Genomic DNA, 57671 nt, shown 5'->3' with positions numbered 1-57671 from the left:
CATGCCTCGCGGGCCTGTTCGAGGAGGTCGGTGAAGGTGTCGGCCGGTGCCACCGCCAGCCGGAGGCAGACGGTGTTGCCGAAGTAGCCGATGACGCCGTCGGTCGCGGCGGCGTCCCGGTTGACGACGGGCGAGCCGACGGTGACGTCGGTCGCGCCGGTGACCCGGTGGATCAGGGCGGCGTAGCCGGCGACCAGCACCATGAACGGCGTCACGCCGTACAGGGCGGCGAACGTCCGGATCCGGCCGGCGAGCTCCGCTGGTGCGTGGTGGACAACCTGCCGGCCCGCGTCGCGCCGGCCGGCGGCGGCCGCGCTGGGCAGGCCGCTGGCCGCGAGGGCGTCGGCCGCTCGGTCGTCCGGGGTCGGCTCGGGCAGGCGCACCGGCTCGGCCAGCGGGAGCAGCCGGTCCCGCCAGTAGGACAGGCCCTCCGGCCGGACGGGCGGATCGCCATCCAGCACGGCCGCGTCGAGGAACTGGACGGCGCCGTCCGCCCCGGCGTCCTGGGACGTGTCCGGGTCGCGGTCCCCCCGGCTGTAGGCGGCCAGCAGGTCGCCGAAGAAGACGTCCCAGGACGCGTCGTCCCAGGCGATGTGGTGGGCGGCGAGCGCGAGCGTGTGCCGCAGCGGCCCATGCCGCAGGACGGTGACCCGCAGCGGCGACTCGGCTGTCAGGTCGAACGGGCGCCGGGCCGCGCGCAGGGCGATCTCCCGCGCGCGCCCGTCGCGGTCCTCGGCGGGCTCGGCGGGCTCGGCGGGCTCGGCGGGCTCGGTGGACAGGTCGACGCTGAGCCAGGCCGGTTCGACGTCGTCCCGGGATACCTGCTCCAGGTGCCCGTCCGGTGTGACCTGGTACGTCGTGCGCAGGATCTCGTGCTGGCGCGCGACAAGGAGCAGGGCGCGGCGCAGTGCCTCCGCATCGAGCGGACCGGTCAGCTCGAAGGCGGCCGAGATCGTGTACGCGGCGCTGCCCGGGTCGAGCCGCGACAGGAACCACATCCGTCGCTGCCCCGGGCTGACCGGGTAGCCCCGCCCGGGCTCCCGCCGGGCCCGGCCGCCAGCGCCGCCCGTCGCCTCACGCGTCAGCCGCTCGGCGGCCAGCCGGCGGCGGAGCAGCTCGCGCTTGCGCTGCGCGGAGTCGGGACTTGCCACGATGCACGTCCTTCCGGTGGTGCCGGCCTCGGTGGGCTGGGGGGCGGCACGGGTGCGGCTGGGGTGGCGGGCGCCGGGCCGAGTGCACGGCCCGGCGCCCCGGCGGCGCTGGCCGGGCGGCGTCAGCCGATGCGGCGCCGCAGCTCCCGCTTGTCGATCTTTCCGACCGCGGTGAGCGGCAGCGCGTCGGCCACCGTGAGCAGGTCGGGGAGCATGAAACGGGCGAGCCCGCGCTCGCGCAGGAAGGCCTTGACCGCCTTGAGGGTGAGCGTCGCCGCGGGCACGAGGACGACGACCGCGCGGACGCTCTCGCCGACCTGCTCGTCCGCCGCCGCGATGACGGCGGCCTGCGCGATCGCCGGGTGGGCGAGCAGGTGCTCCTCCAGCTCGCCGGCGGAGACGTTCTCGCCGCCGCGGTTGATGACGTCCTTGATCCGGCCCTCGACGACCAGGTTGCCGCTGGGGGTCTGCCGGACCAGGTCGCCGGACTGGTAGTAGCCGTCCGGGCTGAAGGCGGTCGCGTTGTGCTCGGCGGCTCGGTAGTAGCCACGCAGGGTGTACGGGCCGCGGGTCCACAGCTCGCCGACCTCGCCGGGGGGCACGTCGGCGCCGTCGCGGTCGACGATCCGGATCTCGTCGGCCGGCGCGAGCGGCCGGCCCTGGGTGGTGAAGGCCAGCTCGTCGCCCTCGTCCAGGCGGGTGTAGTTCAGCAGCCCCTCGGCCATGCCGAAGACCTGCTGGACCTGCGCGCCGAGGGTCGTCGGGATCCGCCGGGCGAGCTCCGCGTCCAGCCGGGCGCCCCCCACCTGCAGCAGGCGCAGGCTCGCGGTGTCGGGCCGCTCCCACTCGGCGGCGCTGACCCAGATCCGCGCCAGCGCCGGCACGAGGGCGGTCACTGTCACCCGCTCCCGCGCGATCAGGTCGAAGGCGACCTCCGGGCTGGGCGAGCTCGCCATGACCACGGTCGCCCCGGAGCCGAACGCCCCCAGGATCCCCGGGCAGGCCAGCGGGAAGTTGTGCGCCGCGGGCAGCGCGACCAGGTAGGTGTCCTCGGCGGTGAGCCCGCACAGCTCGGCGCTGGCCGCCGCGTTGTACGCGTAGTCCCAATGGGTGCGCGGGATCAGCTTGGGCTTGCCGGTCGTGCCGCCCGAGATGAGCAGCACCGCGACGCCGGCCGGGTCGGGGGCGGGCGGCGCCGCGGCCCGCCCCTCGGCCCGCGCGGCCGCGCCGGCCGCCGCGAGCGCGTCGAGGCCGGTGAACTCGCCGGCGTCGCCGGCCACGAGCACGTGGCGCACGGCCGGGACCGTGGCCATGATGTCCCTCGCCAGCGCGCGGTGGTCGAAGCCCTCGTGCGTGTCCGGGACCGCGTAGGCGACGGCGCCGGACAGGCTGGCGAGGTGCTCGATCTCCACCCGGCGGTGCGCCGGCAGCGCCAGCACCGGGATGACACCGAGACGCAGCATCGCGAACAGGAGCGTCACGAACTCGGCGCGGTTCGGCAGCTGGACCAGGATGCGGTCGCCGGGCGCGATGCCGAGCTGGGTGAGCCCGGCCGCCAGGTCGTCCGCGGCCTGGTCGAGCTCGGCGTAGGAGAGCCGGACCGGGCACGACGCCGGCCCGGCCACGACGGCCGTGGCGGCGCCGGACCGGGCGGCCCAGTCCCGGAGGCGGTCGCCCAGCGGGCCGCCGCGCCAGTAGCCCTCGGCGACGTAGCGGCGGGCGAACTCCTCCGGCCAGGGGACCCAGCCGCCGGCCGTGTCCGGCTGGGCCGCGGCGTCGGTGACCAGCGGGGCGCTCACTGCTGCGTCCCGGCGGTGCCGGCGGAGGCGCCGGCGGCGCCGGCCTGGTCGGACGAGCCGGCCTGGTCGGTGGCGTCGAGCAGCCGTGCCTCGATCTCGTCGTCGGAGAGCGCGGCGATCTCCCAGGCGATCGCCGCGACGCGGTCGAGCCGCCCAGGCAGTGCCTCGGCCGCGCGCATGTTGTCCGCGAGCCCCGCGACCGTCGGTGCGCCGAAGACCATCCGCACCGTCACCTCGCCGGTGTCGAGTTCCTCGCGCAGCCGGGCCACGACGGACGTGGCCAGCACGGAGTCGCCGCCGAGAGCGAAGAACTCCTCGTCGACGCCGAACTCGTCGACGCCCAGCACCTCCCGCCAGACGGCCCGGATCACCCGTTCCAGGTCCGACCGCGGCGGTGCCGAGGCGCGGTGGGGCCCGGCCAGCTCGCGCTCGAGGAGCGCGCCGACCGCCCGCCGGTCGATCTTCCCGTTGGCACTCAGCGGGAGCTCGGCCACCACGACGATGCGGTCGGGCACCATGTGCGGCGGCAGCAGCGCCCGCAGGCCCGCCTGGACCGCGGCCGGCGCCTGCGTCTCGTCGGTCCCCGCGGCCAGGACGACGACCGCCCCGAGCGCCGGCGGCCGGCCACCCGCGCCGGGCGTCAGCGCGGCCACCCCGGACCGGACTCCGGGCACGGAGCCGAGTGCCGCCTCGATCTCGCCGAGCTCGACCCGGAATCCCTTGATCTTGACCTGGTGGTCGCGGCGGCCGAGGAACTCGACGGTGCCGTCCGCCTGGTACCGGGCCAGGTCGCCGGTGCGGTACCAGCGGGCGCCCTCGTGGGTCACGAACCGGTCCGCGGTGCGTTCCGGGTCGCCCCGGTAGCCGCGGGCGACGCCGGCGCCGCCGATCCACAACTCGCCGGCGACGTGGTCGGGGCAGTCGCGGCCCAGGGTGTCCACGACACGCAGCGCGACGTTGCGCAGCGGCTTGCCGTAGGGCACCGAGCGCCACTCGGGCGGCACCGGGCCGCCCCCGGCGACCTCGCACACGGTCGAGTGGATCGCGGTCTCGGTCGTGCCGCCGAGCCCCAGGAACCGGCAGCCTGGGACGGCTGCCGCAAGCCTGCCCGGCAGGTCGACGCCGACCCGGTCCCCGCCGAGCAGCACCGCGCGCAGGCTGCCGCCCAGCGGCACGCCGGCGGACAGGACCAGGTCCAGCACGGCCGGCACGCAGTTGAGGATCGTGACGCCGCCGGCGATGAGCTCGGCCCACCGGGTCGCCTCGCGCCGGGACTCCTCGTCGACGATCACGACCGCGCCGCCGGAGGACAGCGGGGCGAAGATGTCGAAGACCGACAGGTCGAAGTCGAGAGCCGAGACGGCCAGCGTGCGGTCCCCCGCGCCGAGCTCCAGCCGGTCGATCAGGTCGTCGATGGTGTTCATCGCGGCCCGGTGCCCGACCTCGACGCCCTTGGGCTGGCCGGTCGACCCTGAGGTGAACAGGACGTAGGCGGGTTCGTCGAGGCGGGCGGGATCGTCCGCCGCGCCCAGCGTGAGCGCGCCGCGCGGGGCGGCCTCGTGAGCGTCGTCGAGGATGAGCGGGGTCATGCCGGCTGGCCAGTCCTGGCCGGCCGCCGGGCTGGCGATGACCGTGCGCAGGCCGGCGGTCGCGGCGATCTGCGCGACCCGGGCCGGCGGCTGTTCCACCCCGATCGGCACGTAGGTCGCTCCGGCCGTGAGCACGCCGAGGACGCTGACGACCTGGTCCGGCCCCTTCGGGAGGCAGACGCCGACCAGCTCGCCGCGCCGGACGCCGCGCGCGACCAGCGCGCCGGCGACGGCCGTCGCCCGCTCGGCGAGCTCGCCGTAGGAGAGCGACCGGCCCCCGGCCGGTCCAGCCGCGGACGCCGCCTCGTCCCACAGCAGGGCGGGCGCGTCCGGACGGTGTTCCGCCGCCGCGAAGAACCCCTCGTGCAGCAGGCGGGTGGACGCCGGCCCGGCCGTCGCCGCGACCCGGCGGCGCACCGCTCGGGTGGACTCGTCGAGGAGGCCGTCGACGGGCTGGTCCCAGGCGCCGCCGCCCGCGCTGCTCGCCGAGCCCAGGTCGGCCAGGTCTCGCACGAGCCGTTCGAACGCCGCGAACATCGCGTCGACGACGCCGGGCGCGAAGGAGCCCTCGCGGATGTCCCAGTTGACCAGCAGCCCGCCGTCGAGCTCGGTGACCTGGGCGTCCAGCAGCACCTGCGGGCCCTGCGAGATGATCCACACCGGCTGGCCGAACTCCCGGCGCACCGGGGCGTCGAACAGCTCGCCGAGGCCGAGCGCGCTGGTGAACACGACCGGTGCCAGCACCGGCTCGCCGTGGCGGCGGCCCAGGTCGCGCAGCACCTCGACGCCGGAGTAGTCCGCGTGGGCGGCGTCGGCGTGCAGCCGGGCCTGGACCTGGCGGCCGCGGTCGACGAACGGGACGCGGTCGGTCAGGTCGATCTCCAGCAGCACCGAGCTGGTGAAGTCGCCGACGACGCGGTTGACGTCGGGGTGGAGCTGCTCGCGGTCGAACAGCGGGACGTTAAGCAGGAACCGCGGCTGCGCGCTCCAGCCGCCGAGGACCTCGGCGAACGCGGTCGCGACGGCCATCGCCGGGGTCACGCCGCGCTGGTGGGCCGCCCGGCCGAGGGCCTCGCGGGCCGACGGCGGCAGCTGGAAGTGGCGCCGCGACACCCGCGGCGCCGCCGCCGGGCCGCCGGGTCCGGTGGGGCCGCCGGGTCCGGTGGGGCCGGTGGGGCCGTCGGTCGCCACCGGGGCCGATGCCAGCGCGAGCTGGGGCGCTCCCGGCAGGCTGGGCAGGCGGTCGAGCCAGGCGGCGCGGGCCTGGGCCACCGCCTCCGGCCGGGCGGCCCCGTGCTCCGCCCGGTAGCGGCGGTAGCTGTAGGCCAGCGCGGGCGCGACCTCGTGCGGGCGGTCGTACAGGTCGGCCAGGTCGGCGAGCAGCACGCGGTAGCTGACGGCGTCCGCGGCGACCATGTCGACGTCGAGGTGGAACCGGGTCGCGCCGCCCGGCCGCAGGCTGAGCGCGGTCGAGAAGACCTCACCCCGCTCGATGTCGAGCATCTGGTGGGACAGGTCGTCGCGGACGGCGGCCAGCCGGGCGGCGGCGGTGTCCTCGTCCAGGCCGCGCAGGTCGTGGACGGTCAGCCCGCGCCAGCCGGAGACCTGTTCGACGACCTGGCCGCCGTTGTCGGTGATCCGGGTACGCAGGGCCTCGTGCCGTTCGATGAGCCGCCGGGTAGCGGCGGACAGCCGGGCCGGCTCGAGGCCGCTCCCGTCGAACTCGGTGTAGAGGTGGGCGGCGACGCCCCCGTAGGTCTGGCCCGTGCCGCGCCCGACCCAGTAGGCGTGCTGCATCAGCGCCAGCGGGAACTCGGTGCCGGCCTCGGGCTCCACCCTCTCGGCACCCACCGGTTCGGCGCCCGCCGGTCCCGTTCCGGTCCCGGTCTCGGTCCACGCCGGGGCCGCGGGCCGCCGGCTGGTCAACAGCTTGAACCAGCCGTCGAGGGTCGGGGTCTCGGCCAGCTCCGCGAAGTTGACCTCGATCCCGGCCCGCCGCCACTGCCCGATCGCCTTGATCAGGGCGATCGACTCCAGTCCCTGTTCGAAGAGGTTGTCCTGGTCCCCCAGGGCTGCCGGGTCCTCCTCCAGGAGCTCGGCGACGGCGCGCCGCAACGCCTCGAGATCCTCGGCCGTCACCGAACCGACCAGCCCCGAAGCGGCCGGGATCGCGGCCGGCTCAGGTGCCGCCGCCGGCCGGGCCGGCACGAGGAAGCGGCTGACGCTGCGCAGCTTCTCGCGCGTCTCCTCCAGTTCCCGCTCCGGGCTCGACGCCCCGACGATGCCCGCGCCGGCGCGCAGCCAGGTCCGGCCGTCGCGCTGGAACACCGTCCGCAGGACGAGGGCGGCGTCGATGGCGCCGTCCGAGGTCGCGCTGATCACGGCGCCGCTGTAGAGGCCGCGCGGCCGCGGCTCGTAGCCGCGGATCGCGGCGCAGGCGGCGTCCTTCGGCACGCCGGTCGCCGTGATCGACGGGAAGACGGCGGCCAGCGCGTCCCAGCCGTCCCGGCCGGGAACGAGCCGGCCGCTGACCCGCGAGGCCAGGTGCTGGACGCTGCCCCGCTCGAGGACGTTCATGAACTCGTCCACGACCAGTGTGCCCGGCGCGCACAGCGGCCGCAGCTCGTCCTGGACCGCCTGCACGGACACCGCGTGCTCGTAGATCTCCTTCGGGTCGCGCAGCAGCTCGTCCCGCCGGGCCGCGTCGCCGTCGTCGCCGAGCAACGCCCTCGTGCCGGCCAGCGGCTGGCTGGAGACCCGGCCGTCGGCGCCGACCTCGACCACGGTCTCCGGGCTGAAGCCGATCGCGCGCTCGCCGGCCAGGTCGACCAGGAAGGACCGGGCGGGCGTGTTGCCGCGCCGGCCGAGCTCGTAGGTGGCGACCAGGTCGATCTCGCCCTCGACCGGGACGACCCGGGAGGCGATCACCTTGCGCAGCCGGCCGGCCGCGATGTCCTCGACGGCGCGCGCGACCGTGCGCCGGTACTCGTCGGCGTCGTGCTCCAGGTCGGCCAGCGGCCGGGCCTCGCCCGGCTCGGCGGCGTCCGCGCCGGTCACGAGCTCGGCCAGGGCGTCCAGGTCGGCCGGGTCGGCCGCGCGCAGCAGCGCGCCGGTCGCCGACAGCCGCGCCTCGCGGGCCGGGATGACCAGATGGGCGAGCGGGTCGGGGCTGACCGGCCCGGGCAGCCCGAGCTCCCGGGGGCCGAGCTCGAAGCCGGCCCAGCCGCACGCTCGCCAGTCCGCGATCGGGAGGACGGACAGGACGCGGGCGAGGGCGCGCAACGGGTCACCCTCGACCGGCTCGACTCGCCAGCCACCGTCCATCCGGTAGCGGATCTCGTCCCAGTACAGGACGATCTCGGCCAGGGCGCCCGAGCCACAGCGCCATTCGCCGTCCTGCTCGTACACGGTGACCGGCGCGGCCGCACCGCGGGCGAACCGGGCCGCCGCGGCGAGCGGGTCGCCGAGGCCGGCCACCGTCCGTTCGCGGTAGACCACCGGCGCCGTCATCGCGACGTGCCGGAGTCGACGCCGTCGCGGCTGCCCCGCGCGGCGAGCGCATCCGTCGCCGGCGCCGCTGGGCCGTCGGCCTCCATCCGGGCGATCAGGCTGGCCGGACGCAGGTCCGTCCAGTTGGCCTCCACGTACTCCAGGCAGGACGCCCGGCTCGCGGCCCCGTGCACCGTCGTCCAGCCGGCCGGCACCGGCGCGAACGTCGGCCACAGCGAGTGCTGGCCCTCCGCGTTGACCAGGACGTAGAAGCTGCCCATCTCGTCATCGAACGGGTTGGTCGACATGAGGTGCCCGTCTCCTTGGATCTCTGCCCGCTAAATCAGTGCCCGTGATTTAGGTTCGCCTTACTTTAGGTTATCTTTACCTAAAATCGCCGCATTCGTCTACCCCCGCGCTTCGGATACCCACCACTCCGACGCCGCGCGCCGGATCAGCTCAGCCGGCCGGCCTCGACGCGCACGATCCGTGGCAGGCGCTCGATGGTGGTCGGCCGGTGCGCGATCACGATCAGCGTCCGGCCGGCCCGGAACCGTTCGACGGCCGCCTCCAGCCGCCGGGCGGTGTCCGGGTCGAGGTCCGCGGTCGCCTCGTCGAGCACCAGCACCTCCGGGTCGACCAGCGCGGCCCGCAGCAGCCCGACGATCTGCCGCTCGCCGGCCGACAGCCGGTCGCCGCGCCCACCCAGGTCCGCGTCCAGGCCGCCCGGGAGCCGGGCGACCCAGTCGGCCAGGCCCAGCAGGTCGACCGCCCGCTCCATCGCCGCCCGGTCCGGGGCGCCCGGCGTGAGGGCCAGGTTCTCGGCCAGCGTGCCGGTGATGATGTGCACCTGCTGCGGGATGAGGACGATGCGCGCCCGGACCTGTTCCGGGGTGGCCGCGCGCAGGTCCACCCCGCCGTAGCGCACCGTCCCGGCGTCCGGCTCGTACAACCCGGTCAGCAGCTTGGCCAGCGTGGTCTTGCCGGACCCGGTGGCACCGACCAGGCCCGCCCGGTCACCGGCGGCGAAGGCGACCGAGACGCCACGCAGCACGTCCGCGCGGTCGGCGTAGCCGAACCGCAGCCCGTCGGCGACCAGGTCGCCCCGCGCCGGCAGCTCGCTCCCCCGCGCTCCTGGGCCCGCGGGCGGGGCCGGCGGGAGCACGTCGAGCAGGTCTGTCAGGCGGGCGAGGCCGACCCGGGCCAGCTGGGCCTGCCCGGCGAGCCCCGCCAGCATCAGCAGGCCCTCGAACAGGTTGCTCGTCGCGACCACGAACACGACCACCGTGCCCACGTCCAGCTGCCCCGTCCGCACCAGCCAGACGCCCAGCAACAGCAGCGCGGCGGTGGCCAGGCCCTCGATCACCCCGAACAGCTGCAGGCGGTTCTGGACGCCGATCGTCCGGTCGGACGCCCGCAGCAGCTCGTCGTTGTCGGCCTGGAACCGGCGGATCCACTCGTCCGGCCGCCCCGGCGCGACCAGGGCCTCGTGCGCGCCCAGCATCTCCGTGAAGGTCGCGGTCATGGTGGCGTCCGTCGCCGCCTGCCGCCCGAACGCCGCCGGCGCGCCCCGGTTGAACCAGGCGGCGATCACGGCCGCGACCGGCAGGAACAACGCGAGCAGCAGCAGCGCGAGCAGCCACGAGTAGACCAGCAGCAGCGTGGTGGTCAGGACGACGGTGAGGCTGACGCTGACCAGGTTGGGCAGCTGGTCGCGCAGGAACAGCGTGAGGTCGGCGATCTCACCGGTCGAGCGGCGCAGCAGGTTGCCCGTCCGGTGCGCCTCGATGAAGCGCAGCGGCGCGCGGGCGAGGCGTTCGACGACGAGCTCGCGCAGGCCGCGGATCGTTCGCTCCCCGGCCGCGGACAGCAGGATCTCGGACCACCGCAGCAGGAGCATCCGGGCCACGACGAGCCCGGCCATCAGGGCGGCCGCCCACCACAGCCGGCCCCGGTCGCCGACGGTCACGGCATCGACCCCCAGGCCGATGGCCGGGGCGATGCCCACCACCGCCGCCGTGCTGGCCAGGCTCGCCAGCAGCGCGCCGCCCAGGATCGCCCGGTGCGGGCGCAGGTAGGGCCAGAAGCGCCGGAAGACGCCGGCGGTGGGCGGGTCCTCGGCCAGCAGCCGCACGGCCTCAGCCATTGCCGCCGCCCACCCCGACGACCTCGTCGCCACCCTGTCGCTGGATCGGCGCGGGCGCGGGTGCCAGCGTTGGCCCCGCCTCGGGTGGTCCAGCCGCCGGCGCCTGTACGCCGGCCGCCGGTGCCGGCGTGCCGTCGGCCGTCAGCCGCAGCACCCGGTCGGCGGCGGCCAGCACGGACGGGCGGTGGGAGATGACGACGAGCGCGGACTCGGGCGACCACGCCCGCAGGCGGCGCAGGATCGTGGCCTCCGTCGCGGCGTCGACGGCCGCGGTCACGTCGTCGAGGATGAGGACGTCCGGCCGGCCGACCAGCCCGCGCGCCAGCGCCAGCCGCTGTCCCTGGCCGCCGGACACGGACGCCCCGCGCTCGCCCAACTCGGTGTCGTAGCCGTCGGGCAGGCCGCGGACGAAGTCGTCGACGGCGGCGACCTCGCATGCCGCCCGCAGCTCGCCGAGCTCGATGTCGCGGCCGACCCGCAGGTTGTCGGCGACCGTGCCGGCCAGGATCAGCGGCCGCTGCGGCACCAGGCCGACCCGGCGGGCGAGCTCCAGGCGGGGCGCCCGGCGCAGGTCGACGCCGCCCAGGCTGACCGTCCCGGTCTCCGGGTCCTCCAGCCGGCACAGCAGGCGGGCGAGCGTGCTCTTGCCGCTGCCCGTCGGGCCCGTGACGGCGACAAGCTCGCCGGGGCCGACGGACAGGTCGACCGGGCCGAGCACCCGGCGGCCGCCGTGCCGCGCCGTCACGGCGGCGGCGCGCAGCACCGCCCCGGGCGGCGGGGACTCGGCGTCGGCCGGCTCGCCGTCGTCGACCGCGGTGTCCAGGATCTCGGCGATGCGACCGGCCGCGACGCGGGCCTGGCCCTGGGCGGAGAGCAGGTCGACCGCGACCGTGACGGCGAGCGTCAGGGTGGTCATCCAGGAGGTGAAGGCGACCAGGCCACCGACGGTGAGGTCGCCGCGCAGCGCCGCCGTCCCGCCGATGGCCAGGCCGGCGGCGATCGCCAGCCGGGGCACGGTCGGCGGCACGGCCGACCACATCGCCGAGATGCGCGCGGTCGTCATCGTGTGCTGGGTGAGGGCCGCGCTGCGGTCGTGATGGCGGCGCACGAGGGCCGACTCACCGCCGAGGCCGCGCACCGCGGCGCTGGCCTCCTCCACCGCGTCCGCCCGAGTGGCGAACGCCGAGGAGAGCTTCTCGTTCGCCGTGTCGAACCGCGCGGGGAAGTACGCGTTCGCCAGCGCGACCAGCGGGATGGTCACCACTCCCACGACCAGCAGCGGCCAGGCGAGCAGCGCGAAGGCGGGCAGCACGATGACGATCGTCACGACGATCCGGACCCAGATCGAGAGGTTCTGCACCCACAGCCGGACCAGGTCGACGTCCCGGGTGACCCGGGTGGCCAGGTCGCCGTGCCCGTAGCGGCCGAGGGCGGGGCGGTCGAGGACGGACACGCGCCGGACCAGCGCCGCCCGCAGCGAATGCGCGACCCGGTTCGCGGCCCGGCCCGACCACCACAGGCCGCCGGCGCCGCCGAGCACGAACACCACGGCGATCAGCGCCGTCGGGACGGCCCAGGTGAGCGTGCCGTGCACCGAGCGCGGGGTGACGCCCCGGTCGAGAGCGCGCTGGACGCACCACGGGAGGGCGAGCATCGCGGTCTGCTGGACGACCGTGGCCATCCCACCGAGGGCGAGCTCGCCGCGCCGTTCCAGCAGCCGCGACCGCAGCAGCCGGCTGCCCGTCGCGCTGTCCAACTCCGCACCGTCCTGACCGGATCGTGCCCGCGCCGTCCGATCAGCCGCTGCGCGCGGCCTCCAGGCGGGCAGCGTCGAGCGCCCGCGGCCCGCATGATCGGCGACAGCGGGCGGCGGTTACCTGCCCGACATACTTAGGTATAGCTAACTTAAATTTTACATACGAGTCAACCCATGTCGACGGGTTCGCTCGCCTCCGTGAGCGGTCCAGCCGATCCGTCCGAAGCGGCCGCCACGCTCAGCACCCCGACCGCCTGCCCGGCTGTCTCCACCGTTGTCCCCGCGGAGGTCTCCACAACCGCTGTCCCCCCGGAGGTCTCCGCAGCGGTCTGGGCGGCCGTCCCCGGCTCGGCCGGGCGGCGGCGCCGGTGCACCGGGATCACCAGCGGGGTCCCCGACTCCGGATCGGTGATGACCCGGCAGGCCAGGCCGAAGACGTCCGCGACGAGGCCGGCGGTGACGATCTCGGACGGCGGCCCCTGGGCGACGATCCGCCCGTCGCGCATGGCCACCAGGTGGTCGGCGTACCGGCTGGCCTGGTTGAGGTCGTGCAGCACGGCCACCAGCGTGTGCCCCCCGCCCGCGAGCAGCTCGGCGCACAGGTCCAGCACCTCGACCTGATGGGCGATGTCCAGGAACGTCGTCGGCTCGTCGAGCAGCAGGATCGGCGTCCGCTGGGCGAGGACCATCGCCAGCCACACCCGCTGGCGCTGGCCGCCGGACAGCTCGTCGACCATCCGGTCGGCGAGCTCGGTGACGTTGGTCCTGGCCATCACCTCGGCCACGACCCGCTCGTCCTCCCGGGACCACTGCCGCAGCAGCCGCTGGTGCGGGTACCGGCCGCGGGCGACCAGGTCGGCGACGGTGATGCCGGCCGGAGCGGTCGCGGACTGGGCCAGTAGGCCAAGCCGGCGGGCGACCTCCTTCGTCGAGTACGACGAGATCAGCGCGCCGTCGAGGTGGACCGCGCCCGCCTTCGGCCGCAGCAGCCGGACGAGCGCGCGCAGCAGCGTCGACTTGCCGCAGGCGTTCGGGCCGACGATGACGGTGAACGCGCCGTCCTGGATGTCGATCCCCAGCTCGCGGGCCACGACCCGGTTGTCGTAGGCGAGGGTGAGATCACGGGCGCTCAGCCGCGTCATCGGCGGTCCTCCTTCGTCGGCCCGGCCCGTCGTCGACCGGCCGGGCGCGCCGTCACCCGTGGGTGCCGTCCGCGCGGTGTCACGCCGACCGCCGCTGGCGGACCAGCAGGATGGCGAGGTAGATGCCGCCGATGGCGGCGGTCGCCACGCCGACCGGGAGCTGGGTGGGGGCGAACAGGCGCTGCGCCGCCAGGTCGCTGACCGTGACCAGCGCCGCGCCGGCCAGCGCGGTCGGGACCAGCGGCGGCGACGGCGCCGCGGTGAGCCAGCGGGCGAGCGGCGGCGCGGTCAGGGCGACGAAGCCGACCGGGCCGGCCGCCGCCGTCGCGGTGGCCGCCAGCGCCGCCGCGACCGTGACGAGCGTGAGGCGGCACCGCTCGACGTCGACCCCGAGGGCCTTCGCGGTGTCCGTCCCCAGCTCCAGGTAGGCCAGCCGGCGGCCCTGGTACACGCCGATCGGCACCAGGATGACCAGGGCCACGGCCAGCGGCCGGACCTGCTCCCAGCCGCGGCTGTTGAGGCTGCCGATCAGCCAGACCTGCGCCGTGACCGCGTCCGCCAGCGTCGCCCGGGTGATCAGATAGGAGTTGACGGCATTGAGCAGCGCCGCCGTAGCGATCCCCACGAGGACCAGCCGTGTGCCGGCGAGGCCGCGCCGGTAGGCCAGGAGGTAGACGGCGGCGCCGGTGGCGACGCCGCCGGCCAGCGCGCCCAGCGACGCCTGCGTCGCGTCGCCGCGCAGGACCAGCAGGACGATGACCGCGCCGGTGGCCGAGCCGGTGGTGAAGCCGAGGATGTCCGGGCTGCCCAGCACGTTGTCCGAGACGCTCTGGAAGATGGCGCCGGACAGCGCCAGCGCGGCGCCGACCAGCAGGCCGGTCAGCAGGCGCGGCAGCCGCAGGGTGTTGACCACGAAGTCCGTGCCGCCGTCGCCGTGCCCGAGCAGGGCGCGCACGACGTCGCCGACCGGGATCGAGTAGTCCCCCGTGGTCAGCGTGGCGACGCCGGCGGCGACGATCACCACGACGAAACCACAGCTCAGCGCGACGGAGCGCGGGACGACCCGGACGGACACCGCGTCGCCGCCGAACCGGGCGACCCGGTGGCGCCACACGGACGGGCGGGCGGCGGAGGTGGCGGCGGTTGTGGTCACGCCCGGCCCAGCCTCGCGCGGCGGCACAGCACGATGAACACCGGCGCCCCGACGAAGGCCGTGACGACCCCCACCTGCAGCTCTCCCGGCGCGATGATCACCCGGCCGACGAGGTCCGAGCCGATCAGCAGGACCGGGGCCAGCACCGCGGAGTACGGCAGGACCCAGCGGTTGTCGGGACCGGCGATCACGCGGGCGATGTGCGGGACGGCCAGGCCGACGAACGTGATCGGCCCGGCCGCGGCCGTCGCCCCGCCGCAGAGCAGGACGACGGCGACGGCACCCGACACCCGGGCGCGGTGCAGGCGGACGCCCAGCCCGCGCGCCGCCTCATCTCCCAGCGCGAGGGCGTTCAGCGGGCGGCCGAGGGTGCAGGCGATGAGGAGACCGGCCGCCATGATCGGCGCCGTCGCGGTCAGGCTGCCCGATCCCCGCACCGCCAGCGAGCCGACGTCCCAGTGCCGGAACTGGTCGAACGTGCGGGTGTCGAGCAGCAGCGCGGCGTAGACGAACGACCCGAGGACGGCGGTGGCGGCCGCGCCGGTCACGACCAGGGTCGCCGGCGACGTCCCCGAGCGGCCGGTGGCGCCGATCGCGAACACGGCGACCGAGGTCACGGCGGCGCCGACGAGCGAGAACCACACGTAGCCGGCCGGGCTCGTGATGCCGAAGACCGAGATCGCGACGACGACCGCGGCGGACGCGCCGATGCTGACCCCGAGCATCCCCGGCTCGACCAGGTCGTTGCGGGTCAGCGCCTGCGTCAGCGCTCCGGCGACGCCCAGCGCGGCGCCGACCACCAGGCCGAGCAGCGTGCGCGGGATCCGCAGGTCGTGGACGACCACGGCGGCCTGCGAGCCGTCGTCGTGCCACAGGACCCGCCACACGACGGTGAACGGGAGATGGTTCGCGCCGATCCAGACGCTGAGCAGGCACACCCCGGCCAGCACGACCACCGCGAGCGTCAGACCTGGCAACCGCCGCCGCCGCGGCTCCCACAGCCGCCAGCGGGCCTGGCGCAGCCGCGTGGCCTGGGACTCCCCGACGGCCACGGGCACCGGTGCGACCGCGAGGATCGCCGCGGACGTACCGACCACCGGGACGGGCGGGTGCGTCGCCGTCGCGTCGCCCTTCGGCGGGTGTGCCGAGGGGGCCGGCGGACGCTCGGCGGGAACGCCGTCCGTGACAGTACGCACCAACCGCCCCACAGTCCGGCCCGACAAGTAAGGCCAGGTTAACCTACATCCGGCAAACCGACCGGCGGACGACGGCAAGGACCGGCCACCGCCCGACGCCAGGGCCGCGACCACCTCGGAGAGCGCGGCACCCGCCTTATGGGCTTGTCTGGTCGGCGGGCTCCCGGTCCAGGCGCTCGCCGGCGTGCAGCCGCCACCCGCGGGCGCGGCCGCGTTCGCGCCAGAAGGCGGCGTATCGCCCGTCCTGGGCCAGCAGCTCGGCATGCGGGCCGCACTCCACGACGCGGCCACCGTCGAGGACCGCGATCTGGTCGGCGCGCACGATCGTGTCGAGGCGGTGCGCGATGACCAGGACCGTGCGGTGGACGGCGAGCTCCGCCAGGGCCGCGTGCACCGCGGCCTCGTTCTCGGTGTCGAGGGACGCGGTGGCCTCGTCGAGGAGCACGATGGGCGCGTCCTTGCACAGGGCGCGGGCGATGGCGACGCGCTGGCGTTCGCCGCCGGACAGCAGCCGGCCGCCCTCGCCGACGCGGCTGACCCAGCCGTCCGGGAGCCGGGCGACGATGGAGTCCACCTGGGCGCGCCGGGCCGCGTCGCGCACCTGTTCCGGGGTGGCGTCGGGGTTGCCGAAGCGAATGTTGTCCTCGAGGGTGGCGTCGAACAGGTAGACGTCCTGGAACACGAGCGCGATGTGGCCGAGCAGCTCGGCGCTGGTGAGCTCGCGGACGTCGACGCCGCCGACGCGCACCGAGCCGGCGCCGACGTCGTGGAAGCGGGCGATGAGCTTGGTGACGGTGGTCTTCCCCGAGCCGGACGCGCCGACGAGCGCGGTGGTGCGGCCGGCCGGGATCGTCAGCGTCAGCCCGGTGAACACCTCGGGGCCGCCGGGATAGCCGAAGCGGACGTCGGCGAGCTCGATCCCGGCGTCGCCGATCGGCTGGCCGGCCGCGGGCTCCGGGAGCGGCTCGACCGCGAGGAGCTCGTCGATCCGCCCGGCGGACGACTGGCAGGCCCGCAGCACCCCGCCGAGGCCGACGAGCGCGTCAAGCGGGCGCAGCAGGCTGATCCCGAGGACGACGACGGCGATCATCCGGGCCGGCGCGAGCTGATGGTCGGTGGCCAGGGCGAGGCCGGTGAGGAGCAGCGCGGTGAAGGCGAGCTGGATGCCGAGCTCGCCGAGGTACTCGCCGGGCAGCGAGCCGACGATCTCGCGCCGCGCCGCCCGGTGCTGGGCGGCCAGCGCCTCGTCGAGGCCCACGCGGCCGGCGGCGGCGTTGCCGGTGGCCCGCAGGGTCGGCTGGGCGCCGGCGAACTCGACCAGCCGGCTGCCGGCCTCGGCGGTCGCGGCGTGGTTGGCCGCCTCGGTACGTTCCGTCAGCCGGCGGCCGACCGAGAGCGCGGCGAGCACGACCGGGACGACAAGCAGCGCCGCGAGCCCGACCCGCCAGTCGAAGACGAGCAGGAACACCGCGATCGTGGCCGGGGTCAGGACCGCGCCGAGGAGGGCCTGGACGAGGAAGACAGTGCTCGCCACCCGGGCCACGTCACCGACGATCAGCTGCGGCACCTGGCCGGCCCTCGGCCCGTCGAACCAGCCCAGCGGCAGCGTCACGACCTTGTCACCGATGCGGGTGTAGAGAGCGCGGCGCCAGGCCGAGGACATCCGCAGCGCCCGCGACCCGAGGTAGTAGTGCGCGAACCAGCCAACCCCGGCGGCGGCGGTGAGCGGGATCAGCCACCAGGCGGCGGTGGCGGCGCGGCCGTCGAGCAGGGCGATCAGCAGTGGGACGAGCACCCCGAACGCGACGCCCTCGCTCACGGCGTAGGCGGCCACCGCCGCCAGGTAGCGGCCCAGCGGCCGGTGCTGACCGGCCGGGATGAGGCCCCGCAGCGGATCGTCCGTCACAGTTCACTCCCCTGCTGGGCGTGCCAGAGCTGGGCGTAGCGCCCGTCGGCGGCGAGCAGGTCGCCGTGCCGGCCGCGCTCGACGATGCGCCCCTCGTCGAGGACCAGGATCTGGTCGGCCTCGGTGACCGTGTAAAGGCGGTGCGCGATCACGAGCAGGGTGCGGCCGGCGGCCAGCTCCGCCAGCGCGTCCTGGATCGCGGCCTCGGAGTCCGGGTCGGCGAACGCGGTCGCCTCGTCGAGGACGACGATCGGCGTCCCGGCGAGCAGGGTCCGCGCGATCGCGACCCGCTGCGCCTCCCCGCCGGACAGAAGGGCGTCCTCGCCGGCCACCGAGTCGTAGCCTCGCGGCAGCGCCAGGACCCGGTCGTCGACGGCGGCCGCGCGGGCCGCCGCGCGCACCGCCTCCTCGCTCGCGTCCGGGACGGGCAGGGCGATGTTGTCGCGGATCGAGCGGCGCAGCAGGACGGCGTCCTGCAGCAGGAACCCGACGTGGCGGTACAGGTCGTCCCGGTCGAGGTCGCGCAGGTCGACGCCGCCGAGCCGGATGGCGCCCTCGGAGACGTCGGCGAAGCGCGCCAACAGCATGGCCAGCGTCGACTTCCCCGCCCCGGACGGCCCGACCAGCGCCGTCACGGTGCCCGGCGCGAGTGTGGCGCTTACGCCGTGCAGGACCCGGTGCCCGTCCGCGTAGCCGAAGTGGACGTCGTCGAACTCCACCGTCAGCGGGGTGCCCACCGCGCGGGCCCGCCCGTGCTCGACGGCCGGCTGCGCAGGCTCCCGCAGCAGCTCGCCGATGCGGCCGGCCGCTCCCTGGGCGCTCTCCCGCAGGTCCTGGGCGAGGTAGATCGGGGTGAGCTGCTCGAACAGGCCGACCGCGAGCAGGGTGAAGGCCACCAGGTCCACCGGGTCGCTCCACCCGGCCGCGACCAGCCCGGTCCCGACGGCGGTGACCGCGAACACCACGGTCGCCGGGGCGACCGTCGCCCTGGCCACGCCGCGGGGCCGCAGAAAGATCCGCTGTGCCTGCTCGTCGGCGTCGACGTACTGCGCCGCGGCCGCGGTGAACCGCGCCGCGCCCCGGCCGCCGGCGAACGTCTTGACGACGCTGATGCCCCGCACCGTCTCGAGCACCGCCGCCGTCAGCTCTGTGTTCGCCGCCGCGATGCGGCCCATCTGTTCCGTGGCACGGACCTGGACCCGCATCCGGATCGCCTGGGCCGCGCCGACCATCACCACCGTCAGCAGGGCCAGCGGCCAGTCCACCCAGAGCAGGTAGCCGACGACCACCACCGGGCCGGCCACGGCTGAGGCCAGGTCCCCGCGGGCGTGTGCCACCGCGTGGTGCAGCGTCGCGACGTCGTCCTGCGCCGTGGCGCGCACCCGGGCAGACACGCCGCCCGCGAACCAGCTCAGCGGCAGCGCGCTCAGCTGCTCGGTCAGGCGGCGGCGCAGCAGGTAGGCGAGGTCCGCGTCGGCGAGATGGTTGAGCAGGCTCGCCGACGCGTACAGCACGAACCGGGCCACGAGCAGCCCGACCGCCAGCCACGCGAGCGGCCACACGGGCTGCCCTGACCCGTTCAGCAGCCGCCGCGCGATCTCCACCAGCACGACCGCCGGCGTCACCGCCAGCACCGCGGCCAGCGCCTGCAGCACGGCTCCCACCATCGTCCGCCCGCGGACCGGCCGCCGCAGCTCGGCGAGATCAGCCGCGGCCAGGTCGGCGGCCATCAGGCCCTCCTCGGGGCGAGGGGCGGCACGGACCCGCCAGGAGCGTCCGGACGGTGGGCGGTCCAGGCGGACCAGAGGGTGGCGTACGGACCGGGCGTGGTCAGCAGCTCGGCGTGCGGGCCGGACTCGACGACGCGGCCCTCGTCGAGCACGACAACGCGGTCGGCCGTGGCCGCCTGGGCGAGCCGGTGGGCGACCAGGATGGCGGTGCGGCCGCGCAGCGCCGCGTCGGCGGCGGCGTCCAGTGCGCGGGCCGCCGCGCTGCCGGCCTCGGCCGTGGCCTCGTCCAGGATGGCGACCGGCGGGTCGGCGAGGACCAGGCGCGCGAGCGCCAGCTGCTGTGCCTGGGCGACGGTCAGCCGGTGGCCGCCCTCGCCGACGACAGTGTCCAGGCCCGCCGGCAGCAGCTGCACCCAGGCGAGGGCCCCGACCGTGTCGAGCGCCGCGCGCAGCTCGTCGTCGGTGGCGCCCGGCGCGGCCAGCCGGAGGTCGTCGGTCAGCAGGCCGGCGAAGACGTGCACCTCCTGGGTGACCAGCGCCACGGTGCGCCTCGTCGCCGCCGGCCCGAGCTCGTCGAGCGGGACACCGCCGATCGACACCGAGCCGCGTGACGGCAGGTGGATACCCGCGATCAGCTTGGCCAGGGTCGTCTTGCCGGCGCCGCTCGCGCCGACCAGCGCGACCCGTTCCCCCGCCCGGACCGTGAGATCGACGTCCCGCAGCACGTCATGCCCCGGGCGGTAGCCGAACGTCACCCGGGCCACGCTCACGGACGCCGCGCTCGGCTCGACCAGGACGCCGGGCGCCACGGGCCTCGCCGTCGCGACCTGCTGGCCGGCCCCGGCCAGCACGCCGGCGGGGGCCGGTCCGGTGGAGGCAGTGGAGAAGACGGAAGCAGTGGAGACGACGGAAGACGCCTCGGCGGGCGGCCGCGCGGTGCGACGCCCGTTGCCGTCCGCCGCGCGCGTGCCCTGGGGGGGCGGTGCCGCGGCCGTGGCGGTCTCGTCCGGCAGGTCGATGACGCCGACCAGGCGGGCGAGGCTCGCGCCGGCGGCCTGGGCGTCGTCGACGAGGCTGAGGGCGGCGTTGATCGGGTTGAACAGGTTGTGGAAGTACAGCGCCGCCGCGGTCGCCGTGCCGATGCTGACCGCGTCGTGCCGGACGAGCAGGAAACCGGTGGACAGCACCGCGGCGAGCCCGATGAACTCCGCCAGGTTCAGCCGGCCGAAGAACCGGGTGATCAGCGCGGTCCCCGACAGCGTCCAGCGGACAGCCGTCGCGGACCGCTCCTCGACCCGTCCCAGCTGGCGCGCGGAAAGGTGGAACGCCCGGACCGTCGCCGCGCCGCCGACCGTCTCCAGGAGCTGCTGCTGCTGGGCGCCGGCGGCGATCCGCTGCGTGGCGTACACCGGCGGCGCGGTCCGCGCGTACCACCGGACCGTCGCGGCCTGGACCGGGGTGGCCAGCAGCGCGGCCAGCAGGAAACGCCAGTCGAGCACCGCGATGCCGACCAGGGTGAGCCCGATCGTCAGACCGGCGCGGGCGAACTGCGGCAGCGCCGACCGGACGACGTCGGCGATCATCCCGACGTCGTTGGTTACCCGGGCGGTCAGGTCACCCGTCCCCGCCGCCTCGACCCGCTCCAGCGGCAGGCGCAGCGCCCGGGCCACCAGCCGTTCGCGCAGCTCGGCGAGCATGTCCTCGCCGAGGCGCGCGACCAGCGACTCACCGACCACCGTCAGCGCCCCGGCGACGACCGCGACCACGACCAGGAACAGGAACGGCGTCGTCATCGCGGCGGCCCGGTGACCGTCGACGGCGAGGTCGACGAGGTGCCCGAGGATCGGCGCCGTCAGCAGCCCGACGCCCGTCGCCGCCGCGACCGCAACCAGCGCGGCGACGGCCAGCGCCCACCGCGGCCGCAACAGCTCGCCGACGGCGGCCCCGGTGCGCGCGCCGCTCGCGGTCGGCAGCAGCACCGCCCCCGGCGCCGTGCCGGCCGTCGATCCGCCCGGGGCGGTCACGCGAGCACCGCCGCGCGGTAGCCGGCGTCGCTGTCGAGCAGGTCGCGGTGCGTGCCGTCGGCCCGCACGCCGCCGCCGTCGAGCATCACCACCCGGTCGGTCACGGCCAGCAGCGCCGGGCTCGTCGCGACCAGCACCGTCGTCCGCCCGCGCCGCAGCTCGCGCAGGCCGGTGGCGATCCGGGCCTCCGTGACCGTGTCGACGGCGGTGGTCGGCTCATGCAGCACCAGCACGGGAGGGTCGGCGGCGAGCGCGCGGGCGAGCGCGACCCGCTGGCGCTGGCCGCCCGACAGCGACCGACCGAACTCGGAGATCTCCGTGTCGACGCCGTCGGGAAGCGCCCGCGCCACCTCGTCGGCCCCTGCCGCCGCCAGCGCCGACGACAGGGCGGCGGCGCGCGTCGGCGCGTCGGCCGCGGCGAACATGGCCGGTCCGTCCGCGGCGAGGCCGGAGGCGACGTTCTCGGCGAGGGTGCCCGCGAAGAGGTCGGCGTCGTGGTCGGCGACGAGGAGCAGCCGGCGGGCCTCGCCGGGCGGGAGGTCCGCGAGCGACACGCCGTCGAGCTCGACGACACCGGCGTCCGGGTCGCGCTCGCGCGCCAGGCAGCGCAACAGGGCGCCGGTGGCGTCCGGGTCGGTGACGACCAGGCCCAGCAGTTCTCCCGGGGCGACATCGAGGTCGACGCCGCGCAGCCCGTCGACGCAGGCGAGGCCGCCGATCCGCAGGCGGCCGTGCGGGTGCGCCGGCGGGTCCGCCCGCCCGCCGGCCACCGCCGGCCGCGCGCCGAGGACAGCGGCGATCCGCGTGGCCGACGCTCGGGCCTGGGCGAACTGGCCGATGACGGTGGTCACCATGCCCAGGGGGCTGAGCAGGTACTGGGCGAGCCCCACCGCGGTGACGAGACCGCCGATGCTGATCTCGCCGTGTGCCGCCAGCCGCCCGGCGAGCAGCGCCACCACCGCCAGGAAGATCCCGTTGAGCACGAGCACCGCGCCGTCGAACCCCGCCTGGGCCCGGGCGGCCCGCAGCGTCGCGGCCAGCGAGTCCTGGCTCGTACGCCGGTAACGGGCCACCGCGGCATCCTCCGCGCCGATGCCCTTGAGCACCCGCAGACCGGTGGCCAGGTCGGTGGCGACGCCCGACGCGCGCGCGGCGCGTTCCTGCTCGACCGCGCTGCGCCGCTCCAGCGGCCGGCCCAGCAGGTGCGAGAGCCACAGCAGCGGGGGCGTGCCGAGCAGCACCAGCAGGCCGAGCACGATCGACACGTTCAGCAGCGCGACGGCCGCGACCACCAGGCCGGCGAACCCGGCGGTGCCGCCCGGCATGACCAGGTTGACGGCACTGGCACGCCGGACGTCGCTGGTGGCCAGGTTCGTGAGCTCGCCGGCGAGGCGGCCCTCCTCGGCCCCGCCGCGGTCGTCGACGACGCGTGCCGCCACCCGGAGGCGCAGGTCATGCCCGGCCCACTCGGAGGCGTTCACCGTCACCCGGAAGCCGAACCGGAAGCCCAGGGACAGCAGGACGAAGTCCGCGGCGAGCGCCCCGAGCCAGGCAAGCAGGCCGCTGGTCGCGCCGGTCGCGACCGCGCGGTCGATGATGACACCGATCAGGACGGGCACGAGGGCCTCGCCGCCCTGGTGACAGATCGCCCCCACGACGCCGCCGGCCAGCCGGCGCCGCTGGCCGCGCACCGCCGCCCGCAGCAGATCTCCGCCAGTCGGCTGATCGCCGCCCGCCAGGCCTGCCGTGCCGGTCGACGGCACGGCGCCGGAGTGCGCGGCGCCAGCGTGGGCGATGCCGGCGTGCGCGGTGCCGTCGTGGGCCGCCGGCGCGTCGCCATCGGCGGGCGGCGCACCACCGTCGGTGGGCGGTGGCACGACGACGTTCACGGGCAGCTCCTTCCGTCGGGTCCGGGCAGATCCAAGGGTTGCGCCGGATACGCCGCGCCACGCGCGAGGGCCGGCCCCGCACCGTCCGGTTCGGGCCGGGCAGCCGAGCCACCCCAGGTGTCTATCAGCTTAGGTAAGCCAAAGCTAAATATGTCATGCTATGACCTGCGGCGATGCGCGCTACGCACTGCGCGAGCCGCCCCGGACGGGCGGGCATGGCGAGGCGTCCGGCCTGACGTGTGACGGACGCCACATGGTCGGCTGGATGACGATCGACTGATAACTAAGGTAAGGCTAACTTCATGCTCAGATCCAGCCGAATGTGGCGAATGGTCCTGGCGCTGGTCGCGGCGGTGCTCCTCGCCGGCACCGCCGCCGCCTGCGGCTCCGACGACGACGACCAGGCACCCGCGGCCTCGGCCACCCCTTCGCAGACCCTGTCCACCCCGGTCACTGTCCAGCACGTCTACGGCAGTACCACGATCAAGACCATCCCGAAGCGGGTCGTCACCCTCGACCTGCAGTGGACCGATGTGATGCTCGCGATGGGCGTGCAGCCGATCGCGTACGCGGTCGACCCGGGAATGCCTGCGAGCGGTGTCCCGTGGGAGAAGCTCCCCGCGGACGCCACGAAGATCTCGGTGACCGACGGGCTGCCGGTTGAGAAGATCCTCGCGCTGCACCCGGACCTCGTCGTCGCGGCCTACGCGATCCAGGACGAGGAGACCTACAAACTGCTGTCCGCGAGCGTGCCGACCATCGCCGGCCCGCCGGGCGACGCGGTGCCCGCCTGGCAGGACCTCACCCACACCGCCGGGCAGTTCCTCAACGACACGGCGAAGGCCGACAAGGTGATCGCCGACGCCGACGCGCCGGTGAAGGCGGCGGCCGCGGAGCTGCCCCAGCTGAAGGGCAAGACGTTCGCCCTGGCCCAGTACATCGTCGGCGACTCGATGTACATCGTCGGCGACCCGAAGGACGGCTCCAGCCTGTTCTTCGAGGAGTTCGGCATGAAGCTCTACCAGCCGGTACTCGACGAGGCCGCGAAGACCGGTGAGACGAGGGTCAACGTGAGCACCGAGCGCGCCGACCTGCTGCGCGCCGACCTCCTGGCTTTCCTCATCAACGGCGGCGACGAGAGCGACCTGGGGGACATCCCGGGCTTCGACCAGCTTCCGGGAACGGTGGCGGTCCTCGACTACGCGACGATCGTCGGCCTGAACACGCCGTCGCCCCTGTCGATCCCGTACTCGCTCGACAAGCTGCGGCCGTACCTCGACAAGACCGCGGGCAAGGCCGGAGCCTGATCGATGACCCCAACCGTGCCGCCGTCGGCGACGCCCACCACATCGGCCGACGTCACGGTCGCGGCTCCGCCGCTACCAGTGACGCCGGCCGGGGCTGACCGATCACCCGACCTGTCAGCCCCGGTCCGCGCGGCCCGCGCGGCCGGGACGGCTGGAGCGGTGCCGGCGGCGTCACGGCGTCGGGGACGACTGATGCTCGGGCTCGCCGGGCTCGCCGTCCTACTGCTGGCGGTGTCGCTGCTCGCGATCGCCGTCGGCGCGCGGCAGGTCGGCCTCGGCGTCATCCTCGACGCGCTGCGCCACCAGCAGCCGGGCAACAGCGACCACGAGGTGGTCATCAACCGGATCCCGCGGCTGTTCGCGGGCCTGCTGGTCGGCGTGGCGCTGGGTCTGTCCGGCACGATCATGCAGGCGGTCACCCGCAACCCGCTGGCGGACCCGGGGCTGCTCGGGGTCAACGGCGGCGCGGCGTTCGCGGTCGTGTGCGCGATCAGCCTCGGCGGGATCACCTCGGCACTCGGCTACGTGTGGTTCGCGTTCGCCGGTGCCCTCGCCGTCGCCGTGCTCGTCTACGCGATCGGCGCGGTCGGCGGCGGGGGCGCGACGCCGGTGAAGCTCGCGCTCGCCGGCGCGGCCGTGCAGGCCGCAATGCTCTCGGCGACGACGGCCGTGCTGCTGACCGACACCGCGACGTTCGACCAGTTCCGGTTCTGGAGCGTCGGCTCGCTCGCCGGCCGGCGCCCGGAACTGGTCGCCGAGCTGGCACCGTTCGTCGCCGTCGCGGCGCTGCCCGCGCTGTGCTCCGGGCGGCTGCTCAACGCACTCGCCCTCGGCGACGAGGTCGCGCGCGGGCTCGGGCAACGGGTGGGGGTGGCACGCGCGGGCGTCGCCGGCCTGGCCGTCGTGCTGTGCGCCACGGCGACCTCCATCGCCGGGCCGATCTGGTTCATCGGCCTGCTCGCGCCGCACCTCGCCCGGCCCTTCACCGGGCCGGACCACCGCTGGATCCTCCCGTACGCGGCACTGATCGCCCCGATCCTGCTGCTCGCGTCGGACGTGCTCGGGCGGGTGATCGCCCGGCCAGGTGAGCTGCAGGTGGGTGTCGTGCTGGCGTTCCTGGGCGGCCCGTTCCTGATCGCGCTCGTCCGCCGCCAGCGGATGGCCGAGCTGTGACACGGACCTGCTGGATCGGCGGGGCCGATCCAGCAGGAGCCCCGTCCCCGACCTCTCAGGCCAACCCGGAGCCCGCGTCCATGTCCACGTCATCGATGTCCACGTCCGCCGCCACCGTTCGGCCCGGGCCGGCCCCCGCATCCGGGGACATGTCCGCGGCGGCGCGGGCGAGGTCCGCGGCGGAGCTGGACGCGGCGGCGCGGGCGGCCGTCGTCCGGGCGCGGCGGGTCCGCGACGCGCGCCAGGTGGGCGTGATTCTCACGCTGGCCGCGCTGTGCTTCTGCGTGCTGTGCGTCTCGCTCTCGCTGGGCGAGGTCAAGATCCCCGTGCTCGACGTCGTGCGGACCCTGATCGGCGCCGACGAGGGCGGCGACGGCTACATCGTGACCAGCATCCGGCTCCCCCGGGCGCTCACCGGTGTGCTGGCCGGCGCCGCGTTCGGGATGTCGGGCGCCATCTTCCAGGCGCTGCTGCGCAACCCGCTGGCCAGCCCCGACGTGATCGGGATCACCGACGGCGCGAGCGCGGCGGCCGTCATCGCGATCGTCGGGTTCGGGCTCGGCGGCTACCCGGTGTCGGTCGTCGCCTTCGTCGGCGCCCTGGTCACCGCGACGATCATGTACCTGCTCGCCTGGCGCCGAGGCGTGACCGGCTACCGCCTGGTGCTGATCGGCATCGCGGTGGGGGCGATGCTCAGCAGCGTCATCTCGTACGTAATGACGATCTCCAAGGTGTACGAGGCGCGGCAGGCGCTCGGCTGGCTGACCGGCAGCCTCAACGCCAAGTCGTGGGACACGGTCCGGCCTCTCGGCCTGGCCCTGGCCGTGCTGGTCCCGCTGGTGCTGCTGTCCGGCCGGCGGCTCGCGGTGCTGCGGGCCGGGGACGACGTGGCGCGGGCGCTCGGCGTGACCGTCGAACGGTCCCGCCTCGCGCTGCTGCTGCTCGGCGTCGCGCTGACGGCGGTGGCCACGGCGGCCGTCGGGCCGGTCGCGTTCGTGGCCTTCACCTCCGGGCCGATCGCCCGTCGCCTCGTCGTCGACGGCGAGGCGGCGATCCTCCCGGCGGCGCTCGTGGGCGCCCTGGTGATGACGACCTCGGACCTCATCGGCCAGCACGCCATCCCCTCCATCGACTTCCCGGTGGGTGTGGTGACCGCGATCATCGGTGCGCCCTACCTGCTGTGGCTGCTCGCCGCCACGAACCGAACCGGCCGCGGCGGCTGACCGGACCGACGGACCGGACCGACGGACCACGGCGGCCGACCGACGTGGCCGCCGTGCCCGGCCGCTGTGCCAGGCAGGCACCGGCGGACGGATGGCGACAGCACGACCGGCGGGCGACGACCTGGACAACACCAAGGAGTGGACGATGACGACCGGGGGAAGCACGACCACGGTGGCCCAGGCCCGGCTGTCCGGCCAGGCGGTGACGCTCCGGTATGGCGAGCGGGAGATCGTCAAGGACCTGTCGGTCGACATCCCGACCGGCCGGATCACCGTGATCGTCGGCGCGAACGCGTGCGGGAAGTCGACGCTGCTGCGCGGCCTCGCCCGGCTGCTCGCGCCGGCGTCCGGCGCGGTGTACCTGGACGGCAAGGACATCCACTCGCTGCCGACCAAGGCCGTCGCCGCGAAGCTCGGCATCCTGCCGCAGTCGCCGGCGGCGCCGGACGGCATCAGGGTCGTCGACCTCGTCGCGCGCGGCCGCTACCCGCACCAGGGCTGGTTCCGCCAGCTCGGCCCCGGCGACGACGCGGCCGTCGCGCGGGCGCTGGTGGTGACGGACACCGTCGAGCTCGCGTCCCGGTCCGTCGACGAGCTGTCCGGCGGGCAGCGCCAACGGGTCTGGATCGCGATGACCCTGGCCCAGGGCACCGACCTGCTGCTGCTCGACGAGCCGACGACCTTCCTGGACGTCAGCCACCAGGTCGACGTCCTCGACCTGCTCACGGACCTCAACCGGCAGGAGGGGAAGACGATCGTGATCGTGCTGCACGACCTCAACCTGGCCTGCCGCTACGCCGACCATCTGATCGCCATGCGCTCGGGCGCCGTCGTCGCCGCCGGCGACGCGTCCGAGATCGTGACCGAGGAGCTGGTGACCACCGTCTTCGGGATCCGCGCCCGGGTCGTCCCCGACCCCGTCTCCGGCACGCCCATGGTCGTCCCCATCGGCCGCTACCACGCGGACGCGAGCGCCGAGCCGGCCGTCACGCCGTAGATCCGGGCCATCGGGCCATCGGGCCATCGGGCCAACGGGCGACGCGCGTTACGGAGCATGGATAACGGGCACGTCCAGCGCTCGCACCGTCGGGTTGTCCGCGCTCGCGTCGGTGACAACCCCGGCGACCTCCGTCAGCGGCAGCACGGCGAACCGCGACGCCGCGCCGATCTTCTCCGAACTCGCCAGCACGTAGGTGTCGGCGGCCTGGTGCGCCAGGGCACGTTTCATCGCGGCCTCATCCGCGTCGCCGGTGGTAAGCCCCGCCTCGGGGTGCACGCCGGTCACGCCCAGCAGAAACAGATCGGCATGCAGCCCGCGCGCGGCCTCCACGGCGGCGGCGCCGCAAGCGACCATCGAGTGCTTGAACAGCCGACCGCCGATCAGGTAGACCTCCACGTCCTGGTGGTCGACCAGCGCGCTCGCCACGGTCGGGCTGTGCGTCACGACGGTGGCCCGCAGGTCGACGGGCAGCGCATGCACCACGGCCAACGCGGTCGTGCCGCCGTCGAGGATCGCGGTGCTGCCCGGTTCGATCAGCGCGGCCGCGGCGACCGCCACCCGCTGCTTGCCGGGCACCTCGACGTCCTGGCGTGCGGCGTAGTCAGCGATCGCCGGAGAGACGGGCAGCGCACCGCCGTAGACGCGCTGGCACAAGCCCGCCGCCGCGAGGTCGCGCAGGTCGCGGCGGATGCTGTCCTCGGACAGGCCGAGTTCGGCGGCGAGGACCTTGGCGATGATCCGGCCGTCAGTGCGCAGGCGTTCGAGGAGAAGGTCGCGGCGTTGAGCGGCAAGCATGCACGTTCCTTCTTGTTCATGCCGAGTCATGCACGATACGGTTGGCACCATGCTGATTCTTATCGCGGGGCCCTACCGCTCGGGCACCGGCGACGATCCCGATCTGATGGCGCGGAACCTGGCCCGCCTGGAGGAGGCTGCCTGGCCGATCTTCCGCAGCGGCCACGTCCCGATGATCGGAGAGTGGGTCGCGCTGCCCGTGCTGCGCGGCGCGGGCGGCGCCGGCCCAACCGATCCGGTCGCCGAACAGATCATGTACCCCACCGCGGAACGCCTGCTACAGCATTGCGACGCGGTACTCCGGCTACCCGGTGAGTCCACCGGCGCCGACCAGGACGTCCAGATCGCCCAGGAGCGGGGCCTGCCGGTCTACCGTCGCGTCGACGACATCCCCGGCTACCGAGCTGCCTAGCCTGAGGCGGCCGCGCCGCTGGCATCGTGACCTGACCGCGCGGGACGTGTTCGGCGCACCGGAGGCGGCCGAGGCCACCAGATGGCTCAAGGAGTGCGCCACGGCCCGCGAGAACCACGCCGAGCTCGCCTTCCGCGCCCTACACGACCGATGACGCGGTCGGCGACGGTCCGGGCGGCGCCGGCCCGGCAGATGTGGCCGCTCTACGCGGCCGGGTTCACCACGGCCTTCGGCGCGCATGGCATCGCCGCGAACCTCGGCGGCTTCTCCACGGACGCGGTCACCTCGCTCATGGTGCTCGGCGGGCTGCTCGCCCTGTACGACGGAGCCGAGGTGCTGCTCAAGCCGGTGTTCGGCAGTCTCGCCGATCGGGTGGGAGCCCGGCCGGTCCTGCTCGGCGGGCTCGTGGCCTTCGCCATCGCCTCCGCGCTGTATGCCGTCGCGGACAGCCCCGGCTGGCTGTGGGCCGCCCGCCTCGGCCAGGGCGCCGCGGCCTCGGCGTTCTCTCCCTCGGCGTCCGCGCTGGTCGCCAGGCTCAACCCGGCCGCGAAACATGGCCGGGCGTTCGGCTCCTACGGCTTCTACAAGTCGATCGGCTATACCCTCGGCCCGCTGCTGGGCGGGGTGCTCGTGTGGGCCGGGGGCCTGCGGCTGCTGTTCGCGGTGCTGGCGATGCTCGGCGCGGCGGTCGCCCTCTGGGCTGTGCTGGCCGTTCCCGGCGTACCGCCACTGCCCAAGGCCCGACAGACGGTGCTGGACCTGGCCCGGCGGTTGGCCGATCCGGTCTTCCTCGCCCCGACCGCCGCGCTGGCCGCGGCGACGGCGGCCCTGTCGACCGGGGTCGGCTTTCTGCCCGTCTCCGGCCGAGCCGCCGGGCTGAGCCCGATGGCCACCGGCGCCGCCGTGTCCGTGCTCGCCGCCTGTGCGGCGTTCACCCAGCCATGGGCCGGGCGCGCGCTGGACCAGGGACGCCTCACGACCCGCTCCGGTCTGGCCGCGGGCCTGGCGATCACCGCCGCTGGTCTGGTCGGTGCGACGCTGCCGGGTCTGACCGGAGTGCTCGTCGGCGCTGCCCTGATCGGCATGGGCACAGGCGTGATCACCCCGCTGGGCTTCGCGGCGCTGGCCGCGGGCACCCCCGCGGACCGCCTCGGCCAGACCATGGGCGCCGCCGAACTCGGCCGCGAACTCGGCGACGCAGGTGGCCCCTTGCTTGTCGCCGCCGTCGCCACGCTCACCACCCTCACCTACGGCTTCGCGGCACTCGCGGTTCTCCTCGCCGCCGGCGCGGCACTCGCGCTCACCCACCGCCCAGCAAAGGCCGCCACGCCCGGCACAGAGACCTGACCGGGCCACGCCATCCAGACCCGACGCCCACGTTCACGGTGAACGTGGCCCATGGAAGGACCGTGTCGTGGCGGGCAAAGCTCATGAGGAACGAGCCGGCCCGGTCGAGGGCGGCGGCGGCCTCGACCAGCCTCCCGGCGGCCAGCCACATCTCGGCGAGCCGGCCGGTGTGCGGGTGGCCCGCTGCGAGTAGCGGGTGAAACCACCTGGGGTGGTGATCCCGACGGCGTAGGCGCACGCGGTCTCGTACCGACGGCCGCCGCCTGGGACACCGCGCTGCCGACCACCCGGTCCTCGTCGAGATGGACCACGACGCACAACGGGTCTCGCTCGCGCAGCCGCTCCCACTCCGTGTGGTAGGCCCGCCCCAGCTCGGCTAGACTCGGCGCGCGGCGGTCCGATAGAGGTCGCAGGCGGACAAAGCTGTCATGTCCATCCGGGAGTCGACAGACATGGCGGGGCGTTCCTATCCCGTTCGGCCCGACGGCGGGGATCCGCCTGCCGGCGCAGGTACGCCGTGCCTGCAGATTCTCGGTCCGTTACGCCTGTGGCGTGATGGCGCCGAACTGGACCCTGGCCCCCGTCAGCAGGCGCAGCTGTTGGCGCTGCTCCTGGCTCGCGTGGGCCGTCCGGTGAGCACGAGAGAACTGATCGACCTGATCTGGGCCGATGACGTCCCGGCCAGTGCGCTCAACGTCATCCACAAGTACATCGGGGCATTGCGGCGGGTGCTCGAACCCGCGCTCCCCGCTCGGCAGGCTGGTACATACCTGTACCGCCGCGGCAACGGGTACGTGTTCATCGCCGGTCCCGGCATGCTGGACCTCGTCACGTTCCGGGAACTCCTCAAAGCAGCCCAGGCCGCTCTCGCCGAGCAGGCTCGCGAAGTGGCGCTCGACCACTACGTCGAAGCGCTCGGCCTCTGGCAGGGTCCGGCGGGGGACGGAGTCTTCCACGGATCGACCGTGCCTCCGGTCCTGGCCGCCCTCGACGAGGAGTTCCATGCCGCCGGCGCGGCAGCGGCCGAGCTGGCCGTGGCGTTGCGCCAACCGGCGCGGGTGATCCCGCCGTTGCGGCTGGCCGCGTCGATGGCACTGTTCCACGAACCCGTACAGGCCAGCCTCATCACCGCCCTCGGCGCCGCGGGACGGCAGGCGGAGGCGCTGTCAGCGTTTCACGCGGTCCGCGACCGCCTCACCGAGGAGCTCGGCATCGACCCCGGCCCGGAGCTGCAGGCCGCGCACCTGCGCGTGCTGACGCAGACCCCGAGGCCGACCGTCCGGGCGAGCGTGGAGCACGAGAGCGAGGGCGAACGTGTACCGGCGAGGCGGGCAGCCGGCCTGGTCGGCCGGCGCGAGGAGCTCGGAGTGCTGCGGCAAGCCATCGAGGAGGCGCTCGCGGGCCGCACCGGGCTCCGCATCGTCGAAGGCGAACCGGGGGCGGGCAAGACGCGCCTGCTGGAGCAGGCCGCTGCCGCCGCGGACCAGCGCGGCGCGTTCGTCGTCTGGGCTTCCTGCCTGGAAGGCGACGGAACACCATCGATGTGGCCGTGGGAGCAGGCGCTCTCTGTTGTTCTTGACAGCCTGCCCGCGTCGGCGCGCGAGAAGTGGCTGGCCAGCGAACTCGGCAGTCTCCTCGAATCTCGACACGATGACGCCGCGCCGCCGGTTTCCGGCGCCCGCGGACAGTTCCGTCTGTTCGAGCAGGTCGTCACCGTCATTGGCCAGGCCGCAGCGGAACGGCCGGTGCTGCTCGTCATGGACGATCTTCAATGGGCTGATGCCGCCTCGCTCCAGCTGTTCGGCCACCTGGCGGGCCGGCTACCGACCGGCACCGCGATCATCGGCGCCCTTCGCGACCGCGCACCCAGACCCGGCTCCGACCTCTCGCGAGTACTGGCCGCCGCCAGCCGGCTGAACAGCCATCGCAGGATCCGACTCGGCCCGCTCAGCCTGACCGACGTGGCCGAACTCATCCGTCGCGAGACCGGCCACGAACCCGGCACGGACGTCGCCCGCGACATCCACGTTCGCACCGCCGGCAATCCCTTCTTCGTCCGCGAACTGTCGCGGCTCCTCGTCGACCGTGGCGCGGTCGGCGACGGCGCCGTATCGGCCCGCGCCGGGGTGCCGTCCACGGTGCGAGACGTCGTCCGCGATCGGATGACGGGCCTCGACGACGGCGGCCGCGACCTGCTGCGGGTCGCGGCACTCATCGGCCGTGACCTCGACCTCGGCCTGCTCGCCCGCGCCGCCGGCGTCGACATCGCGGACTGCCTCGAACGCCTCGAACCGCTGCGCGCGCTCGGCCTGCTCGAATCGGGGCCCCAGGACCCGTTCTCGTGGCGCTTCGCGCACGACATAGTTCGAGAGTCGGTCACCGAGACAACGGCACATCAGCAGGCCATCCGGCTGCATCTGCGCATCGCGGACGCACTCGAAGAAAGCCAAGCCGACGACGAGTCGATCACCGAACGCCTCGCCTACCACCTGCGGGCCGCCGGCCCCCTCGCCGACCCGGTTCGCACCGTGGAGGTACTGAAGCGCGCCGGCCGCCGCGCCGCGACCAAGCTCGCGGTCGCGGCCGCCGATCGGCACCTCGAACTGGCCGCCCAGATCGCGCGAACCGCCGGGCTCCCGGAACTCGAGCTCTCTGCCCTCTCGCTACTCGCCATCGCCCCGCGCCGGCAGGCCGGGTTCGGCGGCACGACGTTCGATCTGCTGGAGCGCGCGGAACACCTGGCGCGCCAACTCGGGCGGGAGGTCGAGGCCGCCGGCCTCCTCTTTGCTCGTCTGTTCGGGGCTTACACCTTCCTGGAGTGGGACCGCGAACATCTGGTCCGCCGGCTGTCCGAGCAAGGGGAGGCGTCCTGCGATCCGGTCGTCCAGGTGTACGGCCGGCAAGCCTGGGGCCTGCATCAGTGGGACAGCGGCAACATCGGCGAGGCATACCGGTGCCTCAGTGGGAACAATCCCGCCCTTCTCGACGGGGTGGTCTCGTCGCACAGCGAGACCCCGATCCGGCGTGACGTCTCGGGTGAGTGGCCCGGCTGGCTGGCCGTCGTGACCGCGCTCCACGGTGACGCCGAGACGGCGGGGACCATGATCGAAAAATGGAACGGCCCCGAGGACCTGTACGCCGTCGCGACCTGGGCGTACTACATCACCATCATCGCTTCGATGGCCGGTGACGCGGACTGGGTGATGCGCACGATCGAGCGGTGGATGGCCGTCGGTACGGGCCGCGCCGCCATCCAGCAGGAAAACTACATACGGCTGAACTGGTACTGGGCCCGCGCCCTCACCGGCGACAACCCGGCCGGTACCGCGGCGGAGGCCGAACAGCTCCTGGCCGGGACGCTGGTCGACCCTCCGCGGTGGGGCGTCGCGTGCCACCACGCACTGATCGCCGAAATGTGGCTGGCCGCCGGCATGCCGGACGAGGCAGGCGCCGCCCTCGACCGAGCGGACCGGGCCCTGGATGCCTACGGCCAACGCTACGCCGAAGGACTTGTCCTGCTGCTGCGCGCGCGCCTGCTCCACGCCCGCGGCGAACCCGCGGGCGTCGTGCGAGCCGCCGCCGACAAGGCCCACGAGCGATCCAACGAACGCGAGTCCTACCTCTTCGCCCGCCGCGCCGAAAGGTTCCTCGCCGAGCTTTGATTCACTTGAAGCCGCCCCGAGCATCACCAGGGATGGTTAGCGGGACGGGGCCCGGCTGAACTCGACGGGTGATCAACCAGCCGAACCCGGCCGCCGTGAAGAACATGACAATGCCGTACACCACACTCGGAATGGCCATCTCGGCACTGTTCAACAGCGCTGGGCTCAGCGCGACCGTGAGGGCGAGTGCGGTGTTGTGGATGCCGACCTCGAACCCGGCCGCGATGGCCGCGCGGTGGTCGACGTCGGCCAGGCGCGGCACGCCGTAGCCGATCAGCAGGCTCACGATGTTGAAGACCAGCACGGCCAACCCGACCGAAAGGAAGTAGTCGGCGAGGTTCTCCCGTTGCCCGAACAGCACGGCGAAGATGACGCCGACGAGGACCACGACTGACAGCACCTGGACGGGGCGGTTGAGCCGCTGCGCCATCTTTGGCGCCCGCGCGCGCACGAGCATCCCGATGGCGACCGGCACGAGCACGATCGTGAAGACCTGCAGCATCTTGTCGAACCGCAGCCCGATCGCGGCTTCGTCGGCCAGGAAGTACTCTGCCGAGAGGTTCACCACGATCGGCAGGGTGACCACCACCAGCACCGAGTTGGTCGCGGTGAGCGTGATGTTCAGCGCGACGTTCCCGCCAAACAGGTGGCTGTACAGGTTGGCTGTTGGGCCACCCGGCGACGCCGCGACCAGTATCAGCCCGACCGCCAGCTCCGGCGGGAGCCGGAAGGCGAGCGCCAGGCCGAAGCAGATCGCCGGCAGCAGCACGACCTGGCAGAGCAGCGCGACCCCGACCGCCTTCGGATGCCGACCCACCCGGCGGAAGTCGTCCACGGTCAGGCCGAGGCCCAAGCCGAGCATGACGATGCCGAGAGCGAAAGGCAGACTGGCCAGGATCACCGCAGAATCCATGGTGACATTCTCAGATACGCCGCGGCCGGATCACGGGCTGGCCCGGCGCTTCCGCGGCCCGCCGCGATCGTGCGATTCCCGCCTACCAGGCTCGTCGTCGACATGCTCGATCTCGACCCGAAACCGCCCAGTGCCAACGCGACCAACGTCATCTTCGGATTGCGGGCCGGCGCCCTGGTGGAGGTGTGCCGCTTCTCCTCGGCGGCGCACTGGCCTTCATATGCACGCTGATGCATCGTCCATCCTCGACGGAAATCGGTCGAATGACGCCCGGGCTGGTTCGGGACGGAGCCCGGCGCCGGCGCGTGCGCCCGGGCGATCGTCGCGTCCGTCCTGCCCCTCTGCGGCTTCGTCAGCCTGCGGCGTGTTTGATGAGGTCGGCCGCCGCGGCGGGTTTGGCGATCATCGCGACGTGTGAGGTGGCGGCTTCGACGGTGTGGGCGCCGGCTCGCTGTGCCATGAACCGTTGCGCCGCGGCGGGTAGCACGTTGTCGTTGCGGGCGACGAGGTACGAGGTAGGAATGGTCTTCCAGGCCGGGGGGCCGGACGGTTCCTGCAGGGTGCGTACGTCGCTGGGGCGCTGGCCGGCCCACATCAGGTTGGTGGTCGTCCTTGGCAGGTCTCCGGCGAACACGTCGTGGAAGGCCTCCTTCTTGATGTATCCGTCGACGCCGTCGGCGTAGGGGCGGATGTCCAGCGCCGTCTCGTCGAGTTTGCTTCCCGGGTATTTCGTCTGCAGGCCCAGGAGCGTCTCGCCCTGGTCGGGTACGAACGCGGCGACGTAGACCAGGGCTTTCACGTTGGCATTGCCGGTCGCGGCGTTCGTGACGACGATGCCGCCGTAGGAGTGCGCGGCCAGGACGAGCGGGCCGCCGAGGGTGGCGAGGATGCTGGCCAGGTAGGCGGAGTCGGCGGCCACGCCGCGCAGCGGGTTCGGTGGGGCGATGACCGGGTAGCCGTCGCGGATGAGCCGGGTGGCGACGTCGTTCCAGCCGGAGGCGTCGGCGAACGCGCCGTGCACGAGTACCACGGTGGGTTTCTGCCTGCCGTCGGGCCGGGCGAGCGCCTGCGCGGCGGGCGCCCCGACCACGGTGGCGGCCGCGACCGCGGCGGATCCGGCGAGCACCGTTCGGCGAGTTGTCGTCATCAATGTAGGCCCTTCAGCATCAGTTGTTGTCAGTCACCATCCAGGGGCCAGCGTAGAATCGGGTGCTTGACGTGCACTGGACAAAACCGGGGCCCGTGCCGTCGGCGGATCAACAGAAAATCCACTGCCCATCAAGTGCGTCGGCCTAGCCTGTGGGCATGGAATCAGCAAAAAGCGAAGCCGCCTGGAAGTGGGGCCTCTGGTCCCATATCTTCTGGTACGTTCTGGCCAATGTCGCCCAGGTAGTGCTGTGGGCGACCCTCACCTCGGATGTCTTCTTCTGGCCCCTGTACTCGATAGTGGCCTGGGGCATCGGCCTTGGGTTCCACATCTGGGCTTTCTCCAAGCGTCCCACGCTGGGTTCCACCTGAGCGGCGCAAGGAGAGCGCTGGCGTCTACGCCAGCCCGGTCAGCAGTTCCTCGGCGCGGCGGGCGAACAGGTGGGCCTCGCGCTTGATGGACAGGGCGCGAGCCCGCTCGGCCACGGCCCGGATGACGGCGGCGGGCTCGCCGCGTGCCTGCAGCAGCCGCGCCCGCATCAGGAGCACATGGCCCTCGGGGTATCGCTGGCCGTAGGTGTCGAGGAACGAGCCGGCCCGGTCGAGGGCGGCGGCGGCCTCGATCAGCATCCCGGCGGCCAGCCACATCTCGGCGAGCAGTCCGTACCAGGTGGCCAGGCCCGAGCGCGGCGGGTCGAGCAGGGCCACGGCGATGAGCCTCTCGGCCTCGGCCGCGGCGCCGGCCGGGTCCTCGCCGGTCACGGCCCGCGCCCAGCACCGGGCCAGCCGCTGGTAGCTGCCGAGGAAGACGAAGGAGAACTCCGGGTCCACCGCGATCCCCCGTTCCGCCGCGCGCAGCGCCCACGCCGGGTCGCCGGCCAGCGCCGCCACCGTGACGGCGAAGGCGGCCCAGACCGTGACCGCATAGGAGTCGTCGCCCGCGGCGGCCTCCAGCGTGTCGAGCAGCGCCCGCGCCGCGTCGACGTCACCGTGCAACGCCGTGTTCAGCGCCAGCATCACGGGTGAGAGCAACTGCAGGTCATGCCGGAGCGGATCATCCTCGCGCTGGGCCAGGCCATCGAACATGATCGAGTTGGACTGGCTCAGGTACCGGAACGCCTCGCCGATGTTGCCGACGTCCCACTGATGGATGCCCCAGGCGTGCAGGCCATACGTGCGCACGACCTGGTCGGGGGATGGCTCGCCCTCCTCGAGCAACCGGCGCGCGAGCCGGCCGGCGCGGTCGAGCTGGATGCCCTGGGAGTACGCCGCCCAGCGGGAGAAGAGGAAGTCGGCGGCCTCCCGTTCCCGGCCGAGGCCACGCGCCAGGTGCTCGGCGCGCTCCAGCAGGTCGGCCGCGGAGCCGACGTAGCCGGACCGCATCCCGATCACCGCGGTGAGCTGCGACAACGCGGACAGCTCCAGCTCCGCCAGGCTCGCCTTCCGCGCCACCTGCGCGGCCGACACCAGCTGCCGCGCGGCGGCGTCGAACGCGGACTTGGCCGCGGCGCGGCGCCCGGCGCGTTCCAGCGCGCCGGCGGTCCTGGCCGGGTCCGCGAGCGGCCCCGCGGCCCACAGATGGTGGGCGAGGCGTTCGGCGATGGACTCGCCGTCCGCGCCGGAGCGCTCCAGCGCGTCCGCGACCCGCAGGTGCAGCCGGGCCGCGCGCGCCGGCGGCGTCGTGCTGACGACCGACTCGCGGACCAGGTCGTGCGCGAAGCGGAACGAGAACGGGTCCCCGGGCTGGGGCTCGAGCAGGCCGAGCGCCTCCAGAGGCTCGAGACGGTCGATGCAGGCCTGGACCTCGAGGTCGGCCGCGCTCGCGAGCAGGCCGAGGTCGACGTCCCGGCCGATCAGCGCGGCGATCTGCGCCAGGCCGCTGGCGTCGTCGTCCAGGCCGGTCATCCGGCCGCGAACGACGTCCCGGACGGTGGACGGCACGCCGGCTCGTGCCGCCGCGTCCTCGTTGAGCTCCCCGCCGTCGGCGAGGAGTCGGGACAGCTCCCGGACGAAGAAGGGGTTGCCGGCGGTGCGGGCGTGGATGCTGCGGGCGACGGCGGGGCCGGGGACCTGCCCGGTCTCGCGATGGACCAGCTCCGCCACCTCCGCCTGGTCGAGCGGACCGAGCCGGATCCGGCGGTGACGGGGCAACCGGCTCGCCGTGGCGAGCATCCGCGCCAGCTCCGAGCCGGGCGCGGGCACCCGGTCGCGGAGCGCGCCGACGATCACGGTGCCACCTGGCAGCCGCGCCGCCAGGTGGCTGAACATCTGCAGCGAGGCGACGTCGGCCCACTGGAGGTCGTCAACGACGAGCACCACCGGCCGGCGCGCCGAGACCTCGCCTACTAGGGCGACGGCCCGCTCGAACAGCCGGAACTGGGCGCCGCTGTCCGGCAGTACCGGCGCGGCGACGACGCCTCGGGGCTCCACGAGACGGCCGAGCTCGCCGGCGTGCCACCCCTGGCGCGCCGCGGCGGGCAGGCCGTCGAGGACCACGCCGACCGCCTGCACCCATGGCCACATCGCCGGCGTCCCGTCGCCCTCGAGGCAGCGGCCCCACACGACAAGCGCGCCGAGCCAGTCCGCGTGGGCGCCGGCCTCCTCCAGCAGACGGGTCTTGCCCGCCCCCGGCTCGCCCTCGACGAGCACGAGCGCCGCGCCGCCGGCGAACGCCGAGGCCACCGCGTGCCGCAGCACCCCGAACTCCTCGACGCGACCGATCAGGCCGTCGACGTGCGGCGTCCCGAGGGCGGTCGTCCACGGCCGTTCGGCGGGTGCCTCCTCGGCGGGTGCTTCCTCGGCGCGGCCGACAGGCCTGGGCGGCTCGGTCGCTGGTCGCGCGGGCGTCGGTGGCTGCGCGGACAGGGATCCGCCCGCCGTCCCCGCCGACCCGCCGACGTCCGCGCCGTGGGGACCCGCCGACGTCGTTGGCTGCCCCAGGACCCGCAGGTGGGCGGCCCGCAGCGCCGGTCCGGGATCGATGCCAAGCTCGTCGGCGAGCTGGGCTCGCACCTTCTCGAACACAGCCAGCGCCTCCGCCTGCTGACCGGCGGCGGCCAGGGAGAAGACGAGACTCGCCTGTACGGTCTCGTGCAACGGCGCCATCCCCGCGGCCAGGCGCAGGGGCGCCAGCACGCGCTCGGGCTGGCTCCGCGTCGCCGCGAGTTCGGCCGCCGCCGCACAGGCGTCGAAGAACTCGTCGTTCAGCGCGGCGAAGACGGGCATCGCCCTCGGTCCGAGGGCCAGCCCGTCGCCCGCGGGGCCGTGCCAGAGGCCGAGCGCCTCCGCGTAGCTGTCGAGCGCCTCGCCGAGACGCCGCTCGGCGAGGCATGTCCTCGCCGTCTCGACGAGTTCCCGGAACGCGACGACGTCCAGCATGTCGGGGCCGGCCGCGAAAAGGTAGCCGCCACCGCGGCGCTGCAGGTACGACCCGGTTCCACGGGCGGGCAGCTCGGGCTCCAGCAGGCGCCGCAGCGCGCCGACGTACTTCTGGAGAATGTTGACGGCCGAGGGCGGGACGTCGTCGTCCCAGATCAGGTCGATCAGCTCGCTGGTGCTGGTCGGCCGCCCCGCACGGACGAGAAGCATGGCGAGCAGGTATGCCTGCTGCCGGGGCCCGGCGTCCAGCTCGGCGCCGGCCCGCCAGATCCGCAACGGACCGAGAATACGAAGACGCGGCTGTCCACTGGTACTCACGACGAACTCCTCCGCAAAGGCGATGCGCGCAGCGTCGCCGGAGAGTCGGTGCCCGCTGATCCGTCAGATGACCTATGTCGTGTCAGTCGACGCCGGCACCGGGCTGACCGGGTCGCCGAGCAGCGCCACAAGGCGGGACCGTTCCTCGTCCCGCCCGAAGATCGACCCAGGGGCACGCCGGAACCCTATATCCGGCGACAAATCCGGCGATGGTTCGTCCGGGAATCGGAGAAGGCCCCACCGGGCGTCGGGTGGTGCGGTGATCGGTACCCTGCCGGCGTGGGTCCGTCCGGCGCGGGTCCGTCCGGCGCGGCCTCGCCCGCGCTCGCCCGGTCCTGGCTGCCCGCCGGACCGTCCGGTACGCCGCTGCCCCTCCAGACGAGCGCGTCCCGGGTGTTCGCGGTCGGCGAGCTTCGCTCGGGCTCGACGAACGGGTGGTCACCGCGGTCGGTGAGTGCGCGAACGCGGTCTCCTCGGTGCACGCGGTGCTCGGGCGCGACTGACCACCAGCCGACGACCGGTCACTGAAACTACACTCACCACCGGCACCATGACCGCGAGGAGAATTTGCGGTTTCGGTGTCGAGGAGTTTGCCGTGGTAATTCCGGAGAGAACCCGGCAGGTCCAGGTGGACGGGCTGTCACTGGTGTGCCACGTGCGCGGTCGTGGCCCGCTGTGCGTGGTACATCCGGGCGGCCCGGGAATGCATTGGGAATACCTCCAGATTCCACTCGCCGAACGCGGGCTGACCATGGCATATCTCGAGCCGGCCGGAACCGGCGAGTCTGGCTTCCTCACCACGGAGGCGGGCTACGACGTCGCGACCTACGTGGCGCACCTGGACGCCGTGGTCAGGACCTTCGGCGGTGATCCGGTCTTCGTGCTCGGGCACGGGCACGGCGGATTCGTCGCCCAGAACTACGCGCTGCGCCATCCGGGGCGGGTAGCCGGCCTCATCCTCTACTCGACGAGCCCGGTCGCCGACGCGCGCACGTCGGCGTCGACCCGGGAGCTGCTGCGGCGCCACGCGGCCGAGAACCCGGCCCCAGGAATACTCGCCGCCTGGGACCGGACGCCGGGCACCAGCGCGGACGAGGCAACCGAGCGGCTGCGGGAGATCTTCCCGGCGTACTTCGCCGACTACCGGCGCCGCGAGGCGGAGTTCCGGCATCTGCGCGACCGGGTGCGCTGCTGGCCCCGGGCCCAGTCGGATTTCGACGTGCGGGACGGTCTGCCCTCGATCACCGCGCCCACGCTGGTCACCGCCGGGGCGCACGACGTCTTCTGGCCGGACGCGGCGGAGGCGCTGCGCTGGGGCATACCGGAGTCCCGCCTGGTGACGTTCCCGGAGAGCGGCCATCTCGCCCACCTGGAGGAGGCGGAGCGCTTCGCCCACGTGCTGCTCGAGTTCACCCGCCGGGTTTCCGGACCGATCCGCACGGCCCAGGCGTGAGGTCAGGTCACGGCACGCTGGGGTCGAGCTGGGTCAGCTTTTCCGCCAGAGCCCGCAGGCCGGCCCGCATGCGGTCGGGTCCGCCGTCCTGGAGGGACTCCAGCACCTCGCGGGCCCGCCCGAACGCCTCGAGCGCGCCACTCACGTCACCGACCGAGATCAGCAGCTCCGTCAGGCTCCGGATGGCTTCGAAATCCATCGGATAAATCCGAGGTATGGCGGTCTGTGGGGCCGCGGCGGTCGCACGGCCCGGCCCCGGGCTCAGCCTGGCCGCGATCGCGAACGCCAGCTTGAGCTGGTCCACGGCCTCGTCGAGCCGGCCCATCGTCGCGAGGTTCTGCGCGACGGCCACCCGGATGGAACCTTCCTCCTGCTGGTGCTCCTCCATCTTGGCGTCGAGGTCGAGGGCCTCCTGTAACACCTGGACCGCCTCCTCGTGCCGCCCGAGGCGGCTCAGCGACCGCCCGTGGTAGTCGAGGCTGCGGATCTCCGCCCGTCTGTGGCCGGCGCCGCGGCTCAGCGCCACGGCCTTCTCGATGTGGGCGAGCGCCAGATCGTGGCGGCCCAGCGCGGTGTGGACCGAGCACAGGTTCAGCTGCACCATCGCCTGTTCCGGGAGCATGTCGTGCGCGGCGAAGGCGGCCAGGGACGCCCGTAGCAGGTCGAGGGCCTCCTCGTTCGCGCCGAAGTACCACCGCGCACCAGCCAGCGAGCGCAGCACGTGCGCCTCGCCGATCACGTCCCCCTGCTCGCGCGCGGCGCGCAGAGCGAGCCGCATGACGTCCTCCCAGCCCTGGAAGAACCCGTACCACTCCAGGTACCACTGCATGGTGACGGCGAGGTGCCACGGGACGATGCCGTAGCCGGCCTCGGCCGCGACCCGGACGGCCTCCTTCAGCACGTCACGATGGCGGGCGAACCAGTCGAGCGCCTCCTGATACGAGGCCGGCCGCTCGGCAACGACGCTGGGCAGGGCCGGCGGGGGCACGATCGGGGTCCGGTGCGGTTCGAGCAGGAGCTCCGCGTTGGAGCTGCTGTGCAGGTAGTGCTGCAGCAGCCGGGTGAGCGCCGCCCGCCGTTCGGCTGGCGGCTCGGCGGCCAGCAGGAGCTCCTGCGCGTACGCCTTGACGAGGACGTGCGAGGTGAAGTGCCCGGTGGCGTCCTCGGTCAGCAGCGCCGCCTCGGTCAGCTCCTCCAGGGCGGCGCGGGCGCACCGGAGATCCCGGCCGGAGAGGCTGACGCACGCCTCGACCGTGATACCCGGGGTAAGCGCCACCGACAGCAGCCTGAACAGCCGGGCCGCCTCGGGGGTGAGCTGCCGGTACGACCAGGAGAACGCGGTCCGGGGATCGATGACTCCGCGACCGCCCGGGAACGCCTCGAGCCGGCGGGCGCCGTCCCGCAGCTCGGCGGCGACCGACTCCAGCGACAGTTGTGGGCGCGCGCCGAGCCGGGCGCCCAGGACGGCCAGCGCCAGCGGCAGCCGGCCACACGACTCGATGATCTCGTCCAGGGTGCCGGTGTCCGCCCCGACGGCGAACGTCCGGCTCCGCATCGCGGCGAGCCGGGTCCGGAGCAGTTCCCGGGCCTCCGGCAGCTGGGGAGGATGGGCCCGCAGCAGCCGCGCGCCGTCGGACGCGGCCAGGCCGAGCAAGGGGCGCCGGCTGGTGATCAGCACCAGGCTGTCGGCGGAGTTCGGCAGCAACGGGCGCACCTGCGACGCGTCACGCACGTTGTCCAGCAGCACCAGGAACCGCTTTCCGGCGGTCAGGCTGCGATACGTGCCGATCAGCGCGTCGAACGTGTCCGGGACGTCCGACGCGCGGACACCCAGCGCGTACAGCAGGGAGCGCAGGGCGTCGCCGGCGGCGACGCCGCCGTCCTCACCCTCGTGTCCTTGGAGGTCGAGGTAGAGCTGGCCGTCGCCGAACTCGCCGGCGGCCAGGTGCGCGAAATGCGTGACGACCGTCGACTTGCCCACGCCGCCCATGCCGTCCACCGCGATCACCAGCGGACTGGTGCGATCGACGCCGCGCATACCGGTGACCAGGTCGCGCAGGATGACCAGCTCGGCCTTGCGCCCGACGAACAGGGGTTGATCCGACGGCAGCTGCGCCGGGCGTATCGGGGGAACCAGCCGGGGCACCGCGGTCGGCATCACGGGCTCGGCGTGTTCCCGTCGCGGTGTGGGCGGCACCACCGCCTGGGTCAGCACCCGCTGCTGGGCCTCGCGCAGCCCACGCCCCGGGTCGATGCCCAGATCCTCGGCGAGCCGGTCGCGGATCGTCCGGTACGCCGCCAGCGCCTCGGCCTGGTGCCCAGCCGCGGCCAGCGCCGTCACGAGGCTGGCATGCACCGGCTCGTGGAACCGGCCCATCTCCACCGCCAACCGCAACGCGGCGAGGACCTCCACCGAGCGGTTCGCCCGCACGGCGAGGTCCGTGGCCGCGACGGCCGCGTCGAAGAACTCGCCGTCCACGCCCGCCAAGCTTGCCGAGACCGCCGCGCTGTCGGCCAGAGCATCGCCGGTGGATCCGTGGCAGAGCCCCAGCGCGTCGACATAGCGGTCGAGCGCCTCCCGCGGGCGGCCCTCGGCCACGCTCATCTTCGCCGCGGCGACGCGCCGACGGAACAGGGCCAGGTCGAGCATCTCGGGATTGGCCACGAAGCGGTAGCCGGTGCTGTGCCGCAGCAGGTAAACGCCGGCTGCCCGCGGCGGAAGGTCGGGCTCGAGCAGCCGCCGCAGTGCACCGACGTATTTGTGGATGACGTTCACGGCGCTGACCGGCGGCGCGGTCTCCCAGATCAGGCTGACCAGGTCGCTCGTGCTGACCGGCCGGCCCGCACGAACCAGCAGCAGCGCCAGCACACACCGCTGCTGCCGGGGGCCCGCGTCCAGCTCGACGCCGTCCCGCCAGATCCGCAGCGGACCCATGATCTGCAGGCGTAGTCGTGGCGCCACGGACCAACCTCTCGACAATCATCCACGAACGTCAGGCCCACCGCCGACCCGCGGCCGGTGCCGGCCTGGCCAACGGCCGCTCAGTCGGATTGCGTGCTGGCTGGTGTGGGGCGTAGCTGAGGTGCCGGCGGGGGCGAGTCCTCGGCTTCATGGAGGCCGTGGCGGACGTAGAAGCGCCGCAGGGGCGCCGGCGCCCACCAGTTCGCGTTCCCGAGCAGGCGCATCGTGGCCGGGACCAGTAGCGCCCGGACGATCGTCGCGTCCACCAGGATCGCGATGATCAGCGCCACTCCGATCAGCTTGATGAACGTGATTCCGGAGATCGAGAACAGCCCGATCACGACCAGGATGAGCAGCGCGGCGCTGGTGATGATCCGGCCGCTGCGCTGCAGCCCGACCGCGACCGCCATGGTGTTGTCTCCGGTCCGGTCGTACTCCTCGCGGATCCGGGACATCAGGAAGACCTCGTAGTCCATCGACAGCCCGAACACGATCGCGAGCACCAGGATCGGCTGGGTCGCCTCCAGCGTCCCGGTGGAGGTGAAGTTCAGCAGGCCGGACAGGTGGCCGTCCTGGAAGATCAGGACCAGCGCGCCGAACGAGGCGCCGAGCGACAGGACGTTCATCACGATCGCCTTGATCGGCAGTACGACCGAGCCGAAGGCGAGGAAAAGCAGGATGAACGTCGCGCCGACGATGATCAGGGCCATCCAGGGCAGCAGATCGCCCACACGGTCGAGCTGGTCGGCCAGCCGCGCGGTCAGGCCACCCACCAGCACCTCGCCACCAGGCGGTGCCGGTACGGCGCGGATCCGGCTCACGAGGTCCCGCCCCTCCGCCGAGATGGGGTCGCCCTGGTAGTAGACCGTGATCCGCGAGACATCGCCGGACTGGCCGGTGACCTCGGCCGAGGCCACCCCGTCGACGTCCCGGACCGCGGCGACGTAGCGATCCAGACCGGCCCGGTCGGCCGAGGTCACGATCGCCTCGATCGGCACCTGGCTGTTCCGGACGAAGTCGCGGTCGACGGCTTCGGAGACCACGCGGCTCTCGGTGCCCGCCGGGAGCACCCTCGGGTCGATACCGCCGAACTCGACGCGCAGGAACGGCGAACCGGCCAGCAGCAGGACCGCGAGCACCCCGACCGCGTACACGACCGGGCGGCGCATGATGCTGTGCGCGAGGCGGTACCAGAACCCGTGCGCGACCTCGACCTGCGCGGGAGCCGGCGGCGGGCGGCGGAACAGGCGCCGCACGGAGAGAGCCTCAACCCGGGGGCCGAGGATGCCGAGCAGGGCGGGCAGCACGGTGAGTGCCGCCAGCATCGCCACGACGACCGCGGACAGGCCGCCGAAGCCCATCGAGCGCAGGAAGGTCATCGGGAAGATCAGCAGTCCGGCCAGCGAGACCGCGACGGTGATGCCGGAGACCGCGACGGTGTGGCCGGCGGTGGCCATCGTGCGGGCGACCGCGTCCTCGACGCCGAGCCCGCGGGCGATCTCCTCTCGGAACCGCCCGACCATGAACAGGCCGTAGTCGATCGCCAGCCCCAGCCCGAGGATCGTCACCAGGTTGACCGAGAAGACCGAGACGTCGGTCAGGTAGCTCAACCCACGCAACGCGGTGAACGCCCCGAGGATCGCCAGACCGCCGATCGCGAGCGGCAGGCTCGCCGCGGCCACCCCGCCGAAGATAAGCACCAGCAGCACGAGCAGTACAGGTACGGAGATCGTCTCGGCAAAGGCGATGTCCGCCGCCACCTGCTCGCCGATGTCGTGGCTGACCGCGGTGATACCGCCTACCTGGGTCCGCAGGCCGGGCGCGACGAGCTCGTCCTCGATCTTCTCCAGCGCATCGCCGCGCTGCGTCTCGTCGTCGCCGGCCATGGTCAGCACCGCGAAGGTGGCGTGCCGGTCGTGGCTGACCAGGCCAGGGCTGTTCGTGCCCCAATAGGTGATCGTCCTGGTCACCACGTCGTCCGGGAGCGCGTCCAGCGTCTCGGTGACGGCCCGCCTGAACGCCGGGTCGTCGACCGTGGCGCTGGGGCTGGTGTAGAGCACCACCACGTCGTTGCCGGTCCGGCCCAGCGTCGCCTCGGCACGGTCCAGGGCGCGGGAGCTCTCGCTGGCCGGGTCCTCGAACCCTTCGGTGGTCAACGCGCCGAAGACCTGCGTACCCCAGATGCCGCCGAACGCGAAGAAGGCCACCGCCAGGCCGACCACCCACCACCGGCGGTGGAACATCGTCCGCCCCAGTCGCTCGAACATCGCTGCCCCCTTGGGCATTTCGCGCGACCCATGATCGCAGTGTGGACACAGGAGCTCATCGACAAATAAACGCACGCGCGTCGCACACTGGAATGTCGTCCTTCTCGACCGCGAATTCAGGGCCCTGGCAGGACGAATTCACGACCGCGATCCGATCCCGGCCGCGTCCACTTGTTTCCAGGCACCTTAGGGCCATGTTCTTGATGGCGAGTGAACACATAGTGGATCCGCCACCGGCCCTGACCGGCCCGCTGGTCTCCGCGCGGGAGACGCGCGCCGCGGCGAGCAGGCCTCCGGTTGTCCGGCAGGGCAGTCATGCACAAATCGTCAACTACCCGGTGATGTACTCGGGCCTCACAACTCCGGTCAGGAAGGCCGAAGAGCATGTCGCAGCCCACCGTCGTCCTCGTCCACGGCGCGTTCGCCGACGCGTCCAGCTTCGCCAGGGTGGTTCCCGAGCTGCTCGCCGACGGTCTCAGGGTGGTGGCACCCGCCGTGCCGAACCGCTCGCTCCTCGGCGACGCCGAGTACGTCGGGTCGGTCCTCGCGGCCATCGACGGCCCCGTCGTCCTCGTCGGCCACTCGTACGGCTGCGCGGTGGCCACCGCGGCCGGTGTCGCCGACAACGTGAAGGCCCTGGTCTATCTCGCCGGCTTCGTCCTCGAGGAAGGCGAGGCCCTGGGCGAGCTCCAGGGCCGCTTCCCCGACTCCGACCTGGCCCAGGCTCTGGTCGCCACGCCCTTCCCGGGCGGCGTCGATCTCTCGGTCGACGTCGAGAAGTTCCCGGCGGTCTTCGCCCATGACGTCGACCCGGCCGTCACCGCGGTGCTCGCCGTGTCGCAGCGGCCGTTGTCCGCGGCGGCGTTCGGCGAGAAGGCGCCCGCCGCCGCATGGCAAACCAGGCCGGCGTGGGGCCTCGTGGCCACCTCGGACCACGCCATCAATCCGGAGGTCGAGCGCTTCGGATACCGGCGCGCGGGGGCCGACACCGTCGAGGTGGACTCGTCACACCTGGTGATGTTCTCCCAGCCGACCATCGTGGCCGACCTGATCAGGACGGCCGTCAAGTCGGTGTCCGCCTGACCTGACGACGAGGCGGTGCGGCCCGGACGCCTCCGTCCGGGCCGCACCGCCTTCTTCTTCGTACCAATAGGCACGAAGCCGGCAGCCCGTTGACATGATCGCCGTCTGCGCCGCCTGGTGGTCACGGAAGGTCCGCGGACACGACCCCCAGAGGACACAAACCGCGATCATGCCGGGCGCCGGTGGCCCGGGAAGGGACCGCCCTCGGCTCAGGCCGCGAGGCGGTCACTCCTGGTCCGGTAGCCGCGGACGGCGAGCACCCCGCAGCCGACGATCAGGACCCCGGACCAGACCAGCGCCTCGATCACCGGGCGGGTGGTGGCGCCGCCATGCGCGAGGGCCCGCATCGCCTCGATGACCACGGAGAACGGGTTCACCCGGGCGATCGGCTGCACCCAGCCCGGCAGATCGGACCGCTGCACCATGCCGGTGGAGAGGAACGAGCAGACGAGCAGGAGCGGGTTGAGCACGGCGACGACGGTCTCGGAGTCCCGGGCGCGCATCGCCACCAGCAGCCCGAGGAAGCCGAGCCCGAGCCCGAACACGAGCGGCAGCAGGAGAAAGCCGATCGCCGCCCACGGCCCCGCCGTGAACCGGAAACCGAGCGGCACGCCCACCACGACGACCACGGCGATCGTGATGGCGCTGCGCGCGGTGTCCGCGAGGACCCGTCCAGCCAGTGGCGCCAGCGCCGAGACGGGCATCGTGCGAATCCTCGCGTCGAAGCCGTCGCGTAGGTCGGTGACGGTAGCGGCGGCGGTGAACGGGGAGGCGAACGCGATGCCCATGAGGACGAACAGCGGCAGGCTGACATCTACGTAGTCGTCGTACCCGGCGCCCGGATAGACGATCTTCGCGAAGCTCACGGTTATCAGCAGGAGAAGGATCAGCGGGAAGAAGACGGCCAGCACGAACGTCGCCGGGTCACGCAGCATCAGCCGCAGCGCGCGTCCGGCCATGGCCAGGGTGTCCCCCACCGGGGCGGGACGAGGAAGCGCGACCTGGCTCACGCGGCGGCCCTCCCGAGTGCCCGGCTCGCTCCCAGCACGCCGACCACGCCCAGCCCGAGCAGCCAGGCTCCGGCGATGAGCAGCGGCCGGGCGAGCGCCGCGTCGTGCGCGGTCAGTGCCCGCAGCGCGTCGGCGACGCGGCTCACGGGCTGCTGCTCGACGACCGGACGCAGCCACGACGGGAACGCGGCGGCCGGCGTGAACGCGCTGGACAGCAGCATGAACGGGAAGTAGATCAGGTTCGTCGCGGTGGTCACGGCCTCCAGCCGGCGGATCGCGAGCCCCAGCGCGATGAAGCAGGTGACCAGGGCGGCGGCGAACGCCAGCATGACGACCGGGAAGCCGAGCGCCTTCCACGGCCCGCCGTGGAACCGGAAGCCGAGCGCGGCGCCGATCGCCAGCAGCACGCCGAGCGAGAGGAGCGAGCGGGTCAGCTCGGCCGCGAGCAGCCCAAGCGCGGGCGCCGGCCGGCTGACGGACATGGTCCTCAGCCGGCGCAGCGTGCCGCCCAGCGCGTCCTCGGCAGCGAGGATGGCGCTCGACATCCCGGTGAAGAACACCGCCTGGATGACGACGGCGGGCAGCAGGTAGTCGATGTAGTCGAGGCCGCCGCGCCGCATCACCCGGCTGAATACGGTGAAGAACAGCAGCGCGAACACGAGCGGCAGCACGATGGCGCTGATGATCGACGCGGGGCGGCGGCTCATCAGGCGCAGGTGCCGCTCGGCGAGCACCGCGACGTCGGTGGCGAACGCCGGCCGGGGCCGTGTGCCCGCCACGCCCGGTGGCGGTGGCCCGGCCAGCGTCCCCGCCACGGCGGCCGGGATGGTCGAGGTCATGAGGCGACCTCGGCGGTCGGCCGCGCTGGCCGGCCGGCCTCGTCGGAGGCCGCGGCCTCACCGTCGGCCTGAGCGTCCGGGGTGGCCGGGTGCCCAGTCAGCGCCAGGAACACGTCGTCCAGGGTCGGGCGGCGCAGGCCGATGTCGTCGATCCGCGCGATGGGCAGGCCAGCGTGGCGGGCCTCGTCCAGCTCACGGACGACGGCGACCAGCGTCTCGGGGCCGGTCGCGGGCAGGCTCACCCCGTCGGGCAGGACACTCACCGGGCCGAGGGTCCCGAGCGTCTCGGAGACCAGTTGGCGGTCGGCCGCGTCGGCGACGGCGATGTGGCACACGGCTCCGCCTACGCGCCGCTTGAGCTCCTCGGCCGTGCCCTCGGCGACAACGCGGCCCCGGTCGATGATCGTGACGCGATCGGCGAGCTCGTCCGCCTCCTCGAGGTACTGCGTGGTGAGCAGGATGGTGATCCCGCTCGCGCGCAGCTCGCGGACGGCCTCCCACAGGGCGAGCCGGCTGCGCGGGTCGAGCCCGGTCGTCGGCTCGTCGAGGAACAGCACGGCCGGCTCGCGGGTGATCGACGCGGCCAGGTCGAGGCGGCGGCGCGTCCCGCCGGACAGCGTACCGGTGCGCTGGTCGGCCGCCTCGGTCAGCGTGAACCGCTCCAGCAGCTCGGCGGCCCGCCGACGGGCCTCGGCCCGGCCGAGCTTCATCAGCCGGCCGAACAGCACGAGGTTCTCGCGCGCGGTCAGGCCGCTGTCGAGGGCCGCGAACTGGCCGGTCACGCCGATCGCCGCCCGGACGAGCGCCGGCTGTTCGACCACGTCGTGGCCGGCGACCGTGGCGCGCCCCGCGTCCGGGCTCAGCAGCGTGGTCAGCACGTTGATGGCCGTCGTCTTGCCAGCCCCGTTGGGTCCGAGCAGCCCGAGGATCGTGCCGGCCTCGACCCGCAGGGACAGTCCGTCGAGCGCCCGGATGTCGCCGAAGGTCTTCACGAGCGCGTCGGCCTCGACCGCCGCGGTCACGGTTCGGCCCCCTGACGCGACGTCGGGTGGCAGGTCGCCATCTGTCGTCCTTCCTGACGTGAGTACTGGCTGGTGCGGGTTATCCGGCAGTCGTCACCGACCGCGCGGGGGGCGCGGGCCGGTCGGGTCCCCTCCATTGCTCCGTGCCGCGCGCTGTGGTGAGATGCCGAAGATATGGAAGGTAAGCCTAACTTAAGGCAAGAGGGCCGCGCCTTCCACACCTGGGCCGAGGCGGACGGAACACGAGGAGCGGGATGTCGATCCACCAGGTAGGTCCGGGCACGAGACCGACGGCCCCGCAATCGCCCCGACCCCGGCCGAGGCCGGGGTCGGGGCTGGGGCTGGGGCGGCCGTGGTGGCTGGCGTGACCGAGCAGGTGACCGGCGCGAACCGGGTCGCCCTGCGCGACCGGGCACCCCTCGGCGACGGTGTCCACACTCCAGCCGCGCTGGACGCGCTGATGGGGCGCGCGCGGGCGGCGGGCGAGTCCACGGACCACTGGGATCAGGCACGCGTCGACCAGGTGGTACGCGCCGTCGGACGGGCGTGCTACCGCGAGGACCTCGTCCGGGCGCTCTGCGCGCTGGTCGTCGCCGGCACCCGCATGGGGACCACCGAGGACCTGGTCGAACTGCACCGACTGCGCGTCCTGGGGACGATGCGCGACCTGCACGGCCAGCGGACGGTCGGCGTGATCGCGCGGGACGACGAACGGCGCACCGCGACGTGGGCCAAGCCGCTGGGGGTGGTCGCCCTGGTCACGCCGGCGACCGCGCCCTGCACGGCGTTGGCGACCGGCGTGCTGTCCCTGCTCAAGACCCGCAACAGCGTCGTCGTCACCCCCCATCCGGCGACCGCCGAGCCCCTGGCTCGCATGGTCGAGGCCGTCCGGCACGCGCTGCGCGAGGTCGGCGCCGAGGAGGACCTGGTGCAGCTGGTCGTCGGCGCCGACCGGAACGGAAGCCGGGAACTCATGCGCGCGGCCGACTTCGTGGTGGCGACCGGCGGGGCCGGGACCGTCACGCGCGTCTACACCAGCGGCACACCCGCCGTCTCCTCCGGGCCCGGCAACGCGACCGCGGTCGTCGACGAGTACGCCGACCTGGACACCGCCGCCGAACTGATCAACAAGGGTGCCTGCTTCAACAACGGGACGTCCTGCTCCTCCGAGAGCAACGCACTGGTCGACGCGCGGGCGCTGGGCGCCTTCCGGGAGCGGCTGCGCGCCGGCGGAGCGCTGCTGCTGTCGGACGAGGAGGCGGTCCGGCTGGAGCGCCACCTGTGGCCGGACGGCCGGCCGGATCGTCTCCTGGTCGGCCGGAGCGCGGTCGAGATCGCGCGCGCGTGCGGCATTCCCGTCCCCACCGGCCGTGCGGTCACGACACTCGTCGCCACGATGCCGGCGGTGGAGCCGGGCCGGCCGCTGTTCACCGAGAAGCTGGCACCCGTGCTCACGCTCGCGCCCTACCGCACGTTCGACGGCGCCGTCCGCGACGTCCAGGACGTCCTCGCGCACAGCGGACGCGGCCACAGCTGCGCCCTGCACACCGGCGACGGCCCGGTGGCCGAGGCCAGGGTCGACCGGCTCGCCCGCGCCACGAAGGTCTGCCGCGTGCTCGTCAACCAGTCGACCATGGGCAACGCCGGCAGCTTCGGCAACGGCATGGAGTTCACGTCGGTCGTGTCGACCGGGTCCTGGGGCGGCTGTGGCGTCTCGGAGAACGTGACCTGGCGCCACCTGTTCAACCGCACGACGGTGTCCCACCCCCGGCCGACCCGCGTCCCGAGCCCCGCCGAATTGTTCGACGACCCGAACCCGGCGGCCACCCCGCTTGATCCGTGGTAATCGGGCGCCGCTCGATCCAGCGCACCGGCTGCCGGACGGCGGGCCGCCAGACACCCGCCAGCCGGCGGCCGCAGCAGGTTAACGGCGTCATGGAGGAGCAGCCCTGTGAGCCAATCAAGGCGGTCATGGCCTATCGGAAGATGACGGATCGCGGCGGAACTGTTTCCTTAAAGCACGAACCGCGCCTTCTCCTGTTTGAGGATCTGGAATGAGTTCATCCAGCGGACGCCTGGCAACCGGCCGGTGTAGGTACGATACGCGTTAGCCGGCTCGCCAGGCGGAGCCCTGTCGTCTGGCCTTCGTCTCCGACGGGCTCACACCGTGCATGCCCGAGGTGCGCGACCGTCAGGTCTCGAAGCCCTCTGGGGGTGCCTGCATATCAAGGGCGTCCACGCTCAGTGCGTAGTCGTCGGGATGCTGCGCCAGATGGTTCGCCGCCTCGTACAGGGCAGGGAGTGCCGCGAAGTCCTTCGACCGACCCGCCGTCTCCTTGGAGCGGATGATGTCCTCGAGGCTCGCGACATAGATCGAAACACCGAACTCGGCGACGTCATAGCGCCGAGCATTTCGCATGATCGCATCGAAGGGGCCGACACCCGGAAGCTCGATCAGCACATCAATAGCACCGTACCGAATTCTATACATCGCGAAATACTCCGCGTAGAACTCCTCTGGCCTCACCTCGGGGTGGGACACATACTCAGTCGAGTTCGCGGTCTTCTTCAGCGTCGCGACGCCGCTGAGCGCGGCCGCGAGTCGAGCCAGGTTCCCGGGATCGGGATCGGGAACGACGTCCAGATCACCAGTGACGTACGGCGTTCCCTGCAGCCTCGCACCCACCCCACCGACAATGATGTAACGGACACGGTGCTCGGCGAGCATGCCAAGCATCCTCGGCAGTTCGAGCTGGAGCGAAGCTGTCGACTCCTCAGCCGTCACTCGACAACCAGCCGGGCACTGGCAAACACCGCATGTTCCGCCATCAGCATCCGCAGGCGCTGCTCCGGCGGCACCGAGAGGATCGCCTTCACCTGGACCAGAAGCCCAGGATCCGACTGCCAGGTCTCCCTGGTCAACGTCCTGAAGAGATCCTGGGCGCGTACGCGAGCCTGCGCCGCCCGCTCGCGTAGGTAGACAGCCCGCTCGACAGGGTCCTGGGGCGGGTCAAAGGGATCATCCAGGCTCATCGCCGAACCTCCCACGCGACCGGCATCGGACTGCCACAAGAGTGCCCCACGGCGCACAACCACCCCACGGCCTGACCCGCACGGACGACACTACCAGCAACGCCGCGACGGAGATCAACGAGCACGCCCGGCCGACGTCGCGGGTGAGAAGCGCCTGCTCCTCGGGCCACCCTACGCGTGATCGATGATCTAGCACTCGGACGCGGCATCGCGGCGACACGGCAGATGGGCCTCGGGTCAATGCGGCCAACCATGTCGGACCTGTCGGATAATCTTGGACGGTGCGCGGCGGGTGAGCCGGTGCCCGAGAACAGGCGTGGACAGCATCAGAAGGCAAGCCCGCGCTACGGAATGCCTCCTCGCTGAGGCACGGCCGCCGGCCGTGCCCGGATGGCGGCGGTCGGCGCGGGAAGTGGCTCGCCGGGATCGCCGCGGTCGAGATGGGGGCTCGATGGCCGACGGGTGGGTACCTCCGAGTGAGCCCATCGAGTGGGACATCGCGATCCCGACCGATGACGTCTCCATCGCCCGGCGGCGGCGTACGCTGGCGCCGATTCAGGTGCTGACGGACATCGAGCGCACCAAGTCGAGCTTGGACGGGGATTTCTGGTCCCGCTACGACCTGTTCACCGTCGCGCTGGCCGTCATCGACCAGGTCGCGCTCGCCATGGGCATCTCGGCGGGCCGGACCTGGGACGAGACCGTCGAGTACGCCGTGGCGCAGGCGACGCGCCAGGTGCCCGACGGCACACCCGAACAGTGGCGGGTCGTCGCGGAACGGGTCGTCGTCTCCCTGGTGACGACCGACGTCGAGACCGTTCCCTACCTCGTCCACGCGGCCGGCGGCGCGACCTGGCTCGCGCAGCGTTTCCGGCTGCTCTACGCGCAGGCGAGCCCGGAGGGCGGGGAGCACCTGCGGGCCTCCGAGCAGGCCATCAATATCTTCATCGACGCGCTCGACCTGGACATCGAAGCGGCTCAGATCGCCAACGAGGCGCAGCTGCGGGCCCTCATCGGCCGTGGTGCGATCGAGTCCGCGGTCGCGATCGCCCGCCACGCCCGGTATCGGAGTATCCAGCTCCAGGAACGGGTCCGCCGGATCGTCGCGGACACGCTCATCGACCCCGACGCGCATGACTGGGCCGACGACGTGCCGGTCGTCCTGGACACGGCGCTGCGACATGTGGCCGAGCGCCTCACCGCGGAGACGGAGCTGCTCGACGCGGTCGCCGACCGGCGAGGTGACGTCACCGACGCCGCCCGGCTTGCCTCCGCGAACCAGCTCGTGGAGATCCTCCGCGAGTGCCGGCATCGGCACAATGAACTGCACAGCCATCTGATCGGGGCGCGTGGGCGGCTCCGGGAGGCCCTCGACGACCGGTTCGCCCGGCCGGCCGGCGCCGCGCACCTGGCGAACATCGGGTCCGACCTGCTCGATCCTTACCTCCTTCGCCCCACCGACCAGGCAGCGGCGATAGCTCCCCGGCTGCTGGCCACGGTGGGCGGGATCGCGGCGCGCTGGTGGCCGTCGCTCGCGACGCTCGTCGACGAGCTGTGCGCCGCGGCGCGCGAGCCAGGGCAGGGCGACGAGATCGAGGAGCCGCAGTTCGACGAGTCCGCGGAACGGGCCTGGTGGGAGTCGTATGAGGACACGGTCGACGCCATGCTCGACGGGGTCGAGGAACCGATCCGGCTGTCCCAGATGCTGGCCCGCGTCGACGAGATCGCGGCCGCGGCGCAGGACGACGAGGGCGAGCCGCTGGACCCGTCGGTGCTCGCCGCGGCGACCGTGCACGCGGCGCATCGCGCGTGGACGACCCGGTTGGCGGGGCGCGCCAACGGGGAGCGCGTCCTGCTCGCCGTCGACACGGGGAACGCCCTCGACACCAACAAGATCCGCTCGGCTGACCTGCTGCTCGTCCCGGCGACGGTGACCGCCGACATCGACGCTCCGCAGCCGGCCGCGGCGCGCGCGGCCACGCCGGACCTGCCCTGGCAGTCGGACGGAGCGTCCGACCATCCCGACGACCTGGAACCTGACAACCTGGAAGCGGAGCTGGCTGGATGACCCTCGCAGCTGACGCCCTCGACCTCGGCCGGCTCCTCGCCTGGTCCGCACGCCCGCGGGAAAGCCCCGCCCGGCACGACGACTATCACCGGGTGGTCACCCGCTACCTGCAGGATCCCGACTTCGCGCAGGCGGCCGACGCCCTGTTCACCGGCGCGGGCCTCCAGGTGATCGTGACCGCCGCCGACGGTGTGATCGTCACGGCGGAGGCCACGTCGCCGCTGCGTCTCCCCGTCGGCGACGTCGTGAAGCGGGCCTCGCCCCATCACCGTGCCGTAGTCGGCGCGGTGGTGCTCGCGGTCGCCCGCACCGCCTATCCAGAGCCGTCGATGCTGAGCGATCCCGACCGGGTCGCCGTCTTCACGGCCCAGTCGGTCGTCGACACGCTCGACCGGACCGCGCAGGCGCACGCGGAACGCAACGGCCAGGACGGCGAGCTCGACGAGGACCGTGTCGAGATGTGGCGCCGGTGGCAGGCGCTCGCGGCCGCGCGCCCGAACGCGCGGCGCAGGTCGGTGAGCGACCGTCAGGGCGTGGTCGCCCGGGTGTGCCGGGTGCTCACCGAGGCGGGCTATCTGACGGCCCGTGGCGAGACCGACGGCGGGACGTGGATGAGTCGTCCCCGTTTCCGGCACGCGGTCGCCGAGCTGTGCGTGGATTCGGACCTGTACGCCCTGGTCAACGGGTTCGCCGAGCAGGAGCCCGACCGGCTGGACCCGGCGAGCGGCCCGGAGCAGGCGGACCCCGACGGCGACGACGACGGGCTGGGCTAGGCGATGAGCTCCGCCCGTGGTGAGCAGGCCGGGTTCTCCTGGGACGAGCCGGAGGCGCCGTCCGGGCCGGCGGCGCTGCCGACCCCGCCGCTGCGGCTGCGCCGTGTGCATCTGCGTGGTGTCGGCCCGGACGGGGCTCGGTTCGATCCGCTGGACCTGGACTTCACCGCCCGCGACGGGGCGGCATCAAGGGTGCTGTTGTCGCTGACGAACACCGGTGGCAAGTCGACGCTGATCACGCTGGTGTCCAGCCTCGTCGTACCGGCCGCCCGTGCCCAGGTCGGCGGCAAGAACCTCGGCGACTACGTGCTGACCGGCGACACGTCGCATGTGATCTGCGAGTGGGAGGACGCGACCAGCCGTAGCCGCACCGTGACCGGCACGGTGATGGAGTGGCGCGACGGCCGTCGTCAGCCCGGCCACAAACAGCGGTCGACGACGCAGATGCGCCGCGCCTGGTACCTGTTCCGCACAGGGCCCGGCGACTACGGCGTCGACGACCTGCCCTTTGTCACCGATGGCCGGCGGACGACGTTCGAGGCCTTCGTCGGGCAGGTCTCCAGCGCCCTGTCGGCGCGGCCGCGCGCCCAGTGGGCGATGACGCAGACCCAGCAGGAATGGACCGAGACGCTGGAACGGCTCACCAGCATCGACCCGGTGCTGTTCGGTTACCAGATGCGGATGAACGACTCAGAGGCCGGCGCCGAGAAGCTGCTCGCCACGTTCGACTCGCCGGACAACGTCATCCGGTTCTTCGTCGCCGCGCTCAACGACGACCGCGAGCTAGCCGACTTCACCAGCACTCTCGCGCCGTATGCCGCCCTCGCCGTCCAGCGGCCAGGTCTGGAGGCACTGGCCGAGTTCGGCGCGCGGATCGGGCCGCGGGTCGAGATCGTCGGAGCACGTGCGGGCGCCGCGGAGGAGGCCGGTGGCCACACGGTACGGTTACGGCTCGCGGGCGGGGAGCACGCGGCGGCGCTCGACAACCGGGTCGACCGCGACCGACGCTCGCTCACGGAACTGGAGAGGTCGGCGCAGGCCGCGGTCGTGGCGCTCCAATCCGCCCGCCGCGAATACGGCCAGATCAGTGACATCCGCCTGCAGCTACTCTTGGAGGACGCCAGGGCGCGCCTCGCCAGCGCGGGCGAGACCGTCGAGCGCACGACGGCCGTGGCCCGCGCCGCGGCGGCGCAGGCCGACGCCTGGGAGGCCGTCGACCTCGTGCTCGACATCGCCCAGGCACGGACCGCCCGCGACGCGGCCCAGGCCGCATACGACGCGGCCGACGCCGGTCTGGAGCCGCTGCGGGCCGGCGCGCGGGACGCGAAGGCCGCGCTGGCCGGTCGCCTGCAGGCGCTCGCGGACGAGGCGCTGAGCAGCGCACGGACCGCCGACACCGAGGCCAAGGCCGCCGACGACGCCGCCGAGCAGGCGGTGACACGACGCACCGACGCCGGGCGCCGCGCGGACGACGCGAAGCGCCAGCTGGCCACGATCGACGAGGAGCGGGCGGCGGC

At 73.6% G+C, this 57671-nt stretch carries 40 protein-coding genes (1 of these 40 running past the window's edge); 16 read left to right on the top strand and 24 right to left on the bottom strand.

Going from position 1 to position 57671, the window contains the following annotated elements:
- The 13 genes from BCD48_RS26785 to BCD48_RS26720 all read right to left on the bottom strand — a co-directional run.
- Window positions 1–1151 carry the 5' end (the start) of a non-ribosomal peptide synthetase gene (locus tag BCD48_RS26785; protein ID WP_071051139.1) on the bottom strand. Its footprint begins 19036 nt before the window's first position, so only the first 1151 of its 20187 coding nucleotides appear in the window; its start codon is at window positions 1149–1151; the stop codon falls past the left edge of the window.
- 122 nt (window positions 1152–1273) lie between these two features.
- Window positions 1274–2950, bottom strand: coding sequence for a (2,3-dihydroxybenzoyl)adenylate synthase (locus tag BCD48_RS26780; RefSeq protein ID WP_071051138.1), 1677 nt, complete (start codon window positions 2948–2950; stop codon window positions 1274–1276).
- On the bottom strand, window positions 2947–8049 hold the full coding sequence (locus BCD48_RS26775) for a salicylate synthase (RefSeq protein WP_071051137.1): 5103 nt from the start codon (window positions 8047–8049) through the stop codon (window positions 2947–2949). Before BCD48_RS26775 ends, BCD48_RS26780 begins: the two co-directional genes overlap by 4 nt.
- Complete coding sequence (locus BCD48_RS26770) at window positions 8046–8336, bottom strand: MbtH family protein (protein ID WP_071051136.1); 291 nt, start codon at window positions 8334–8336, stop codon at window positions 8046–8048. Before BCD48_RS26770 ends, BCD48_RS26775 begins: the two co-directional genes overlap by 4 nt.
- Window positions 8337–8482: 146 nt before the next feature.
- Window positions 8483–10174: an ABC transporter ATP-binding protein gene (locus BCD48_RS26765; protein ID WP_071051135.1), complete on the bottom strand. Its 1692-nt coding sequence runs from the start codon at window positions 10172–10174 to the stop codon at window positions 8483–8485.
- Window positions 10167–11930, bottom strand: coding sequence for an ABC transporter ATP-binding protein (locus BCD48_RS26760; RefSeq protein ID WP_071051134.1), 1764 nt, complete (start codon window positions 11928–11930; stop codon window positions 10167–10169). The genes BCD48_RS26765 and BCD48_RS26760 overlap by 8 nt, the downstream gene beginning before the upstream one ends.
- A gap of 167 nt (window positions 11931–12097) precedes the next feature.
- A complete protein-coding gene (locus BCD48_RS26755) occupies window positions 12098–13072 on the bottom strand; it encodes an ABC transporter ATP-binding protein (protein ID WP_083419245.1) in 975 nt (324 codons plus the stop codon).
- Window positions 13073–13151: 79 nt separating this feature from the next.
- Window positions 13152–14225, bottom strand: a complete 1074-nt coding sequence (locus BCD48_RS26750; RefSeq protein WP_071051209.1) for a FecCD family ABC transporter permease — start codon at window positions 14223–14225, stop codon at window positions 13152–13154.
- The gene (locus tag BCD48_RS26745; RefSeq protein ID WP_241842005.1) at window positions 14222–15421 is read right to left on the bottom strand and encodes a FecCD family ABC transporter permease; all 1200 of its coding nucleotides are present in this window, start codon (window positions 15419–15421) and stop codon (window positions 14222–14224) included. The genes BCD48_RS26750 and BCD48_RS26745 overlap by 4 nt, the downstream gene beginning before the upstream one ends.
- Before the next feature lie 136 nt (window positions 15422–15557).
- A complete protein-coding gene (locus BCD48_RS26740) occupies window positions 15558–17327 on the bottom strand; it encodes an ABC transporter ATP-binding protein (RefSeq protein WP_083419244.1) in 1770 nt (589 codons plus the stop codon).
- Entirely contained in the window at window positions 17324–19057 is a 1734-nt protein-coding gene (locus BCD48_RS26735) for an ABC transporter ATP-binding protein (protein ID WP_071051133.1), read from the bottom strand. Before BCD48_RS26735 ends, BCD48_RS26740 begins: the two co-directional genes overlap by 4 nt.
- Window positions 19057–21081, bottom strand: coding sequence for an ABC transporter ATP-binding protein (locus BCD48_RS54095; protein WP_083419243.1), 2025 nt, complete (start codon window positions 21079–21081; stop codon window positions 19057–19059). The genes BCD48_RS26735 and BCD48_RS54095 overlap by 1 nt, the downstream gene beginning before the upstream one ends.
- Window positions 21078–22970 carry an ABC transporter ATP-binding protein gene (locus BCD48_RS26720; protein WP_083419242.1) on the bottom strand — a complete coding sequence of 631 codons (1893 nt, stop codon included), beginning with the start codon at window positions 22968–22970 and terminating at the stop codon, window positions 21078–21080. The genes BCD48_RS54095 and BCD48_RS26720 overlap by 4 nt, the downstream gene beginning before the upstream one ends.
- Window positions 22971–23272: 302 nt before the next feature.
- Between BCD48_RS26720 and BCD48_RS26715 the strand changes: the two genes are divergently transcribed.
- The 4 genes from BCD48_RS26715 to BCD48_RS26700 all read left to right on the top strand — a co-directional run bounded on the left by BCD48_RS26715 (window position 23273) and on the right by BCD48_RS26700 (window position 27670).
- Window positions 23273–24277, top strand: coding sequence for an ABC transporter substrate-binding protein (locus BCD48_RS26715; RefSeq protein ID WP_083419241.1), 1005 nt, complete (start codon window positions 23273–23275; stop codon window positions 24275–24277).
- 3 nt (window positions 24278–24280) lie between these two features.
- Window positions 24281–25450, top strand: coding sequence for a FecCD family ABC transporter permease (locus BCD48_RS26710; protein ID WP_198543401.1), 1170 nt, complete (start codon window positions 24281–24283; stop codon window positions 25448–25450).
- An 80-nt stretch (window positions 25451–25530) separates the two neighbouring features.
- Window positions 25531–26673 (top strand): FecCD family ABC transporter permease, encoded by a 1143-nt coding sequence (locus BCD48_RS26705; RefSeq protein ID WP_116271675.1) that lies wholly within the window; start codon window positions 25531–25533, stop codon window positions 26671–26673.
- 91 nt (window positions 26674–26764) lie between these two features.
- A complete protein-coding gene (locus BCD48_RS26700) occupies window positions 26765–27670 on the top strand; it encodes an ABC transporter ATP-binding protein (RefSeq protein WP_491677174.1) in 906 nt (301 codons plus the stop codon).
- Window positions 27671–27718: 48 nt separating this feature from the next.
- Here BCD48_RS26700 and BCD48_RS26695 read toward each other — a convergent pair whose 3' ends face one another.
- Window positions 27719–28468 carry a DeoR/GlpR family DNA-binding transcription regulator gene (locus BCD48_RS26695; protein WP_071051129.1) on the bottom strand — a complete coding sequence of 250 codons (750 nt, stop codon included), beginning with the start codon at window positions 28466–28468 and terminating at the stop codon, window positions 27719–27721.
- Between the two features lie 49 nt (window positions 28469–28517).
- Here BCD48_RS26695 and BCD48_RS26690 point away from each other — a divergent pair, with 49 nt between their 5' ends.
- The 5 genes from BCD48_RS26690 (at window position 28518) to BCD48_RS26680 (ending at window position 33889) form a co-directional block, all read left to right on the top strand.
- On the top strand, window positions 28518–28880 hold the full coding sequence (locus BCD48_RS26690) for a DUF4406 domain-containing protein (protein ID WP_198543400.1): 363 nt from the start codon (window positions 28518–28520) through the stop codon (window positions 28878–28880).
- Window positions 28780–29034 (top strand): Chromate resistance protein ChrB, encoded by a 255-nt coding sequence (locus tag BCD48_RS56860; protein WP_397428701.1) that lies wholly within the window; start codon window positions 28780–28782, stop codon window positions 29032–29034. The genes BCD48_RS26690 and BCD48_RS56860 overlap by 101 nt, the downstream gene beginning before the upstream one ends.
- Window positions 29031–30227 carry an MFS transporter gene (locus tag BCD48_RS26685; RefSeq protein ID WP_198543399.1) on the top strand — a complete coding sequence of 399 codons (1197 nt, stop codon included), beginning with the start codon at window positions 29031–29033 and terminating at the stop codon, window positions 30225–30227. Before BCD48_RS56860 ends, BCD48_RS26685 begins: the two co-directional genes overlap by 4 nt.
- 67 nt (window positions 30228–30294) lie before the next feature.
- The gene (locus BCD48_RS55020; RefSeq protein WP_274536581.1) at window positions 30295–30420 is read left to right on the top strand and encodes a hypothetical protein; all 126 of its coding nucleotides are present in this window, start codon (window positions 30295–30297) and stop codon (window positions 30418–30420) included.
- 235 nt (window positions 30421–30655) lie between these two features.
- Window positions 30656–33889: an ATP-binding protein gene (locus tag BCD48_RS26680; RefSeq protein WP_083419240.1), complete on the top strand. Its 3234-nt coding sequence runs from the start codon at window positions 30656–30658 to the stop codon at window positions 33887–33889.
- Window position 33890: 1 nt separating this feature from the next.
- Here the strand turns inward: BCD48_RS26680 and BCD48_RS26675 are convergent, their stop codons facing one another.
- Complete coding sequence (locus BCD48_RS26675) at window positions 33891–34802, bottom strand: bile acid:sodium symporter family protein (RefSeq protein WP_071051128.1); 912 nt, start codon at window positions 34800–34802, stop codon at window positions 33891–33893.
- Between the two features lie 352 nt (window positions 34803–35154).
- Window positions 35155–35949, bottom strand: a complete 795-nt coding sequence (locus BCD48_RS26670; RefSeq protein WP_071051127.1) for an alpha/beta fold hydrolase — start codon at window positions 35947–35949, stop codon at window positions 35155–35157.
- Window positions 35950–36107: 158 nt separating this feature from the next.
- Between BCD48_RS26670 and BCD48_RS26665 the strand changes: the two genes are divergently transcribed.
- Window positions 36108–36320, top strand: coding sequence for a 2TM domain-containing protein (locus BCD48_RS26665; RefSeq protein ID WP_071051201.1), 213 nt, complete (start codon window positions 36108–36110; stop codon window positions 36318–36320).
- A 24-nt stretch (window positions 36321–36344) separates the two neighbouring features.
- Here the strand turns inward: BCD48_RS26665 and BCD48_RS26660 are convergent, their stop codons facing one another.
- Complete coding sequence (locus tag BCD48_RS26660; protein WP_071051126.1) at window positions 36345–39644, bottom strand: ATP-binding protein; 3300 nt, start codon at window positions 39642–39644, stop codon at window positions 36345–36347.
- A 595-nt stretch (window positions 39645–40239) separates the two neighbouring features.
- On the opposite strand from BCD48_RS26660, the gene BCD48_RS26655 reads away from it, so the two are divergent.
- The gene (locus BCD48_RS26655; RefSeq protein WP_157910567.1) at window positions 40240–41097 is read left to right on the top strand and encodes an alpha/beta fold hydrolase; all 858 of its coding nucleotides are present in this window, start codon (window positions 40240–40242) and stop codon (window positions 41095–41097) included.
- Between the two features lie 7 nt (window positions 41098–41104).
- Here the strand turns inward: BCD48_RS26655 and BCD48_RS26650 are convergent, their stop codons facing one another.
- Entirely contained in the window at window positions 41105–44059 is a 2955-nt protein-coding gene (locus tag BCD48_RS26650; RefSeq protein WP_198543398.1) for an AfsR/SARP family transcriptional regulator, read from the bottom strand.
- Between the two features lie 80 nt (window positions 44060–44139).
- Window positions 44140–46326, bottom strand: a complete 2187-nt coding sequence (locus BCD48_RS26645; protein WP_071051124.1) for an MMPL family transporter — start codon at window positions 46324–46326, stop codon at window positions 44140–44142.
- Between the two features lie 384 nt (window positions 46327–46710).
- On the opposite strand from BCD48_RS26645, the gene BCD48_RS26640 reads away from it, so the two are divergent.
- Window positions 46711–47409: an alpha/beta fold hydrolase gene (locus tag BCD48_RS26640; protein ID WP_071051123.1), complete on the top strand. Its 699-nt coding sequence runs from the start codon at window positions 46711–46713 to the stop codon at window positions 47407–47409.
- 209 nt (window positions 47410–47618) lie between these two features.
- Here the strand turns inward: BCD48_RS26640 and BCD48_RS26635 are convergent, their stop codons facing one another.
- Genes BCD48_RS26635 through BCD48_RS26625 form a run of 3 tightly spaced genes read right to left on the bottom strand, consistent with a single transcriptional unit; the run spans window position 47619 to window position 50280 of the window.
- Complete coding sequence (locus BCD48_RS26635) at window positions 47619–48419, bottom strand: ABC transporter permease (RefSeq protein ID WP_083419236.1); 801 nt, start codon at window positions 48417–48419, stop codon at window positions 47619–47621.
- Window positions 48416–49258: an ABC transporter permease gene (locus BCD48_RS26630; protein WP_071051122.1), complete on the bottom strand. Its 843-nt coding sequence runs from the start codon at window positions 49256–49258 to the stop codon at window positions 48416–48418. Before BCD48_RS26630 ends, BCD48_RS26635 begins: the two co-directional genes overlap by 4 nt.
- Complete coding sequence (locus tag BCD48_RS26625) at window positions 49255–50280, bottom strand: ATP-binding cassette domain-containing protein (RefSeq protein WP_071051121.1); 1026 nt, start codon at window positions 50278–50280, stop codon at window positions 49255–49257. Before BCD48_RS26625 ends, BCD48_RS26630 begins: the two co-directional genes overlap by 4 nt.
- A 364-nt stretch (window positions 50281–50644) precedes the next feature.
- Here BCD48_RS26625 and BCD48_RS26620 point away from each other — a divergent pair, with 364 nt between their 5' ends.
- Complete coding sequence (locus tag BCD48_RS26620; protein ID WP_071051120.1) at window positions 50645–52126, top strand: aldehyde dehydrogenase family protein; 1482 nt, start codon at window positions 50645–50647, stop codon at window positions 52124–52126.
- Window positions 52127–52471: 345 nt separating this feature from the next.
- On the opposite strand, the gene BCD48_RS26610 is transcribed toward BCD48_RS26620, so the two are convergent.
- Both BCD48_RS26610 and BCD48_RS26605 read right to left on the bottom strand, forming a co-directional pair.
- Window positions 52472–53065: a hypothetical protein gene (locus BCD48_RS26610; RefSeq protein WP_241842004.1), complete on the bottom strand. Its 594-nt coding sequence runs from the start codon at window positions 53063–53065 to the stop codon at window positions 52472–52474.
- Window positions 53062–53313 carry a hypothetical protein gene (locus BCD48_RS26605; RefSeq protein ID WP_198543397.1) on the bottom strand — a complete coding sequence of 84 codons (252 nt, stop codon included), beginning with the start codon at window positions 53311–53313 and terminating at the stop codon, window positions 53062–53064. Before BCD48_RS26605 ends, BCD48_RS26610 begins: the two co-directional genes overlap by 4 nt.
- 451 nt (window positions 53314–53764) lie before the next feature.
- On the opposite strand from BCD48_RS26605, the gene BCD48_RS26600 reads away from it, so the two are divergent.
- The 3 genes from BCD48_RS26600 to BCD48_RS26590 all read left to right on the top strand — a co-directional run.
- A complete protein-coding gene (locus BCD48_RS26600; RefSeq protein WP_071051117.1) occupies window positions 53765–55381 on the top strand; it encodes a hypothetical protein in 1617 nt (538 codons plus the stop codon).
- Window positions 55378–56154: a hypothetical protein gene (locus tag BCD48_RS26595; protein ID WP_071051116.1), complete on the top strand. Its 777-nt coding sequence runs from the start codon at window positions 55378–55380 to the stop codon at window positions 56152–56154. The genes BCD48_RS26600 and BCD48_RS26595 overlap by 4 nt, the downstream gene beginning before the upstream one ends.
- A 3-nt stretch (window positions 56155–56157) precedes the next feature.
- Window positions 56158–57671 (top strand): hypothetical protein (locus BCD48_RS26590; RefSeq protein WP_131804110.1); only part of this gene is annotated, 1514 nt, incomplete at its 3' end.

This window comes from Pseudofrankia coriaricola, from assembly GCF_001854805.1.
GTDB lineage: Bacteria > Actinomycetota > Actinomycetes > Frankiales > Frankiaceae > Pseudofrankia.
Note: the sequence above shows the minus strand (reverse complement) of the source record. Positions and strands in the feature narration are given on the sequence as shown.

Excerpts from the sequence above, each read along its gene's own strand:
- BCD48_RS26775 (WP_071051137.1), bottom strand. The coding sequence starts at position 8,049 with ATGACGGCGCCGGTGGTCTACCGCGAACGGACGGTGGCCGGCCTCGGC.
- BCD48_RS26770 (WP_071051136.1), bottom strand. The coding sequence starts at position 8,336 with ATGTCGACCAACCCGTTCGATGACGAGATGGGCAGCTTCTACGTCCTG.
- BCD48_RS26765 (WP_071051135.1), bottom strand. The coding sequence starts at position 10,174 with ATGGCTGAGGCCGTGCGGCTGCTGGCCGAGGACCCGCCCACCGCCGGC.
- BCD48_RS26755 (WP_083419245.1), bottom strand. The coding sequence starts at position 13,072 with ATGACGCGGCTGAGCGCCCGTGATCTCACCCTCGCCTACGACAACCGG.
- BCD48_RS26735 (WP_071051133.1), bottom strand. The coding sequence starts at position 19,057 with ATGGCCGCCGACCTGGCCGCGGCTGATCTCGCCGAGCTGCGGCGGCCG.
- BCD48_RS26715 (WP_083419241.1), top strand. The coding sequence starts at position 23,273 with ATGCTCAGATCCAGCCGAATGTGGCGAATGGTCCTGGCGCTGGTCGCG.
- BCD48_RS26710 (WP_198543401.1), top strand. The coding sequence starts at position 24,281 with ATGACCCCAACCGTGCCGCCGTCGGCGACGCCCACCACATCGGCCGAC.
- BCD48_RS26705 (WP_116271675.1), top strand. The coding sequence starts at position 25,531 with ATGTCCACGTCATCGATGTCCACGTCCGCCGCCACCGTTCGGCCCGGG.
- BCD48_RS26700 (WP_491677174.1), top strand. The coding sequence starts at position 26,765 with ATGGCGACAGCACGACCGGCGGGCGACGACCTGGACAACACCAAGGAG.
- BCD48_RS26695 (WP_071051129.1), bottom strand. The coding sequence starts at position 28,468 with ATGCTTGCCGCTCAACGCCGCGACCTTCTCCTCGAACGCCTGCGCACT.
- BCD48_RS26690 (WP_198543400.1), top strand. The coding sequence starts at position 28,518 with ATGCTGATTCTTATCGCGGGGCCCTACCGCTCGGGCACCGGCGACGAT.
- BCD48_RS26685 (WP_198543399.1), top strand. The coding sequence starts at position 29,031 with ATGACGCGGTCGGCGACGGTCCGGGCGGCGCCGGCCCGGCAGATGTGG.
- BCD48_RS26680 (WP_083419240.1), top strand. The coding sequence starts at position 30,656 with ATGTCCATCCGGGAGTCGACAGACATGGCGGGGCGTTCCTATCCCGTT.
- BCD48_RS26675 (WP_071051128.1), bottom strand. The coding sequence starts at position 34,802 with ATGGATTCTGCGGTGATCCTGGCCAGTCTGCCTTTCGCTCTCGGCATC.
- BCD48_RS26670 (WP_071051127.1), bottom strand. The coding sequence starts at position 35,949 with ATGACGACAACTCGCCGAACGGTGCTCGCCGGATCCGCCGCGGTCGCG.
- BCD48_RS26665 (WP_071051201.1), top strand. The coding sequence starts at position 36,108 with ATGGAATCAGCAAAAAGCGAAGCCGCCTGGAAGTGGGGCCTCTGGTCC.
- BCD48_RS26645 (WP_071051124.1), bottom strand. The coding sequence starts at position 46,326 with ATGTTCGAGCGACTGGGGCGGACGATGTTCCACCGCCGGTGGTGGGTG.
- BCD48_RS26640 (WP_071051123.1), top strand. The coding sequence starts at position 46,711 with ATGTCGCAGCCCACCGTCGTCCTCGTCCACGGCGCGTTCGCCGACGCG.
- BCD48_RS26630 (WP_071051122.1), bottom strand. The coding sequence starts at position 49,258 with ATGACCTCGACCATCCCGGCCGCCGTGGCGGGGACGCTGGCCGGGCCA.
- BCD48_RS26605 (WP_198543397.1), bottom strand. The coding sequence starts at position 53,313 with ATGAGCCTGGATGATCCCTTTGACCCGCCCCAGGACCCTGTCGAGCGG.
- BCD48_RS26600 (WP_071051117.1), top strand. The coding sequence starts at position 53,765 with ATGGCCGACGGGTGGGTACCTCCGAGTGAGCCCATCGAGTGGGACATC.
- BCD48_RS26595 (WP_071051116.1), top strand. The coding sequence starts at position 55,378 with ATGACCCTCGCAGCTGACGCCCTCGACCTCGGCCGGCTCCTCGCCTGG.